Source organism: Mesorhizobium sp. M0715, from assembly GCF_040320355.1.
Lineage (GTDB): Bacteria > Pseudomonadota > Alphaproteobacteria > Rhizobiales > Rhizobiaceae > Mesorhizobium.
On record NZ_JAMYPL010000015.1, the window covers coordinates 56,896 to 112,965 of the forward strand.

At 61.9% G+C, this 56,070-nt stretch carries 56 protein-coding genes (2 of these 56 cut by a window edge); 30 read left to right on the plus strand and 26 right to left on the minus strand.

Going from position 1 to position 56,070, the window contains the following annotated elements; genetic code table 11:
- The 5 genes from NKI21_RS18595 to NKI21_RS18615 form a co-directional block, all read right to left on the minus strand.
- On the minus strand, positions 1 to 745 hold the 5' portion of the coding sequence (locus NKI21_RS18595) for a flavin-containing monooxygenase (RefSeq protein ID WP_352441986.1). Its footprint begins 530 nt before the window's first position; the window shows 745 of its 1,275 coding nt (coding positions 1-745); it begins with the start codon at positions 743 to 745; its stop codon lies beyond the left edge, outside the window.
- A 203-nt stretch (positions 746 to 948) separates the two neighbouring features.
- Positions 949 to 1,650, minus strand: a complete 702-nt coding sequence (locus NKI21_RS18600) for an ABC transporter ATP-binding protein (RefSeq protein WP_352866673.1) — start codon at positions 1,648 to 1,650, stop codon at positions 949 to 951.
- The gene (locus NKI21_RS18605; protein WP_236382713.1) at positions 1,643 to 2,428 is read right to left on the minus strand and encodes an ABC transporter ATP-binding protein; all 786 of its coding nucleotides are present in this window, start codon (positions 2,426 to 2,428) and stop codon (positions 1,643 to 1,645) included. Before NKI21_RS18605 ends, NKI21_RS18600 begins: the two co-directional genes overlap by 8 nt.
- Positions 2,425 to 3,600 (minus strand): branched-chain amino acid ABC transporter permease, encoded by a 1,176-nt coding sequence (locus NKI21_RS18610; protein WP_352441985.1) that lies wholly within the window; start codon positions 3,598 to 3,600, stop codon positions 2,425 to 2,427. The genes NKI21_RS18605 and NKI21_RS18610 overlap by 4 nt, the downstream gene beginning before the upstream one ends.
- A 1-nt stretch (position 3,601) precedes the next feature.
- Positions 3,602 to 4,519 carry a branched-chain amino acid ABC transporter permease gene (locus tag NKI21_RS18615; protein ID WP_352866678.1) on the minus strand — a complete coding sequence of 306 codons (918 nt, stop codon included), beginning with the start codon at positions 4,517 to 4,519 and terminating at the stop codon, positions 3,602 to 3,604.
- A gap of 193 nt (positions 4,520 to 4,712) precedes the next feature.
- Here NKI21_RS18615 and NKI21_RS18620 point away from each other — a divergent pair, with 193 nt between their 5' ends.
- The 6 genes from NKI21_RS18620 to NKI21_RS18645 all read left to right on the plus strand — a co-directional run bounded on the left by NKI21_RS18620 (position 4,713) and on the right by NKI21_RS18645 (position 11,581).
- Positions 4,713 to 5,843, plus strand: a complete 1,131-nt coding sequence (locus NKI21_RS18620; protein WP_127271535.1) for a branched-chain amino acid ABC transporter substrate-binding protein — start codon at positions 4,713 to 4,715, stop codon at positions 5,841 to 5,843.
- A gap of 93 nt (positions 5,844 to 5,936) precedes the next feature.
- Positions 5,937 to 7,031, plus strand: a complete 1,095-nt coding sequence (locus NKI21_RS18625) for an ABC transporter ATP-binding protein (RefSeq protein WP_352866681.1) — start codon at positions 5,937 to 5,939, stop codon at positions 7,029 to 7,031.
- Positions 7,028 to 7,927: an ABC transporter permease gene (locus NKI21_RS18630; protein WP_031212568.1), complete on the plus strand. Its 900-nt coding sequence runs from the start codon at positions 7,028 to 7,030 to the stop codon at positions 7,925 to 7,927. The genes NKI21_RS18625 and NKI21_RS18630 overlap by 4 nt, the downstream gene beginning before the upstream one ends.
- A complete protein-coding gene (locus tag NKI21_RS18635) occupies positions 7,924 to 8,712 on the plus strand; it encodes an ABC transporter permease (RefSeq protein WP_127292325.1) in 789 nt (262 codons plus the stop codon). Before NKI21_RS18630 ends, NKI21_RS18635 begins: the two co-directional genes overlap by 4 nt.
- A gap of 104 nt (positions 8,713 to 8,816) precedes the next feature.
- Positions 8,817 to 9,848 carry an extracellular solute-binding protein gene (locus NKI21_RS18640; RefSeq protein ID WP_023809436.1) on the plus strand — a complete coding sequence of 344 codons (1,032 nt, stop codon included), beginning with the start codon at positions 8,817 to 8,819 and terminating at the stop codon, positions 9,846 to 9,848.
- A gap of 56 nt (positions 9,849 to 9,904) precedes the next feature.
- Entirely contained in the window at positions 9,905 to 11,581 is a 1,677-nt protein-coding gene (locus NKI21_RS18645) for a GMC family oxidoreductase (RefSeq protein WP_352866686.1), read from the plus strand.
- Between the two features lie 79 nt (positions 11,582 to 11,660).
- Here the strand turns inward: NKI21_RS18645 and NKI21_RS18650 are convergent, their stop codons facing one another.
- Positions 11,661 to 12,020, minus strand: coding sequence for a hypothetical protein (locus NKI21_RS18650; RefSeq protein ID WP_352866689.1), 360 nt, complete (start codon positions 12,018 to 12,020; stop codon positions 11,661 to 11,663).
- A 142-nt stretch (positions 12,021 to 12,162) separates the two neighbouring features.
- Between NKI21_RS18650 and NKI21_RS18655 the strand changes: the two genes are divergently transcribed.
- On the plus strand, positions 12,163 to 13,290 hold the full coding sequence (locus NKI21_RS18655) for an NAD(P)/FAD-dependent oxidoreductase (protein WP_128303908.1): 1,128 nt from the start codon (positions 12,163 to 12,165) through the stop codon (positions 13,288 to 13,290).
- On the opposite strand, the gene NKI21_RS18660 is transcribed toward NKI21_RS18655, so the two are convergent.
- The 6 genes from NKI21_RS18660 to NKI21_RS18685 form a co-directional block, all read right to left on the minus strand.
- Positions 13,280 to 14,101: a carbohydrate ABC transporter permease gene (locus NKI21_RS18660; RefSeq protein WP_023809440.1), complete on the minus strand. Its 822-nt coding sequence runs from the start codon at positions 14,099 to 14,101 to the stop codon at positions 13,280 to 13,282. The two genes, NKI21_RS18655 and NKI21_RS18660, sit on opposite strands and share 11 nt — an antisense overlap.
- Before the next feature lie 2 nt (positions 14,102 to 14,103).
- Positions 14,104 to 14,970, minus strand: coding sequence for a carbohydrate ABC transporter permease (locus tag NKI21_RS18665; protein ID WP_127292307.1), 867 nt, complete (start codon positions 14,968 to 14,970; stop codon positions 14,104 to 14,106).
- A gap of 56 nt (positions 14,971 to 15,026) precedes the next feature.
- Entirely contained in the window at positions 15,027 to 16,322 is a 1,296-nt protein-coding gene (locus NKI21_RS18670; RefSeq protein ID WP_352866692.1) for an ABC transporter substrate-binding protein, read from the minus strand.
- A gap of 81 nt (positions 16,323 to 16,403) precedes the next feature.
- Positions 16,404 to 17,969: a putative N-acetylmannosamine-6-phosphate 2-epimerase gene (locus NKI21_RS18675; RefSeq protein WP_352866695.1), complete on the minus strand. Its 1,566-nt coding sequence runs from the start codon at positions 17,967 to 17,969 to the stop codon at positions 16,404 to 16,406.
- Positions 17,970 to 18,015: 46 nt separating this feature from the next.
- The gene (locus NKI21_RS18680) at positions 18,016 to 18,765 is read right to left on the minus strand and encodes a GntR family transcriptional regulator (protein ID WP_352866698.1); all 750 of its coding nucleotides are present in this window, start codon (positions 18,763 to 18,765) and stop codon (positions 18,016 to 18,018) included.
- A 129-nt stretch (positions 18,766 to 18,894) separates the two neighbouring features.
- Positions 18,895 to 19,680 carry an IclR family transcriptional regulator gene (locus tag NKI21_RS18685; protein ID WP_352441979.1) on the minus strand — a complete coding sequence of 262 codons (786 nt, stop codon included), beginning with the start codon at positions 19,678 to 19,680 and terminating at the stop codon, positions 18,895 to 18,897.
- A gap of 95 nt (positions 19,681 to 19,775) precedes the next feature.
- Here NKI21_RS18685 and NKI21_RS18690 point away from each other — a divergent pair, with 95 nt between their 5' ends.
- The 8 genes from NKI21_RS18690 to NKI21_RS18725 all read left to right on the plus strand — a co-directional run bounded on the left by NKI21_RS18690 (position 19,776) and on the right by NKI21_RS18725 (position 29,994).
- Positions 19,776 to 20,879: a succinylglutamate desuccinylase/aspartoacylase family protein gene (locus NKI21_RS18690; RefSeq protein WP_352866701.1), complete on the plus strand. Its 1,104-nt coding sequence runs from the start codon at positions 19,776 to 19,778 to the stop codon at positions 20,877 to 20,879.
- The gene (locus NKI21_RS18695) at positions 20,869 to 21,807 is read left to right on the plus strand and encodes a threonine ammonia-lyase (RefSeq protein WP_352866703.1); all 939 of its coding nucleotides are present in this window, start codon (positions 20,869 to 20,871) and stop codon (positions 21,805 to 21,807) included. The genes NKI21_RS18690 and NKI21_RS18695 overlap by 11 nt, the downstream gene beginning before the upstream one ends.
- A gap of 159 nt (positions 21,808 to 21,966) precedes the next feature.
- A complete protein-coding gene (locus NKI21_RS18700; RefSeq protein WP_023809448.1) occupies positions 21,967 to 22,986 on the plus strand; it encodes a sugar ABC transporter substrate-binding protein in 1,020 nt (339 codons plus the stop codon).
- A gap of 116 nt (positions 22,987 to 23,102) precedes the next feature.
- Positions 23,103 to 25,646, plus strand: a complete 2,544-nt coding sequence (locus NKI21_RS18705) for an ATP-binding cassette domain-containing protein (RefSeq protein WP_352866705.1) — start codon at positions 23,103 to 23,105, stop codon at positions 25,644 to 25,646.
- 11 nt (positions 25,647 to 25,657) lie between these two features.
- Positions 25,658 to 26,680: a Gfo/Idh/MocA family protein gene (locus tag NKI21_RS18710; RefSeq protein WP_352551558.1), complete on the plus strand. Its 1,023-nt coding sequence runs from the start codon at positions 25,658 to 25,660 to the stop codon at positions 26,678 to 26,680.
- 10 nt (positions 26,681 to 26,690) lie between these two features.
- Complete coding sequence (locus NKI21_RS18715; protein WP_352773656.1) at positions 26,691 to 27,665, plus strand: ABC transporter permease; 975 nt, start codon at positions 26,691 to 26,693, stop codon at positions 27,663 to 27,665.
- A complete protein-coding gene (locus tag NKI21_RS18720) occupies positions 27,662 to 28,468 on the plus strand; it encodes a creatininase family protein (protein ID WP_352441973.1) in 807 nt (268 codons plus the stop codon). Before NKI21_RS18715 ends, NKI21_RS18720 begins: the two co-directional genes overlap by 4 nt.
- The gene (locus NKI21_RS18725; protein WP_352866708.1) at positions 28,468 to 29,994 is read left to right on the plus strand and encodes an aldehyde dehydrogenase family protein; all 1,527 of its coding nucleotides are present in this window, start codon (positions 28,468 to 28,470) and stop codon (positions 29,992 to 29,994) included. Before NKI21_RS18720 ends, NKI21_RS18725 begins: the two co-directional genes overlap by 1 nt.
- Before the next feature lie 67 nt (positions 29,995 to 30,061).
- Here NKI21_RS18725 and NKI21_RS18730 read toward each other — a convergent pair whose 3' ends face one another.
- Positions 30,062 to 31,624, minus strand: a complete 1,563-nt coding sequence (locus NKI21_RS18730) for a GMC family oxidoreductase (protein WP_352866710.1) — start codon at positions 31,622 to 31,624, stop codon at positions 30,062 to 30,064.
- A gap of 435 nt (positions 31,625 to 32,059) precedes the next feature.
- On the opposite strand from NKI21_RS18730, the gene NKI21_RS18735 reads away from it, so the two are divergent.
- Positions 32,060 to 32,578, plus strand: coding sequence for a YciE/YciF ferroxidase family protein (locus NKI21_RS18735; RefSeq protein ID WP_013530428.1), 519 nt, complete (start codon positions 32,060 to 32,062; stop codon positions 32,576 to 32,578).
- 125 nt (positions 32,579 to 32,703) lie between these two features.
- Here NKI21_RS18735 and NKI21_RS18740 read toward each other — a convergent pair whose 3' ends face one another.
- Positions 32,704 to 32,901, minus strand: coding sequence for a hypothetical protein (locus NKI21_RS18740; protein ID WP_013530427.1), 198 nt, complete (start codon positions 32,899 to 32,901; stop codon positions 32,704 to 32,706).
- Positions 32,902 to 33,126: 225 nt separating this feature from the next.
- Here NKI21_RS18740 and NKI21_RS18745 point away from each other — a divergent pair, with 225 nt between their 5' ends.
- Entirely contained in the window at positions 33,127 to 33,558 is a 432-nt protein-coding gene (locus NKI21_RS18745) for a GNAT family N-acetyltransferase (protein ID WP_023809456.1), read from the plus strand.
- Between the two features lie 351 nt (positions 33,559 to 33,909).
- Positions 33,910 to 34,236, plus strand: a complete 327-nt coding sequence (locus NKI21_RS18750) for a hypothetical protein (protein WP_023809457.1) — start codon at positions 33,910 to 33,912, stop codon at positions 34,234 to 34,236.
- 31 nt (positions 34,237 to 34,267) lie between these two features.
- Here the strand turns inward: NKI21_RS18750 and NKI21_RS18755 are convergent, their stop codons facing one another.
- The 8 genes from NKI21_RS18755 to NKI21_RS18790 form a co-directional block, all read right to left on the minus strand.
- The gene (locus NKI21_RS18755) at positions 34,268 to 34,600 is read right to left on the minus strand and encodes a hypothetical protein (RefSeq protein WP_352551568.1); all 333 of its coding nucleotides are present in this window, start codon (positions 34,598 to 34,600) and stop codon (positions 34,268 to 34,270) included.
- Positions 34,601 to 34,602: 2 nt separating this feature from the next.
- Positions 34,603 to 34,962, minus strand: coding sequence for a hypothetical protein (locus NKI21_RS18760; RefSeq protein ID WP_352551665.1), 360 nt, complete (start codon positions 34,960 to 34,962; stop codon positions 34,603 to 34,605).
- Positions 34,962 to 36,182: an NRAMP family divalent metal transporter gene (locus NKI21_RS18765; RefSeq protein WP_023809459.1), complete on the minus strand. Its 1,221-nt coding sequence runs from the start codon at positions 36,180 to 36,182 to the stop codon at positions 34,962 to 34,964. The genes NKI21_RS18760 and NKI21_RS18765 overlap by 1 nt, the downstream gene beginning before the upstream one ends.
- Positions 36,179 to 36,634: a hypothetical protein gene (locus NKI21_RS18770; protein WP_352866715.1), complete on the minus strand. Its 456-nt coding sequence runs from the start codon at positions 36,632 to 36,634 to the stop codon at positions 36,179 to 36,181. The genes NKI21_RS18765 and NKI21_RS18770 overlap by 4 nt, the downstream gene beginning before the upstream one ends.
- 157 nt (positions 36,635 to 36,791) lie before the next feature.
- On the minus strand, positions 36,792 to 37,022 hold the full coding sequence (locus NKI21_RS18775) for a hypothetical protein (RefSeq protein WP_031212583.1): 231 nt from the start codon (positions 37,020 to 37,022) through the stop codon (positions 36,792 to 36,794).
- A gap of 84 nt (positions 37,023 to 37,106) precedes the next feature.
- Positions 37,107 to 37,325, minus strand: coding sequence for a hypothetical protein (locus tag NKI21_RS18780; RefSeq protein ID WP_352441966.1), 219 nt, complete (start codon positions 37,323 to 37,325; stop codon positions 37,107 to 37,109).
- Positions 37,326 to 37,329: 4 nt separating this feature from the next.
- Positions 37,330 to 37,548 carry a hypothetical protein gene (locus tag NKI21_RS18785; RefSeq protein ID WP_023809463.1) on the minus strand — a complete coding sequence of 73 codons (219 nt, stop codon included), beginning with the start codon at positions 37,546 to 37,548 and terminating at the stop codon, positions 37,330 to 37,332.
- Entirely contained in the window at positions 37,545 to 37,811 is a 267-nt protein-coding gene (locus NKI21_RS18790) for a hypothetical protein (protein WP_023809464.1), read from the minus strand. The genes NKI21_RS18785 and NKI21_RS18790 overlap by 4 nt, the downstream gene beginning before the upstream one ends.
- 330 nt (positions 37,812 to 38,141) lie before the next feature.
- Between NKI21_RS18790 and NKI21_RS18795 the strand changes: the two genes are divergently transcribed.
- Positions 38,142 to 38,927 carry an SDR family NAD(P)-dependent oxidoreductase gene (locus NKI21_RS18795; protein WP_127292248.1) on the plus strand — a complete coding sequence of 262 codons (786 nt, stop codon included), beginning with the start codon at positions 38,142 to 38,144 and terminating at the stop codon, positions 38,925 to 38,927.
- 76 nt (positions 38,928 to 39,003) lie between these two features.
- The gene (locus tag NKI21_RS18800) at positions 39,004 to 40,182 is read left to right on the plus strand and encodes a zinc-dependent alcohol dehydrogenase (RefSeq protein ID WP_352866721.1); all 1,179 of its coding nucleotides are present in this window, start codon (positions 39,004 to 39,006) and stop codon (positions 40,180 to 40,182) included.
- 420 nt (positions 40,183 to 40,602) lie between these two features.
- Here NKI21_RS18800 and NKI21_RS18805 read toward each other — a convergent pair whose 3' ends face one another.
- Together NKI21_RS18805 and NKI21_RS18810 are read right to left on the minus strand one after the other, a co-directional pair.
- Positions 40,603 to 40,983 (minus strand): response regulator, encoded by a 381-nt coding sequence (locus NKI21_RS18805; RefSeq protein WP_023809467.1) that lies wholly within the window; start codon positions 40,981 to 40,983, stop codon positions 40,603 to 40,605.
- On the minus strand, positions 40,980 to 44,090 hold the full coding sequence (locus tag NKI21_RS18810; RefSeq protein WP_352866725.1) for a CheR family methyltransferase: 3,111 nt from the start codon (positions 44,088 to 44,090) through the stop codon (positions 40,980 to 40,982). Before NKI21_RS18810 ends, NKI21_RS18805 begins: the two co-directional genes overlap by 4 nt.
- A 332-nt stretch (positions 44,091 to 44,422) precedes the next feature.
- Between NKI21_RS18810 and NKI21_RS18815 the strand changes: the two genes are divergently transcribed.
- A complete protein-coding gene (locus NKI21_RS18815; RefSeq protein ID WP_023809469.1) occupies positions 44,423 to 45,016 on the plus strand; it encodes a response regulator in 594 nt (197 codons plus the stop codon).
- 52 nt (positions 45,017 to 45,068) lie between these two features.
- Here NKI21_RS18815 and NKI21_RS18820 read toward each other — a convergent pair whose 3' ends face one another.
- Complete coding sequence (locus NKI21_RS18820) at positions 45,069 to 45,341, minus strand: hypothetical protein (RefSeq protein ID WP_127255003.1); 273 nt, start codon at positions 45,339 to 45,341, stop codon at positions 45,069 to 45,071.
- Positions 45,342 to 45,553: 212 nt separating this feature from the next.
- Here NKI21_RS18820 and NKI21_RS18825 point away from each other — a divergent pair, with 212 nt between their 5' ends.
- The 9 genes from NKI21_RS18825 (at position 45,554) to NKI21_RS18865 (ending at position 54,778) form a co-directional block, all read left to right on the plus strand.
- Positions 45,554 to 46,660: an NAD-dependent epimerase/dehydratase family protein gene (locus NKI21_RS18825; RefSeq protein WP_352866729.1), complete on the plus strand. Its 1,107-nt coding sequence runs from the start codon at positions 45,554 to 45,556 to the stop codon at positions 46,658 to 46,660.
- Positions 46,657 to 47,730 carry an NAD-dependent epimerase/dehydratase family protein gene (locus NKI21_RS18830; protein WP_352866731.1) on the plus strand — a complete coding sequence of 358 codons (1,074 nt, stop codon included), beginning with the start codon at positions 46,657 to 46,659 and terminating at the stop codon, positions 47,728 to 47,730. The genes NKI21_RS18825 and NKI21_RS18830 overlap by 4 nt, the downstream gene beginning before the upstream one ends.
- The gene (locus NKI21_RS18835; RefSeq protein ID WP_352866733.1) at positions 47,727 to 49,019 is read left to right on the plus strand and encodes a TIGR04295 family B12-binding domain-containing radical SAM protein; all 1,293 of its coding nucleotides are present in this window, start codon (positions 47,727 to 47,729) and stop codon (positions 49,017 to 49,019) included. The genes NKI21_RS18830 and NKI21_RS18835 overlap by 4 nt, the downstream gene beginning before the upstream one ends.
- The gene (locus tag NKI21_RS18840; RefSeq protein WP_352441958.1) at positions 49,004 to 50,104 is read left to right on the plus strand and encodes a glycosyltransferase family 4 protein; all 1,101 of its coding nucleotides are present in this window, start codon (positions 49,004 to 49,006) and stop codon (positions 50,102 to 50,104) included. Before NKI21_RS18835 ends, NKI21_RS18840 begins: the two co-directional genes overlap by 16 nt.
- 2 nt (positions 50,105 to 50,106) lie before the next feature.
- Positions 50,107 to 51,237 carry a CgeB family protein gene (locus NKI21_RS18845; RefSeq protein WP_128303888.1) on the plus strand — a complete coding sequence of 377 codons (1,131 nt, stop codon included), beginning with the start codon at positions 50,107 to 50,109 and terminating at the stop codon, positions 51,235 to 51,237.
- On the plus strand, positions 51,234 to 52,328 hold the full coding sequence (locus tag NKI21_RS18850) for a CgeB family protein (protein WP_023809476.1): 1,095 nt from the start codon (positions 51,234 to 51,236) through the stop codon (positions 52,326 to 52,328). Before NKI21_RS18845 ends, NKI21_RS18850 begins: the two co-directional genes overlap by 4 nt.
- A complete protein-coding gene (locus NKI21_RS18855; protein WP_352441957.1) occupies positions 52,325 to 53,428 on the plus strand; it encodes a CgeB family protein in 1,104 nt (367 codons plus the stop codon). Before NKI21_RS18850 ends, NKI21_RS18855 begins: the two co-directional genes overlap by 4 nt.
- A 23-nt stretch (positions 53,429 to 53,451) precedes the next feature.
- Entirely contained in the window at positions 53,452 to 54,498 is a 1,047-nt protein-coding gene (locus NKI21_RS18860; RefSeq protein ID WP_352866736.1) for a UDP-glucuronic acid decarboxylase family protein, read from the plus strand.
- Positions 54,499 to 54,592: 94 nt separating this feature from the next.
- Positions 54,593 to 54,778 (plus strand): hypothetical protein, encoded by a 186-nt coding sequence (locus NKI21_RS18865; RefSeq protein WP_352631300.1) that lies wholly within the window; start codon positions 54,593 to 54,595, stop codon positions 54,776 to 54,778.
- A gap of 9 nt (positions 54,779 to 54,787) precedes the next feature.
- Here the strand turns inward: NKI21_RS18865 and NKI21_RS18870 are convergent, their stop codons facing one another.
- Positions 54,788 to 56,070, minus strand: partial view of a hypothetical protein gene (locus tag NKI21_RS18870; RefSeq protein ID WP_352866739.1) — the 3' portion only. 460 nt of this gene lie beyond the right edge of the window; only the last 1,283 of its 1,743 coding nucleotides appear in the window; the start codon falls outside the window, past its right edge — the gene reads right to left on this strand; the stop codon is at positions 54,788 to 54,790.

Here is a 56,070-nt window from a genome sequence, read left to right on the forward strand (position 1 = left end):
GGAAGTCGATCGTCTGGCCGCCCCGCGCGCCGCTCACCGCGATGGTGACGTGTTCGGTGCCAGGCGCCGGCGCTTGGGCGTCCCATTTGCCCAAAACCCCCAGCCACCAGCAGAAGTCACGCTCGCGATAGGCCCGCGGCGGCCGATCATGCGGCCCGACCGAGAGGTAGACGCGCCGTCCCGCGCGCTGGAGTTCGTCTGCGATCTGCACCCCCGAGGACCCGGAGCCGACCACCAGCACCGCACCTTCGGGCAACTGGCCCGGATTGCGATAGGCGCTGGAATGGATCTGCATCGCTCCGGCATCCCCGGGGACAACCGCCGGAATGACCGGATGCTGGAAAGCCCCGGTAGCGGCAACCACGCTCCTGGCCTCGATCACGCCATCCGAGGTTTCGACCCGGAAGCCGGGACGGCCGACAAGCCTTTCCACGCTCCTGACCTCCACGCCGCAGCGGATGGGGGCAGCGATCATGCCGGCGTAAGCGACAAAATAGTCGGCGACCTTCTCCTTGCCGACAAAGGCGTCGGGACCGGCGTCCGGAAATTCCATGCCGGGAAAACGATCATGCCAGGCGGGACCATTGGCAACCAGCGAGTCCCATCTTTCGGTACGCCAGCGTTCGGCGATGCGGCTCCGCTCGAGCACGAGATGCGGCACCCCGCACTTGCTCAGATGCTCGCTCATGGCCAGCCCCGCCTGGCCGCCGCCAACAACAAGCGTGTCTACCGTTTCGACTGGCATTTCAGCGGCCCTTTCTGGCTCTCCCCGGGAGTGTCTGCGGATGCGGCGGAGATCTGATCGTTGGTTTACTGGAGGCACCGGGCAGCGAAAATTATGATTTCATGTGGCAGTGGTTAGCTTGTCCCTAAATGCCGGAAAGCATGGCCGAAGATGTGGAGCGCGGGGCGTGGATCATCACTGTCGAGACAGAAGAAACGGACGGCTCAGAGATAAAGGCTTCTGGCCGCCTTGGACGAGAGCAACTCCTTTGCCGGCCCCTCCTGGGCGATTTTACCCTTGACCAGCACATAGCCGCGATCGGCGATGCCCAGCCCCATTTCGGCATTCTGTTCGATCAACAGGATGGTCGTGCCTTGGCGATGGATCTCCCTTGTGATCTCGAAATACTCGCCGATGAGTTTTGGCGAGAGACCGAGCGACGGCTCGTCCATGATCACCAGTCTGGGTTCGCCGATCAGGGCGCGCGCCAGCGCCACCATCGCCTGTTCGCCGCCGGACAGCGTGCCGGCGACTTGGCGCAAACGCTCATGGATGCGCGGAAACAGCTTGCACATCTTGTCCAGTTGCACCGCGAAATTGGGTCCCCTGCCCGATACCGCGTCATAGCCCAGGCGCAAATTCTCCATCACGGTCAGGCCGGGGAACAGCCGGCGCCCTTCGGGAACGAGGCCGACGCCGAGCGACGCGAGGTTTTCCGTGCCGAGCGTCGCCATGTCCCTGCCCATCACCTCGACCTTGCCGCGCTGCGCCCGCACGACGCCGCAGACGGTCATGAAGGTTGTCGTCTTGCCGGCGCCGTTCGGCCCCAGCAGGCAGACCAGTTCGCCGGGACGCACGCTCATCGCCACGCCGCGCAGCATCGGCACCGCGCCATAGGAAGTATCGACATCCCTGAGCTCAAGCATGGGCGACCGCCTTCCCGAGATAGGCTTCCTGGACGCGCGGGTCGGCGCGCACCGCCGCGAAGTCGCCCTCGGCGATCTTGCTGCCATAGTCGATGCAGGTGACATGCTGCGGGAACGCTTCGACCACCCGCATGTCGTGCTCGATCAGGACCACCGACAGAGCAGGGTTTTGTACGCGCAGCCGCGTGATGTCGGCCACCAGTGCGTCGGTTTCCGTGTCGTCCATGCCGACCGAAGGTTCGTCGAGCAGCAAGAGCTTGGGCTGCGATGCGAGCGCGCGGGCAATTTCCAGCCGCCGCCTGTCGGCTTGGGCCAGCGTGCCCGCTGGCCGGTAGCGTTGTTCGAACAGGTCGCCGGAGCCGAGCTTGAGCAGGGTTTCGGCCTTTTCCACGCAGGCCGCCATCTCGCGGCGCGATGCGCCAGGCCTAAACAGCGCGGTCAGCACGCCGGTCCTGGTGCGGGTGTGCATGCCGATGATCACATTGTCGAGGACGCTGAGGTCGGAGAACAGTCGCGACGACTGGAATGTGCGGGCGATGCCGCGGTCGACAACTTCGTAGGACGGGCGGCCGGTGATCTCGGCGCCGTCGAAGGTCACGCGACCGGAGGTCGGCCGGTAGACGCCGGTCACGACATTGAACAGCGTCGACTTGCCGGCGCCATTCGGGCCAATGACGGCGAGCACCGCGCCCTTGTCGATCGACAGGCTGACATCGTTGAGCGCGACCAGGCCGCCGAAGCGCATCGTCAAATTCTCGACCTTGAGAAGCGCGCTCACAGCTCGCCTCCGTAGCGCCGCATGCGTTGCGGGAACAGACCCTGCGGCCGGATCATCAGGAAGCCGATGATGACGACGCCGAAGAACAGCAGGCGGTAGTCGGCGAACGCGCGCAATTTCTCCGGCAGGATGGTCAGCAGGAACGCACCGACGATGACACCGAAAATATTGTCCATGCCACCGACGATGACCATGGTCATGATGGTGACGGAGACCAGGAAGGTGAAATTGTCGGGAGAAATGTAGGACACGTAGAAGGCGTAGATCGTGCCGGCAAAAGCGGCGAGAAAGGCATCGACCGCGAAGGCCAGCACCTTGAACCACGCCACGTTGATGCCTTGCGCCTTGGCGGCGATCTCGTCGGCGCGCAGCGCGTTCCAGGCCAACCCGATGCGCGAGCCGTGCAGCCGGTGCGCGGTGACGATGGCGACGACGACCAATGCAGCCGACAGATAATAGAAGTTCGCCTGGCTCGGCAGCTTCCAGCCGAAGATCACCAGCGGATCGGCAAAGGAATGGCCGAACAGGCTGGGCGCTGGAATGCCCACCAGTCCGTTCGGGCCGCCGGTCCAACTGAAATTGTTCAGCAATTGCTGGACCACGACACCGAAGGCGATGGTGACAAGCGCCAGATAAGTGTCGCGCGTGCGCATCGACGGGATGCCGATGATGAAACCGAACAGGGTCGCGGCCAGTGCCGCGACCGGCAGCGTCAGCCAGAAGCTGACGCCGAAATTGATCGCCAGCAGCGCCGACACGTAGGCGCCGATGCCGTAGGAAGCGCCGGTGGCGAAGTTCGGGATGTTGGCGCTGCCGAGCTGGAAATTGAGTGCCAGCGCCAGCACTGCATAGAGCTCGGCGACGATCAGCAGATGAAGGATATAGGTGTTCGAACCGACGAAGAACGGAAAGGCCAGGACGATGACCGCCGCAGTGATCATCGCCACGAGCGGAACCCGGGCAAAGCTCGCCAACGCATAGTCGGCGATCCACGGCAGCCTCTCCAGCAGATAGAAACCGAGGCCGAGCAAGGCCAGCAGGCCGACTACCTGCCAGCCGCCGTCGACTCTGAGGATGAGGTACAGGAACGCTGCCCCGATGATTTGCGAGGCGATGGCGAAGACCGTGGCCGCGGCTATGCCCGGCACGTCGGGTGAAGCACGACCCTGCATGCTAGACTTTCTCCATGACGGTGCGCCCAAGCAGGCCGGCGGGGCGGAAGATGAGCACGGCGATGACCAGCAGGAAGACGAAGACCAGCCGGTAGGAAGCGCCGTCCGGCACGAATGTCTGCGCCAGCACTTCGATGCCGGCAATGATCAGTCCGCCCAATATGGCGCCCGGCATCGAGCCGAGGCCGCCGATCACCGCGGCTGAAAAGCCGAGCAGGCCGGCCATGACGCCGAAGTCGAACCGTGTCACGCCGGCATAGCTTGCGAACAGAAGTCCGGCGATGGCGCCGATAGCCGAGGCAATGAAGAATGTCGCACGGAAGACGCGTGCATCGCGGACGCCCATCATGCGCGCTACGACCCGGTCCTCCGAGGCCGCCCGGATGCGCAGTCCGAGCGGGGTCATGCGCAGGAAGACAAACAGCATGGCAACCAGCGCGACGGTCAGCACCACCACCAGCAGCGCGAACCAACTGATGGCAACGCCGGAGATTTCGAAAGCCATGCCCGACACCAGGCGCGGGAAGGCATGCGGGTTCGATCCCTGCGGATAGAGATGGCGGATCAGCTCGCGGATGACGATGCCGAGCGCCACCGTCGCCACCAGCGCCATCATGGCGGGCGCATCGCGGAAGCGCCTGATGACCACCTTGTCGAGCAGGACGCCGATCAAACCGACGGCGAGCACGGCGACCGGAACCGCAAGCACCAGCCAGGCGGGCCCCGAGGCGCCAAGAGCGGTCGCCAGCGCCTGGGCAAGCGCCAGCGTGATGAACGGCGCCGTCATCGCGACATCGCCATGCGAGAAATGAATGACGTTCAAGACACCGAAGATCAGGCTGAATCCGATCGCCAGCAAGGCATAGATGCAGCCAAGGGTTATCCAGTTCACCAGTTGCTGGACAAGCAGTTCCGCCATGCGGTCCGTCTCTCGATTGAAGCCGACAGGTATCAACCGCCATCCCGGGCGGACAGAACGAATCTCCGAACTCACGAGTCACAATTTCCGAATTTCGTCACTGAATACGCGCCCGTACACTGATGATCAGCCGACGATCACGATCGGCCGGGTCGCTACGACGGCGGCAGATAATTCTGTTTGAGGTGGAACCATGCAAAACAGGCGCAGTGCGCTTATCCGCGTATCGTCAATTCTGGCCGGCTCTCTGTTTGCCATCGCCCTGGGCGCCGCCCAGGCGCAGGCCGACCAGATCAAGCTCGGCTTCATCGGGCCGCTCTCCGGCGGCAACGCCCAGCAGGGCCTCGGCGCCCGCAACGGCTTCCTGCTCGCCATCGAGCAGGCCAATGCCAGCGGCTACCCGCACCAGGTGGAAGGCGTCGTGCTCGATGACGCCTCCGATCCGGCCGTCGGCGTTTCGGCGGCGCAGAAGCTGGTCAACGATCCCGCAGTGGTCGCGGCAACGGGGCATTGGAACAGCTCGGTCGCGCTGGCGACGATCCCGGTCTTCAACCGCTCGCAGATGCCGTTCATCGTCTGGGGCGCGGTCAGCCCGAAGATCACCGAACAGAACTTCCCGAACGTGACCCGCGTGACGCCGACGCTGGTCAACGAGAACAAGCCGCTGGCCGAAGCCATCGCCAAGCAAGGCAAGATCAAGAAGATCGCCATCATCTCCGACACCACCGACTACGGTGCGGCCAACACCAAATGGTTCGGCGATTTCTTCAAGGCGGCCGGCGGCGAGGTCGTTTCTTCGGATGCCGCGGCTGTCGGCACGACCGATTTCCGCGCCATGCTGACTACCGCGAAGGCAGCGTCGCCCGACGCGGTCTATTTCGGCGGCGTCGTCACCGAAGCAGCGCTGGTGCGCAGCCAGATGGCCGACCTCGGCATGGGCAATCTGCCGATGTACGGAATTTCAGGCATCTACGACCCGAAATTCATCGAGATCGCGGGAGCTGCAGCCGAGGGCACCATCGCCGGAACTCCGGCCGTCCAGTCGAACCCCAAGCTGGAGGAATTCAACAAGGCCTATGAAACCAAGGCTTATCCCGATCCTGCCGGCTCCTATGCGAAATATGCCTACGAGGCGACGCAGATCCTGCTTCAGGTCATCAAGGAAAAAGGCCTCGACGACAAGGAAGCGCTGAGCAAGGCCATTCGTGACATCCACCACGACGGCATTCTGGGAGACGTCTCGTTCGATGCCAACGGACAGACCAACATGGCCATCGACATCGACATGTTCGTCGTCCGCAGCGGCAAATGGGAGAAGATGTAACTACCTGATCGACGCCGCGCCCGTTCTCCGTGGCGCGGCGTCGATCACCTTCATCACCGAGCTCGCAAAAAGTCCTGACCGGAGCGCCTGACCATGAATGACGAGGCCGGTCACGGCGCACCTCGAAAGGCCGTCGAGATCAAGGGCGTCTCCAAGGTGTTCGGCACCTATCAGGCGCTGAAGCCTGTTTCCTTCGACATCTACGACAACGAGTTCTTCACGCTGCTCGGCCCGAGCGGCTGCGGCAAGACCACCCTGCTGCGCATGATCGCCGGTTTCGAGCAGCCGACGGCGGGGCAGATTTTCCTGCACGGCTCGGACATACAGGGACTCCCCCCTCATAGGCGGCGGGTCAACACCGTCTTCCAGAGCTACGCCCTGTTTCCGCATATGAGCGTCGAACAGAACATCGGCTTCGGGCTCGAAAACCTCGGCTGGTCAAAGGACCGCCGCGATACGCGCGTCGCCGATATGCTTCGTCTCGTCCATATGGAGGCCTTTGCCGGGCGCAAGCCGCAGCAATTGTCGGGCGGCCAGCGCCAGCGCGTCGCGCTCGCCCGCGCTCTGGCGCCGGAACCGGAAGTGCTGCTGCTCGACGAACCGCTCTCGGCACTCGACCTGAAGCTGCGCCAGGCCATGCGCGACGAACTGCGCATCCTGCAGCGCAAGACCGGCATCACCTTCGTCTTCGTCACCCACGACCAGGAAGAAGCGCTCGACATGTCGGATCGCATCTGCGTTCTCGGCGATGGCGAGATCCAGCAGCTTGGCACACCCGCGGCGATCTACGAGGAGCCGTCGAACCGCTTCGTCGCCGATTTCATCGGCGAGACCAACTTCCTCGATGCTGACGTGATTGCCGTGGACGGCGAGCAGGCAACCGTGAAAACGCAGCTCGGCATGACCTTGACGGCCTCTCACAAGAAAGCGGTCGCCGGGCAGAAGGCCTTCATCTCGATACGTCCGGAGAAAATCAGCCTGCCCGCCCAGGACAACCCGATCGCTATCGACGGCACGATCATGAGCACCAACTATCTCGGCGGCTACACATACTATCTGATTGAAGCGGGCGGCACCAAGCTGCGCATCTCCAAGCGCAACAGCGTCAGCCGCGGCCAGATGTTCGAAATCGGGCAATCGGTAAAAGTTGGCTTTGCCGCCGAATCCGTGCGGATCCTCGGCGCATGAAGGCACCCACAAAAACTCCTGACTGGAATGTCCTCGGCCTGCTGCCGGCCCATCTCATCATGCTGCTGACGCTGATCATCCCGATCGGTATCATCATCGTGGTGTCGTTCTCGACGCGCGGACCTTACGGCGGGTTCGAATATGTGTTCACCACCGCGCCCTACAAGCAGCTGCTGTTCAACGAAGGCTGGACCGGCGAGCTGGAGTTCAATCCGCAATATCTCATCGTCGTTGCCAGGACGCTGGTCCTGTCGGCCGTGACAACATCGATCTGCCTGCTTCTGAGCTTCCCGGTCGCCTATTTCATCGCGCTGCAGCGGCCGGCGATCAAAGTGCTGCTGATCTATCTCGTCACGCTGCCATTCTGGGTTTCAATGATCGTGCGCGTCTATTCCTGGATCATCATCCTTGGCAAGGATGGTGTCGTCGAAAAGACCCTTCGCGGTCTCGGCCTCGTCGACAACATGGACTCGCTGCTGTTCGGCAACACCGCCATGCTGCTCGGTCTCGTCTACAGCTACATTCCGCTGATGATCCTGCCGATCTTCGCCTCGATCGAAAAGCTCGATCCTGCGCTCATCGAGGCGTCGCATGATCTCTATGGCAACCGCCTCACCACATTGCGCCGCGTTATCCTACCCCTCACCCGGCCCGGCATGATCGCCGGCGCGATCCTGGTGTTCGTTCCAAGCCTCGGCGCGGTCCTGGAGCCGACCCTGCTCGGCGGCGGCAAGACCATGATGATGGGCAATCTCATCCAGCTGCAGTTCGGTGGCGCCCGCAACTGGCCGCTCGGCGCCGCCATCGCCATCGTGCTGATGGCCGCGGTCATGGTCTTCCTGATTTTCCAGGGTCTGCGCTCGATGCGCACCGAAGGCCTGGAGCGTGCGGCATGAACGCGGACGATGATGTCAGGCGCTATCCGGGCTTCGGTCTCTTCAGCGCGATCTTCTTCGCCTATCTCTATTTGCCCATCGCCGTCGTGGTGTTCTACTCTTTCAATGCGAACCGGATCGTCTCCAATTGGGGCGGCTTCTCATTGCACTGGTACGCCACCGCTTTGTCCAACGCGAACCTGATGACGGCGGTGAAGACCTCCCTGCTCGTTGCCGCGGTCGCCACAGTCGCCTCGACGCTTGTCGCGTTGATGGCGGCATTGGTGCTGGTGCGCGGCCGCGATGTCCGGTTCCGCCGGATTTCCGAAGCGGTGGTGAACCTGCCGCTGCTCCTGCCCGAAATCGTCGTTGCTGTCGCCGTCCTGATCCTCTTCTCCGAGATCGGGCTCGCCAACGGAATGGTGAAGCTGATGATCGCCCACACCACCTTCTGCATCCCGTTCGCCTTCCTGCCGATACGCGCCCGCCTGCAGGGAATGGACTTCGATCTGGAGGAAGCCGCCCGCGATCTCTATGCAACCGGTTGGGTCGCCTTTCGTCGCGTCACGCTGCCGCTCATCCTGCCGGGTGTGTTCGCCGGCGCCATGCTCGCCTTCGTCATCTCGATGGATGATTTCATCACCAGCAACCTGTTGAATTCCGGTGGCGCCACCACGCTGCCGGTCTACATTTTTTCCCTGATCAAGCAGGGCGTGTCGCCGCAGCTCAACGCAATCTCGACCTTGATCATGATTGTTTCGGTGGTGCTGGCGACCGTGGCCTTCCTGCTTCAGCGACGGCAGTAGCAGCGGCGTAGTTTTTCCTAATCAAGGCGTCGGGCAAATCGAATTTATCGAACCCGACGGTTTGTTATCGTCGCCCTTGGGAGAACAACAAACAGGGGAATGACATGACGACTAAAATTGCAGCGCTCGCCATGGCCGGTGCCATGAGCCTCGCCTTTAGCGTGCCCGCTCTCGCCGAGGGCAGCCTGGCCATCTACGCATGGGCGGATTCCATCTCGCCCGAGATGGTCACGAAATTCGAGAAGGAAACCGGCATAAAGGTCACGGTCGACGCCTTCTCATCCAACGAGGACCTGCTGACCAAGCTGCAGGCCGGCTCGTCGGGCTACGACATCGTCACGCCTTCGCAGCACTTCGTGAAGATCATGATCGATAGTGGGCTGCTCGAGGATTTCGGCGCCAGCTCGATGGCGGCCTACAGCCAAGTCCTGCCGGACTGGCAGAAACCGTGGTGGGATGCGACAGGCAATCATTCGATCCCGCTCGCCTTCGGCAATGCCGGCTACACCGTTAACCGCGACCTCTACAAAGGCCCGGTCGACAGCTGGAAGACCTATTTCGAGCCACCGGCGGAGCTGCGCGGCAAGATCGCCAGCCTGGCGCAGCCCGACGAAGTCATACCGGCAGCGGAAAACTATCTCGGCATCAAATATTGCAGCGAAGACCCGCAGGAGATGAAGCGCGTGCTCGACCTCTTGCTGGCGCAGAAGCCATTCGTGGCGGCCTATTCCAGCGACAACATCGAAAACCGCATCGGCAGCGGCGAGGTTGCCGCCCATTTCTGGTGGGACGGCAACACCATGAGGCTTCGCCGCAACGACAAGGCCAATGTCGAATACGCGATGCCGAAAGAAGGTCTGGTCGGCTGGCTGGATTCCTATGTCGTGCCGAAGGGCGCGGCCAATATCGAGAACGCCAAGAAGTTCATCGATTTCATGACCCAGATCGACAACGCGACGGCGCAGTACAATTATTACGGCCACTCTTCGCCGGTGAAGATCGACGAGAGCAAGGCGCTCTACAACAAGGAGAACGCTCCGGAGCTGTTCCCGACCGTTCCCGTCAAGATGGGCCAGGCCTGCTCGCCGGCGGCGCAGGAACTCGTCACCAAGGTCTGGACGCAGCTTCTGCAATGAGCCGCTCAGCCGGGGCGCGCGCCGCCCCGGCATCTCCATTCTCAAAGGGGCTGGCCATGCAGACCGAAAATCTTGACTACGACTACATCGTCATCGGCGCAGGCTCGGCCGGTTGCGTCCTTGCCAATCGCCTGAGCGCCAACCCGTCCCACAAAGTGTGCCTGATCGAAGCCGGCGGCAGCGACAGCGGCCTGCGGGTCAAGGTGCCTGCCGGCATCCTCTCGCTCTACGGCAATCCGAACTATGACTACTGCTATGTCGGCGTGCCTCAGCCCAACCTCAAGGGCCGCAGGATTCCGGTCAATCGCGGCAAGGCATTGGGCGGCTCCAGTTCGATCAACTCGATGGTCTACATCAGGGGCGCCGCGCAGGACTATGACGAGTGGTCGCGACTCGGCTGCGCAGGCTGGGCATTCAGCGACGTGCTTCCCGTCTTCAAGAAGCTCGAGCGCAACCTGCTTGGCCAAGACCCGCACTACCACGGTACAGGCGGGGAACTGCTGGTCGACAAGCCGCGCGATCCGAATGTGCTGTCGTCGATGTTCGTCAAGGCCGGCAACAATGCCGGTCTTCCGGCCAACAGCGACTTCAATGCCGAAAGCCAGTTCGGCCTCGGCATCTACAATGTCACCCAGGATCGCGGCCAGCGCTTCAGCAGTTTCACCGCCTTCATGCGCCCGGTGCTCGATCGCAAGAATCTCACAATCCTCAGCGAATGCGAAGTGATCGACCTCGATATAGCCCAGGGGCGCGCGACAGGGGTACGGGTGCGGCACAAGGGCGAGCAGAAGACGCTGTCGGCCCGCTGCGAAATCGTGCTTTCGGCCGGGGCCATCAATTCACCGAAGATCTTGCTGGCGTCCGGCATCGGCGCAGCCGCCGAGCTGCAGGCGATCGGCATAAAGCCGGTTGTCGATCTGCCGGGCGTGGGCAAGAACCTTCAGGACCATATCGACGGCATGATCACGGTCCGCTCCTCGAGCACGAAGACGCTCGGCCTGTCGCTGCCCAACTTGCCCCGCGTGCTGGCTGCGCCCTTCCGGTATTTTGCCGGTCGCAAGGGCATGCTCACCACCAACTATGTCGAAGCCGGCGGCTTTGCCCGGACGAAGTATGCGAACGGCATTCCCGACATCCAGTTCCACTTCGTGCCCGGCTATCGCAGCCATCGCGGCAGGCTGGTGGAGTACGGCCATGGCTACGCAATCCACACCTGCGTGCTCAGGCCCAAAAGCGTCGGCGAACTCAAACTGTCAGGCCAGGCATCGAACCGGGATGTGCTGATCGATCATCGCTTCTTCTCGAACGACGAGGACGCCAGGGTGTTGGTCGAAGGCATCAAGATCGCGCGTCAAATCTTTGCCGCATCCGAGTTCGACCCGATCAGGGGGACGGAGATGCTGCCGGGCAAGGATGTTCGCAGCGATGACGAGATCCTCGCCTATTTGCGTGCCGAAGCGCTCACCGTCTATCATCCGGTGGGGACGTGCAAGATGGGGACCGACGCGATGGCCGTCGTCGACCCGGCAACGCTCAAGGTGCGCGGCATCGGTGGCTTGCGGGTCGCGGATGCGTCCGTGATGCCGAAGCTGATCGGCGGCAACACCAATGCCCCCAGCATGATGATCGGGCAGCGGGCAGCGGAGATGATCCTGGGCCGGGATAATTTCTGTAGCGCAACTCCAGGTAAGGCATGCAGCGGCCTTCCGTCAGTAGCTGCGCCAAAACAATGAGTTGGAACGGTTCAGTGAATCAAACATTGAACCGCTACCTTTTGCAGCTGGGCTGCGATGGGCACGCGCGCCGTCGAACTCAAGCGGCTTGATCGTCCCGCTCATCCGCCTCGCCGTTGATCTCGCGCAGCAGCCTTTCGATGTCGGCCTTCGCGAACCGCTGGCGAAACCGACGGTCGAAGGTCGTGAAGATGCCGACGAAGGAGTTGGCGCAGTGCTCCAGCATCGTGTCCGCCTCCTGCGCGGAGATGCCGAGTTGCCCTTGCAGAAAGACGATGAACTTTCGCCGTGCGTCTGGATTTTGGAGCACGACCTTGGCAAGGCCGCCGAGATCGCGGTCGGCATCAATGCAACGGGACGCAAACAAATTGCGCTGCGTGCGCCACACAACGCAAGTTTGAACTGAACCCATCAGCCGATGAACGGCATCGGTCTGCACATCTCGTTCTATTTGCTCGGCGATGGAGTGACATGTCATGCTTGTGGTGACATCTCATGCTGGCGCTCCTTCGGTGGGGCCGCAATTCTGGTGAGGCCTGCTTGCACGTCCTGCATTGTTCCCTAGGGTCTGGCGACTGACGATGGAGGTCCCCGACGAGAAAGTCGATTGCATCGTCATCGGCGCCGGCGTCGTCGGCCTGGCGATTGCGCGGCAGCTGGCGCTCGATGGACGCGAAGTTCTTGTCGTGGAGGCCGAGGACAGCCCCGGGCTGGGCACGTCGAGCCGCAACAGCGAGGTCATCCATGCCGGCATCTACTATCCGAAGGGCAGTCTGAAAGCGCAGCTATGCGTCGAAGGAAAGAACGCGCTTTACCGCTATTGCGAAGCGCGCGGGATTCCGCACAAACGCATCGGCAAGCTGATCGTCGCCGCCAGCGACGCGGAATTGCCGATTTTGGAGGGGATCCGGACCAAGGCTGCGGACAATGGTGTTGCGGACCTGGAGATGCTCAGCCGCTCGGATGTGGAACGCCTTGAGCCTGAACTGGACGTTGCCGGCGCGCTTTTGTCCCCAAGCACGGGGATCGTCGACAGCCGCGCGCTGATGCTGGGGCTACAGGGCGATGCCGAGAATGCCGGTGCCACCTTTGCGTTTCGCGCGCCGGTTCTCGGCGGGAGCGTCGACGAAACGGGCTGCGAGCTCCAGTTTGGCGGCGATATGGAAGGCTATAGGATCGCCGCAAATCTGGTCATCAATGCGGCCGGATTGTCAGCCCATCTCGTTGCCCGAAGCCTCGCGGGCGGGCATGGCGGCAAAATCCCAGATGTCACCTACGTCAAAGGCAATTATTTTGCGCTTGGACGCCGCCCGTCCTTCAACCATCTTGTTTATCCGGTTCCGGAACCAGGCGGCCTCGGAGTTCACCTGACGCTGGATATGGGCGGATCGGTTCGTTTCGGGCCGGACGTCGAGCCCGTCGATGAGGTCGGCTACGCGGTCGACCCAACTCGGGCCACGCCATTTTACGCGGCCATCCGACGCTATTGGCCGGGGCTGAGGGACGGGGAACTGGAGCCGAGCTATTGCGGGCTGCGGCCTAAAACGAACGGGTTGCAGTTCGGCGATTTCGACATTCTGGCAGATTCGTCCGGACGGCTGATCAGTCTTTTCGGGATCGAGTCACCTGGCCTGACAAGTGCGCTCGCCCTGTCGGATAGGGTTGTCCAACTAGTCAGAACGACGAACTCGTCTTGCCTTAGCCTTTGACCGCTCCAGCGGTCATGGATCCTGATATCTGCCGATACATCACAAGACCCAGCAAGGCCGGCGGCAAGGCGCCCAGCATCATGACCGCGGAAGCGGTTCCCCATTTTACGCCGCCGCCGCTTGCGGCGAAAAAAAACGATGCGCCGACCGTCATCGGGACGGCACGGCTGGTTGTCAGCATGAGGCCGAAGAGGAACTCGTTCCAGGCAGTGATGAAGCCGAAAATGAAGGTTGTGACGAGCGCCGGTCGGATGACGGGCCGGACGATCATCATCATCACCTGCAAGGAACTTGCGCCATCGACTTTCGCCGCCTCGTCGAGTTCGACCGGTACATCTGAAATCGCGTTCACCAGGATGACGAGCGCAAGCGGCGCGTTGACGATGGTCAGGATGAGCCCGAGCCCGATCCGCGTATCGAGCAGGCCCAGCCACTGGTACATCATGTAAAGCGGGATCGCGAAGATGATCAGCGGCACGGCGCGAAGGTTGATGACGATCGGCAGGACCAAGCGCTTTCCCGCCTCGCTACGCGCGATCGCATAGGCAGCCGGGAACGCGAGCGCGATCGCAAGGCCGGTTCCAATCAGCGCCGCCACGGTGCTGTTCAGCAGATAGGCATAGATGTTGAAGCGGCTGGTCTGCGTCAGGACCTCCAGATAGTTGTCGAGCGTCGGCTGGCTGATCCACAAACCGGGGTTCGTCGAAAGCTCGCGCTGGCTTTTGAGCGATGTGATCAGCGTCACGATAATGGGGAAATTCATCGCCAGCACGGCGATGGCAAAAACGATCCAGCGCAGTGCCCTGACCATCGTCAAAGCTTCCTGCGGCCGGCAAGCCGGTTAAGGCCGTGGAGAACGATGAACGAAGCCAGGAACAGCACAACCGAGGCGGCGACCGCCTTGCCGATAGCCCCTTCCTTGAAGAAAGCCTGGTAGATGTAGATCGACAAGGACGTCGTTGAACCGCCAGCGCCACTGCCGGTCAGTGCGTAGACATTGTCGAACACCCTGAAACCGTCGATGAAACGGATGAAAAACGCGATGACGAGCGTCGGCTTCATCAACGGCAGGTCGATCCAGCGGACAATCTCAAACGGTGATGCGCCATCGAGCGAGGAGGCTTCGCGCACGTCGAGCGGTATGGCCGAATAGGCCATGTAGAAGAGCAGGAAGGCGAAAGGCGTCCATTGCAGCGTCTCCACGACGACAAGGGTGCGGAAGGCATTGTCGATGTCGAGGAAGGCCGGGCTGTCGCCGAACCATTCGAAGAGATAGTAGGGGACGGGGCCCGCGAATTCATGCAGCACCAGCCGGTACATGAGACCGACCATGGCCGGCGCGACCATCAGCGGCAGCATCAACGGCGCCATCAGGACTGGACGCTTGCTCAGAAGCGGCGCCAGGAAGATGGCAAGGAAAAGGCCGATCAGACATTCCGCCGATGCGGTAAGAATACCGAAGCGCAGAGAGAACCAGGCCGAGCTCCAGAATTCGCGGTCGTTCAACACCGCGACATAGTTACCGAAACCGCTCAACACCGGACTGCGCAACGTTTCGAATGTGACGGTCGAAACGGAATAGATCAGATTGACGATCGCCGGAAAGCCGAGAAACAGAAGCAGGAAGCCGACCAGCGGCGTCAGATACATCCTGCCTTCGGCACGTGTCACAAGGGCCATGTCGATCCGCCAAACGCGCCGGATACCGGGCCTCGGCCCGGCGTCCGGCCAATAATTTACTTCTTCAGAAGTTCCTGCATGCCCACCTTGGTGTGGGCGAGCGCATCCTCGAGGCTCTGCTGGCCGGACCAGTAGCCAGTGAACTCCTTTGCCTGCAGCTCATAGACCGGAAGCGCATTCGCGGACGTCGCTCCGGTCATGACATAGCCGTACTTGCTGGCGAATTCGCCGAGCTTGACGAGGTCGGGACGTTCCTTCGCAACCTTGCCGACGACATCGGGAGACAATGCCGGCGAACCGCCGCTGCGCGCATAGAGCAAGGCCGCATCCTCGGTGGCGAGCCACTTCAGGAACTTGACGGCGCCTTCCTTGTTCGTGGCGTTCTTGTTGAGGCCCAAACCAAGGCCGTGAATATGATCGGCGCGTCCGTCGGGACCTGTCGGCGGCGCGACGATCCCGGTCACCTCGGCGACGGCCGGGGATTTTTCGGTGCTGGTCAGATCCGCCGCCGCGGCATTCCACTGCAGCGCCGTTGCGGCCTGGCCGGATGCGAAGGCGGCGTTGGTTTCCGCATATTCGTAGCTCAGCGAATCCTTGGGCGAAGACCCGGCATCATAGAGTTTCTTGTAGAGTTCAAGGCCGGTCTTGTAGGCATCGGAATCCACCGTGACATTGCCGTCCTTGTCCATCCAGTCACCGCCGTAGGAGCGCGGCAGGGACTGGAAGACCATCATGTTGAACAGCAGGTTCTTCATCTGCAGGACCGTGCCATAACGCACCGGGCTGTCGGGGTTCACCTGCTTGGTGAAATAGAGGGCGGTGGCCGCCCAGTCGTCCCAGGTCCAGCTGTCCGGGTCTTTCGGCTGCAGCGGCTTGCCGAGATATTTCTGGGCGATTTCACCATAGGTCTTCCTGGCGGCGTCATCCCTGATCAAGGCGTCGATGAGATCCTTGCGGTAGTACATGAAGTGCAGCGAAAGGTCGGTCGGTACGCCGTATTGCTTGCCGTCGAACTGCATCGTCTTGAGAACGGATTCGCCGAAAACCTTGGCCGCGTCCGCGCCAAGATCGACTGGCTCCATATAAGGCGCGTAGCGACCGAGCGAGTAGGTGGCGACGAGGTTCACGTCGAAGGCACTGGATCCGGCCGCCATGTCGGCCTGCAGCTTGTCGTAAAAGCCTTCGCGGTTGAAGAACAGCAGCTCCACCTTGTCGGCATCACTGGCCTGCTTGTTGTAGGTTTCCACGGTTGCCCGCAGTGCGGTTTCCTCGGAGCCGCCAGGCCAGCCGAGCACGGTCACGGTTGCGTTGGCAGAGGTCGGCAAAGCCGTCCCCGCAAGGAGGGTGGCCATAAGCGCAAAAGACGTCCTGCTCAATTTCATGATCGTTCCCTTCTTTTTTGAAGATTTTGCATGACATGACTGGGCGCGCCGTTACCTTGCCCATTCGGCAAGATCGGCAACACCGATGACGCCGGCGTGGCCTCCGAGCTTCGCCGCTACGAGATCGGGGGAAAGGCGCGGCGGGACCTCGCTCAGATGTGCGCGCACCCGGTCGAGATAGCCTTCTGCAAGACCGATGCTGCCGCCGATGACGATCGATTTCGGATCGAACATCATCTGAATGTCCCGGCACAGCGTCGCGACCCGCGAGGCGCTCTGCGAGACGATGGCGCCGGCCCAGGCCTCGCCCTTCAGCGCACGCCTGAACACATCGACGGCATCGGCCTTGAAGCCGGCCTTGAGGGCTTGCGAAGCGATCCAGCGGCCGGAGGTGCCGTCCTCGAGCGGAGCCCGGTCTTCAGACAGACTACGGATCAGACCGAAGTGACCGGCAAGACCGGACAGCAATCGGCCGTTGCAAACGATGCCGCCGCCAATTCCGGTCGAGATGGTTAGAAAGACGATGTCGCGACCTTGCCCGGCGCCGAATTTGTATTCGCCCCAGGCAGCTGCCTGGGCATCGTTGACCGCACAGACCGGCTTGCCGAAAACAGAGGACGCCCTTTCGACCAGCGGGTAGCCGTCGGGAATGCCGAGGGTTGCCGGATTCAACGCCGACCAGCGTCCATCCTCTACCAATCCGGTCACCGCAATGCCGATACGACTGAAGCGGCTCGACCAGGCCGACGTGCTTTGCGCCAAGGATGCAAGCCAGGCGTCGGGTCCAGCCTCTCGCGCGGTCGGCACGATCATGTCCTCGATCACCTTGCCGCCGCTGACCAGCGCGGCCATGGTCTTGGTTCCCCCGATGTCGATGCCCAGAACGGGGCCCAGGACACTTGTGCCAAGGGCGGTTTGCGCGCCCCTCGCCACATAGGCGTCGGAAAGCGCCTGATGGAACCATGAGGTGACGTGCTCGGTACGGGTGATCGCCGAGCCGACAACCACGGCACAGGCGCCGGCGCGCGCGGCGGCAGCCGCCTGCTCAGGCGACCGGATACGCCCTTCAGCAATGACGTAGGGGGTCAGGGTTCGCATTTGAGCAATGAGGGCGATGTCCGGATCCTCCGGCTCCGGCCCACCGACATAGCCGGAAAGCGTCGTGCCGACGAAATCGACACCCGCGGCAAGGGCCCGGCGCGCATCGTCAAGGCAAGAGCAATCGGCCATGGTCAGCTTGTTCCTGGCCTTGACGGCTTTCACAAGCGCTTCGACAGGAACGGGACGGACACGGTCCGTCGCATCGAAAGCGATGATATCGGCGCCCGCCTCTGCCAAGGCCTCGATATCGGCCAGATAGGGTGTGATGCGCACCGGGCTGTCGGTGAGATCCCGCTTGACGATACCGATGATCGGCACGCGGACGGCCAGGCGTGCGGCCGCGACATAGAACACGGATTCGATGCGCAGGGCCTTGGCTCCGGCTTCAACAGCGGCCCTGGCAAAGCCTGTCACGAATTGCGCACTATCCATCGGGCCGCCGGGAACCGGCTGGCAGGACACGATGAGACTGTTGGTGATGTCTTCCCGCTGCACGTCGGCACTCCCTGTCGCCATCACGATAAATGGAAAATACCAGATTACAACCAGTTCATAACTGGTATTATCTTTGCAGCTCGAAGACGAAATCGTAGACGTCGCCCTTGTATCGTGTCTCGCAGTATTCGACGATTTGTCCGTCGGCGAGAAAGCAGCGGCGCTCGGTCATCAGCAGCGGTGCGCCCGGCTCGCAATGAAGATGTTTCGCATCCTCCAGCGACGCGCCGCGCGAGCGCATGCGCTGGACTGCCCTCTGAGGCAGGAAGCCGCGTGCATCAAGCGCTTCATAAAGGGAATCCTGAACCATCTCGGGCGAAGGAAGGAAGCGAACCGGCACGGCCGAGACCTCGACGGCGATCGGCGCGCCATCGGCCGTCCTCACACGACGCATGCGAACTACATTGGTATTGCCTGCAATACCCAAGGCCATCATTTCGGCTGGGGATGGGCGGCTTATCTGCTTGGAAAGCCATAGACATCCAGGCTTCAGGCCGCGCGCCAGAATGTCCTCCGAAAAGCTCGTCAGCGTCGAAAGCGATTTCTCGACCCGCGACCCGATCTCGGTTTTGGAACCGTGCCGGCGATTGAGCTGCCCTTCCTCTTCGAGCAGCGCCAGGGCCTTTCTCACAGTGACTCGCGAGATCGACATGGCTTCCGCCAGAACCCGCTCGCCTGGCAGAACCGCGCCGGCCTTCAATGCATTGGAGCGGATCGCTGCCTCGATCGCCGATTTCAACCGCCTGTAAAGCGGCACATCGGACGCTGTCGCTTCCATTTCCCGACTGACAAGCCCGATCAGGTTCACGGTTGTCATTGCCTTTCCTCCGCGCGAGAAGCACCCTGGATCGGAACATTCCTGACTGGACCTATACTGGTATTACCAATCCGGTGCAAACGGCCAGCGGACGGTGCTTCGTCCGCGCCCCCGGCCCACCACGATCCCTCAGCGAACCCGCGGTGACAACTTCATGGAGATGCGATCGCAGGCCGCGCGCAGGACCTCCAGAGTAAAGGCATGGCGGCTTTCACGCGTATGGCGATTGATATAGGCGACGATAATGGAGGCGACGGCGCTGCCGTCCGGTCCGATGACCGGACAGCAGATATCGGTGATGCCGACGAAGTCGCGGCTTTCGCGCATCCAGTAGCCGTCCGCGCGGATGATCCGAAGCTGCTTTTCCAGCGCGTCACGATCCAGCGGCGCCGGGGAGTGCGCCTCACTTTCATCGATCATCCGCGCCGCGACCTTTGGCGGCTGGAAGGCAAGTATCACATGGCCGGAGGTCGCGTCGGTGGCCAGACGACCGTATCCAAGGCGAAGCGTGAACGCCATGTCCTCGCCCCCGGGAACGGCCGCGGTTACGACGGTCAAGCCGTGATTGAAGACGACCAGGTGCGGCGACTGATTTGAGTTCCCCGCAATCCGCGTCAGTTCGGGCATGGCGGCGGACATGAGATCCTGAGCGCTCGGCGTGTGCAGCCCCAGCTTGAAAAGCTTGTCGGTCAACGAATAGGCGTCGGTCTCGGCGTTGCGCTCGATGTATTGACGTTCCTGCAGCGCGATCAGCATCCGGAATATCTCATTCTTCGAACGGCCGAGGCCTTCCGCGATCTCCTTCATCGTCAAGGGTGCCCGCGCTTCCGCCAGCAGTTCCAGAACATCCAGGCCCTTGCTCAGCGCCGGGGCCGAATAGGTCGGTTTGCCACTCTCTTTTGCGTCATCTGACATTCGAAGAATCCCCGGCGGTCCACGCACGATAGAGACAAGAAATCGGAATTGCCATTGGTTTTATATCCAAACTTGACACCATATATAAAACTGACATGATGACGGGGACAATGAATTTCGAGGCCGACCCGATGACCGTACAGAGACCTGCAAACACTGTCCGCGCGACCATCCCTCCCCGGAACAACAGTGTTTACACGTCGGTCGATTTCGATCGCGAGGGCAAGCAGATCGGCTTCTTCCATGTGCCCCAATCGCCGCACGACGATGCCTGGGGCACGGTCCGGGTTCCGCTCGCCGTCATCAAGAACGGAGACGGTCCGACGGTCCTGATCGAGGGCGGCAACCACGGCGATGAATATGAAGGGCCGATCGCGCTCGGCGAGCTTCTGCGCGAGATCGATCCACGGGATATTGCCGGTCGCATCATTGCGATTCCGGCCATCAACATTCGGGCTGTCGAGGCCGGCACCCGCACCTCCCCGGTCGACGGGTTGAATTTCAACCGCAGTTTTCCGGGCGATTTCAACGGCACGCTGACAAGCCAGATCGCGGCTTACGTGCATGACATCCTGTTTCCGATGGCCGACTACTTCCTGGATCTCCATTCCGGCGGTTCGTCCCTGATGATCCTGCCGAGCGCGATCATCGAGCCATCCCCGACCGCGCAAGGGCATCGCAAGAACATCAGGGCGACGCTCGCCTTCGGGGCGCCGACCGTTGTCATGGTCGACAATCTCGGTGAAACCCGGACCTCGACCGCGTCCGCCAACCACCAGGGGCTGATCGTCATCGGCAGTGAGATGGCCGGCGGCGGCCTTGTCAGTCCAGATGCGCTGGCCATCTGCCGCAGGGGCATCCGCAATGTGCTGAAACATGCAGGCGTCCTGAAGGGTGCGCCTGACATTGCCCCTGGCGCCAACGCACGCGTGCTCAAGGTGCCCGGAAGCGAAGGCTATCTGCTTTCCGAGGAGGACGGTGTCTTCGAGCCCTTGAGCCCGCTCGGCAGTGCCGTCAGCAAAGGCGACCTTGCCGGACGCATTCACTTCCTCCACACACCGTCCCGCGCGCCCATCGATCTCCTTCACCCCATCGACGGCATCGTTTTCGCCAAGCGTCAGCCCGGCCGCGTGCGTCCGGGGAATTGCTGCTTCGTGCTTGCCAACGAATATCCGGAGGCACTGACCGATGAGCCATGAGGACATCATTGCGGCTGCCCGGCGCATTGCCCCCTTCATACGGCGCACCCCGGTCGTCAAGCTCGACCATGCCGCGGGCGCAAACCTTCAAAATGATGTCTATCTGAAACTCGAGTGCCTCCAGGTGATCGGCTCCTTCAAGATCCGGGGCGCCACGAACCGGGTGAAGACGCTCGAGCCGAGCCGGATCGAAAACGGACTGGTCGCCGCATCCGGCGGCAATCATGGCCTGGCCACCGCCTGTGTGGCTGCCCGGGCCGGCGTTCCCGCCACCATTTACCTGCCGAACAATGCAAGCCCGCTGAAGGCGGAAAAGCTGCGCAAATGGGGCGCTGACGTTCGCTTCGCAGGCAATGTCTGGGATGAAGCGCATGAGGCGGCATCGGCCGAGGCAAAGGCGCGCGGCGCCTTCTACATGCATCCATTCGCCGATGCGCAGATCGTGTCCGGTCAGGGAACCGTGGCGCTGGAGATGGTCGAACAGATTCCCGATGCCGACATCTATATCGTCGCGATCGGCGGTGGCGGCCTTATCAGTGGCATGTCCGAAGTCCTGAAGCACGTCAAACCTGAAGCCAGGATCATCGGTGTCGAGCCGACCGGTTCACCGACCCTTCACGCCTCCCTGGCTGCCGGCCGTGTCGTTCGCTTGCCCGAGATAACGACGAAGGTGGCGACCATGGCCTGCGGCCGCACGGATGAAAGCATCTACGCGATCGTCGCCAAGCACGTCGACGACATCGTCCTTGTCGAGGATGCGGACATGCAGAAGGCCGCTGAATTGCTCTGGTTCGAATTCGGCATCGCCGCCGACCTCAGCGGCGCGGCATCGCTGGCCGCGTTGACGAGCGGAGCTTTCAAGCCACCGCGCGGCGCCCGCATCGCCGGACTTGTCTGCGGCGCCGGTGTCGAGGGCCTGAATGGCTGAGGTCGAGCAAGGCCGGTCCACGCAGGGCGCGGCCCTGACATGGATACGGCACGAGTGCCGCGGAATACCGCCGGAATGCCTGTCGCTGGGACGGTCGTCGTGCGGGACATGAAAAAGAGGCGAAGAATCGCCCTGTCGCAACAAGAGGAGAACTGAAACATGCGCCTTTCCTTAAAAGCATCCATTGCTCTGCTCGCACTCGCCACCGCGACGCCCTCGCTTGCCGCGGAAAAGGTTCTTGGGCTTGCGGCAATCGACCTGCAGAATTCCTTCTTTGTCCGCATGAAGGAAGCGGGCGACGTGGCTGCCGCCGACTATGGGGTGAAATCCACCTGGCAGAGCGCCGAGGGCAGTCTGGAAAAACAGGTCAGCATCATCGAGAATTTCATCAATCAGGGCGTCAGCGCGATCCTGATCGATCCGATCGACAAGAACGCGGTCATTCCGGTCATCCAGAAAGCCACCGCCGCCGGTATTCCGGTGATCACCATGGGCAACAAGGTCGAGGCCGGCTCGAACTACTCGACGCTCTATCCGGACTACGACAACATGTCGATGGTTGCCCGCGCGCTCGGCAAGTCGCTTGGCGGCAAGGGCGAAGTCGCCCTGCTCGTCGGTTCGCGTGGCAACTTCGTGTCCGACACGCGCGAAAAAGGCTTTGTCGAAACCCTGAAAAAGGAGTTTCCGGACATCAAGGTAGTCGGCATCGAGCCGACAGGCTGGGACGCAGCCAAGGCAACCAATGCCGCCCAGACCTGGCTCACCACCTATCCGGATCTGAAGGCCATCGGCTGCATCTCCGACAGCCTTTGCCTGGCCGCCGATTCCGTTGCCAGCTCGATGGGAACCCAGCTGCTCTACGGCGGCTATGACGGCGACGCCGAGATGAAGCCGCTGATCGACGACGGCAAGATGGTGATGGACGTGCTGACCGGCGCCTACCGTGTCGGCTACTGGAACATCGCCGTTGCCGCTCGCCTGGCCAACGGCGAAAAGCTGCCGCAGGATCTCTACATGCCGACCTATTTCGTGACCTCGGATGCGACGGCGGCGAAGCTCAAGGCGGATGGCCTCACCTTCGAATACATCAATACCGACAAGGAGGCGGTGGAAGCCAAGAACTATACCGAGCAACTCGGTCCCAAGGTTCCGGCGACCGCCATGACCCTGGCAAAGTAACAGCCTAAAGCGGCTCAAGCGCCGGATGACATATCATCCGGCGTCCCCTTTTCCTGACGATCGCCATCGCCGCTTCCGTGGTGACCGCGCATGATGCTCGATAAGAGGACCAACCCATGTTCCAGTCCTGGACCTCTCCGTTACTGCGGCGCAACGAACCGGTCCTCATCGCGGTGCTGCTGGTCGCCATCGCCGTCTTCGGCTGGATCGATCCGCGTTTTCTGTCGACCGGCAATCTTGTCAGCATCGCGCAGCAGAGTGCGGTCATCGCCCTCATCTCTTTTGCCATGACGGCCGTGATCATCGCGCGCGGCATTGATATTTCCGTCGGCAGCAATCTTGCCTGTTCCGGCATCGCGGCGGGCCTTGCCTACACGGCAACCGGCTCGGCGAGCTTGAGCCTTCTCGCCGCGATCGGTGGCGGTGCCGCAATCGGTCTGCTCAATGGAGCGCTGATCGGCTTTGCCGGCATCTCCCCATTCATCGCAACGCTCGCCACCATGGCGTTTGCGCGCGGCCTGGCGCTCAGTCTCTCCGGCGCATCCAGCATCGCGGTCGCCGATCCGATCCTGCTTTTCGCGGGACGCGAGACGATCGGCCTCCTACCGGTCTCCGTCATCATCGCCGCCATCTGCCTGGGCCTCTGGTGGTTCGTGCTCAATCGCACGGTGTACGGGCGCTGGATCTATGCGGTCGGCGGCAATGCGGGAGCAGCGCGGGCCTCACTGGTTCCCGTCGACATCGTGCGCATCTCCGTCTACCTGATTGCCGGCGCAACGGCCGGGCTCGGCGCGATCCTCACCATCGGCCGCCTTGGTTCGGCACAGCCGCTTGCCGGCACCGGGCTTGAATTTACAGCCATCACAGCCGCCATCATCGGCGGCACGAAACTGTCCGGCGGCCAGGGCTCCATCTGGGGAACGGCGATCGGGGCGCTGCTGCTGGGCGTCATCAACACCGGCCTGTCCTTCCTGCAGGTACCGCAGATCCTGATCTACTTCGTGACCGCGAGCCTCATTCTGGTGGCCGTTCTCACTAGCCAGCCGGAGAGTGTCGCCGCCCTGTTCAAAACCAGTGGCCGCAAGTCCACCCCGTCGCCCCGCAACACCGCCGCAACACCGGTCGGCAAACACAGCATCGCCTTGCGCGGGCTTGGCAAGTCTTTTCCGGGCGTCAAGGCACTCGACGGTGTCAGCTTTGCCGTCTCGGCCGGCGAGGTGGTAGGACTTGCCGGCGAGAACGGGGCCGGAAAATCGACGCTGGTGAAGTGCATTTCCGGCCTGCATCGCCCGGACGAGGGTGAGATCGTCATCGACGGCAACGCCGTCCAGTTCCACTCCCCCAGCGACGCCAAGGGCATCAGCGTCATCCATCAGCATTTCAGCCTTTCGCCGGACCTGACGGTGGCGGAGAATCTCTTCATCGGCCGCGAACCGCATACCCGCCTGGGATTTCTCGACCGGGCCCGGATGCGGCGCGATGCGAAATCCATCATGGACGAGCTGTCGCTCGATATCGACATTGGCGCGGAGCTGCGAACGCTTTCCGTCGGGCACCGGCAGATGGTGGAAATTGCCCGTGCCGTTCTGTCCGATGCCTGGTTCTTCATCATGGACGAGCCGACCAGCGCGCTCTCCAACCGCGAGCGCGACCAACTCTACGACCTGATCGACAGGCTGAGAGCTCGCGGCGCCGGCATCCTCTACATCTCGCACAAGATGGAAGAGATCTTCAGCCAGTGCGACCGCGTCGTCGTTCTGCGTGACGGACGCTTCATCGGCGAGCGCCAGACCCGCCAGACCAACGAGGCCGAGATCGTCTCCATGATGGTCGGGCGCGATGTCGGCGACATCTTCCCCTATCTCGAAGCGCAAGTCGGCGAAACCGCGATCGAGATCAGCAACATCTCCGATGGCAAGCTCTTGAAGTCGGCCACGCTCAGCGTGTGCAGGGGCGAAATCGTCGCGCTCGCCGGCCTGATGGGAAGCGGCCGCTCCGAGGTGCTCAGGCTGATTGCCGGCCTCGAGACCATGCATGGCGGCACGCTCAGAATTTTCGGCGGGCAGCAGACCGGCGGCGACACCAAGGCCGCCAATCGCGCCGGCATCGTCTACATACCCGAAGACCGGCATCTGGAAGGCTTCGTCGGCACGATGTCGATCAGGGACAATCTGTCCCTCGCCTGGATTCGCGATAACAGTCACTTCGGCCTGCTGAGACCTCGCCGCATCCTGGCTCTCGCGCGCGATCTCATCGGCTCACTCGGCGTGCGGCCGGCCCAGCCCGACAAGATGACCATCGAGCTTTCGGGCGGCAATCAGCAGAAGGTCGTCATCGGCAAGTGGCTTGCCACCAAGCCGAAGATCATCCTGCTCGACGAGCCGACACGCGGCGTCGACGTCGGCGCAAAATCCGAACTCCATCACCTGATCGCAAGATTGAAGGCCGAGGGCGCGGCGATCCTCATGGTGTCGAGCGAGTTGCCCGAGGTTCTCGGCGTTGCCGACCGCATCGTCGTCATGCGCGAAGGCCACTCTGTCGGCACGCTGGCTCGTGGGGCGACGGAAGAAGACGTGATGACGCTGGCCTTCGGTGATCGCACGATCACATCACCAGCCTGCGCACCCCGGCCAGCATCCAACCTTGCAACATGCCTGTAAGGAGAAACCCTTTGAGCAAGTTAAAGATTGCCATCGTCGGTGCCGGCTACATGGGTCTCCTGCATGCGCAGGTGGTTGCCGCGAGTCCTGTCGCCGAACTGTCGGCATTCGTTGATCCGAATGCTGCCACGGGGAGCAAGGCCGCGTCGGATTTCGGTGCCCGGTATTTCCGCGATGCCACCACCGCGCTGACCGCCAATGCCGCCGACGCCTATATCGTGGCGGCACCCGACACGCTGCATGAAGACGTCTGCCGCATTCTGCTCGATGCCGGCAAGCCGGTGCTGCTCGAAAAGCCGATGGCTCATGATCTGTCCCCTGCCAAGGCGATCGCGAAAGCAGCGGAGAGAAGCGGCGCACGCCTGTTGGTCGGCCACATCCTGCGGTTCGACCCTCGCTATTGCGAGGCCGCGGCAGCGGTAAGATCCGGGCGGATCGGCGAGCCGATCCACGGCAGCAGCGGCCGTTTCACCAGTCGCGAAGTCGGTCTTCGCATGAACGGAAATTCGAGCGTCTGCTTCTACCTCGGCGTGCATGACGTGGATGCGCTGCAATGGATCTCGGGTTCGGACATCATCGCCGTCTACTCCCGGCCCGTCGCCAAGCTCATGCCTTCGCTCGGAGTTAGATCCGAAGATGCGATCTTCTCCACCGTCGAGTTGTCGAACGGAATGAGCGGACAGCTCTATTTCGGCTGGACGCTGCCACCGACCGTTCCGACCGGCATCTGGGCACGCACGGAAATCATCGGCACCGAAGGCATGATCGACCTCGACGTGCGCGACCACGGTCTACGCATCCTGTCGCATGGACAGTGGTCGCAACCCGACGCCCTGCACTGGCCGACCGTCAATGGCCGTATCACCGGGGATCTCTTCGAGGAGGTCCACCATTTCATTTCGGCGGTTCGCGACGACACCCCTTTCGTGATGCCGGTCGGCGACGCCCTGCGCGCCGTCGCCGTCAATGATGCCATCCTGCGCAGCGTCAAATCAGGCCTGCGCGAACCGGTCGAAGATTGGCACATTCGATGAGAGGATCCTCATGAACCGCCAACAGAACATCTGGTGCAGGCGCTTTCTCGACCTCTCGCCGTTGATCCTGCTGGTCATCCTGCTGGCGATCTTCGCGCTCATCGACGCCCGCATCGTTTCAACCGCCAGCCTGATCAACATCGTCGCCCAGGCGACCCCGATCGCCATCCTGGCGCTTGGGGCTCTGATCGTTCTGCTGACGGCGGGCATCGACCTGTCCGCCGGCGTCGGCGTCGCCTTCTGCGCCGTCTTCATCGCCAGCCTGATCGACGGCGGCGCCGGCCTGCCGCTTGCCCTGCTTGTCGGCTTTGCCGTGATGGTGGTGATCGGCCTCGCGAACGGCGCCGTTATCGCACTGTTGAAAATACCGCCCTTCGTGACGACACTGGCCACAATGGTCGCGCTGCAGGGCGCAACGCTTGCCGTTGCCTCCAAAGGCGTCCTGATGCTGAAGGATCCGACGCTTCGCGCGGTCGGCATTGAGCGCAGCTTTGGCATTCCCAATGTCATCTTCGCAACGCTCCTGATCGTTGCCGTAGCAGCAATCCTGATGCGGCACAGCCGTTTCGGGCTGCGTACCTATGCGCTCGGGTCGGATGCCGGAGCCGCGGAACTTGCCGGCATCCCGGTGACGAAACACACGATCCTCGTCTATTGCGCCTCCAGCATCTTCGTCTTCCTGACGGCCGTGATCATGATCAGCCGGGTGCCTGTCGTGACGCCCAATATCGGCGGTACCTCGCTGCTTCTGGACGCGATCGCCGCTGCCGTGCTTGGAGGCACCAGTATCTTCGGCGGACGGGGAACGGTGTGGGGGGCGGTCGTCGGCGCCCTGATCGTCAGTCTGCTGACAACTGCGCTTCGGGTATTCGGCACGGATCCTTCCAGCCTCGAACTCTACAAGGGTGCAATCATCATGGTCGCTCTCCTGGCCGATTCCGGCATGACTTACGCCAAGGCGCGGCTCGTCGAGGCAGCACGATGAGCGAGCCAGTTCCGGCCTTGCCGATCCCGCTCAGGTCCAGCTTTGCGCTGATGACCTCGCCGGATACGGAAAGACACGCGACAGCCGGCGTGCATAAACCCGTCGTCATTCTGCCGCTCGGCGCTGTCGAGCAACATGGCCCGCATCTGCCTCTCGGCGTCGATTGCTGGCTTGCGGAAGCAGTCGCTCTCGCCGCGGCGGAAGGACAGGCTTCCATGCGGGTCGCCGAACCTTTCGCCTATGGCTCGTCCGAGCATCATCGCTCCTTCTCCGGCACGATGAGCCTCAGTCCGCGGACCTTCATCGCCGTGCTCGTCGATCTCTGCACCTGCCTTGCCGAAGACGGCTTCCTGCCGGTCATGCTGAACGGCCATGGCGGAAACCGCGCCGCGATCCAGGTGGCGATCACCACCCTTGGCCAGCGTGGCATCGTCACCGCGGGTTTCTCGTATTTCGATCTCATCGCCGACGTGGCGGCGGAGGCCCTGCCCGATGCCGCCACGGGCACCGGTCACGCTTGCGCGCTTGAAACCTCGTTGATGATGCATGTGCTTGGCGACAGCGTTCGCCGCGATCTCATCCCGCCAGGCGGCACTTCGCCATCCTGGCCGGATCCTCACCTTTACGCCGCGCCGGCCGTCACCGTCTGGCGCCGTTTCGAAGCCATCCGCGACAACGGCGTCATCGGCACGCCATCGGAGGCGAGCGCAGAGGCCGGCAGCAGACTTTTCATCGCAGCCGTGGAGCGCAGCCGTGCCGCCATTTTGAACATCCAATCCGAATTCGGCCAAAGGAACGCATGATGACAGTCCATTTCAAATCTTCTCTCGAAGGCCCCAACCTGCGCGGCATGGCGATCGTCTCGGAGCCGGAAGCAGCCGCCCGCATCGGCATCAACCGCATCGGCGGCGAGTGGATTGCCGGCAGCTCGGGCAAATTCCTGAAAATCGACAGTCCTTCGACGGGCGAGCATCTCGGCTATCTCTCCCTTTCCACCCGCGCCGATGTCGGTCGCGCGGTGAAAGCCGCCGAAGGCGCACGCGAGACCATGCGCAAGATGGGAACCTTCGCGCGCGCTCAACTATGCATGCGCATTGCCGACGCGATCGACAGGCGCGCCGAGGAGCTTGCGCGCCTGCTCTGCCTGGAACAGGGTAAGCCGTTCCACAGCGAAGCAAAGGCCGAAGCGTCGGCGGCGGCTCTCGGCTTCCGCAATGCGGCAGAACAGATGAAGTGGCTGGAGACGGCGGCGTTTCCGCTTGCCGATGCCAACAAGCGCGCCTTCAGCTTCCTGCAGCCGAAGGGCGTCTTTGCCATCATCACACCCTGGAATTTCCCGCTCGCCCTGCCCTGCCTCTACTATCTCGGACCGGCCGTCGCAACGGGCAACACCGTCGTCTGGGTGCCCGCGCCGACGACGTCGCTGATTGCCACTGCACTTGTCGAATGCTTCATCGAGGCGGGCCTGCCGGACGGCGCCATCAATCTCGTTCTGGGTGACGGTGCGGAGGTGGGCGACGAGGCGGTCGTTCATCCGGGCACCCATGCCATCGGCTTCACCGGCAGTTCCGCCACCGGCGCGACGATCGCCCGGCGTGGCGCGGGCAAGCCGCTTCTGCTCGAAATGGGCGGCAACGGTCCGACCATCGTGCTGGCCGATGCCGATATCGACATGGCTGCCGCCCAGGTCGGGGCCGGCTGCTTTGCCAATGCCGGGCAGATCTGCACGGCCACCGAACGCGTGCTGGTGCATAAATCCGTCCATGACCGTTTCATCGAAGGTCTCGTGAAAGCGGCCGCGAAGGTGAAAATGGGCGACCCTTTCGATCCCGCGACGACGATGGGTCCGATCAACAATGCGGTGGCCGTCGACAAGGTGCTCAGGCACATCGCGGACGCCCGCGCGCGCGGCGCCGAGATCGTCACCGGCGGCAATGTGGCAGCGGGCTTTGCCACCAATCTCTATTTCGAGCCATCGATCGTCACAGGACTGACCCGGGAAAGCCTGCTCAATGTCGAGGAATCCTTCGGGCCGATTGCACCGGTGCTGAGCTTCGAGACCGACGAAGAGGCGATGGAACTTGCGGCGTCCAGCCCCTACGGCCTGTCGGCCGCGGTCTTCACCAGCACCATCAAGAACGCCTTTGCCTTTGCTGAAAGCCTGAGGGTCGGCATCGTCAACATCAACGAGATGAGTTGCTATTGGGAGCCGCATATTCCTGCCGGCGGCGCCGCCGGGACGCAGAGCGGCCTCGGTCGCACCGGGGGTCGGCACACGCTGATGGAAATGTGCGACTTGAAGACGATTACCATGGATGTCACTCGCTGACATTCAAGGCCCGCGCCTTTTTGCGCGGGCCTGCCCTCGCGACCATATGCAGTTCGGCAGAGAGCTGTCAGGTGGACCGGCGCAGGCTGTCGGCCATTTTCTCGCCAATCATGATCGAGGTGAGATTGGTGTTTGCCTGGCAATCGAGCGGCATGATCGACGCATCGATAACCCGCAGTCCTTCCAAACCGTAGACCCGGCATTCCGGATCGACCACGGCCTCGCCGGGCCTTCCCATGCAACAGCCTCCGATCCCATGCTGCGCATCGGAAGACTGCGCCAGCAGGAAATTGTCGACCTCCTCGTCGCTTGCCGTTTCGAGCCATGACAAAGGCAGATCGGAATCCCCCAGCAGGACGCGCTCGGCGATCGCCTGGATCGGCGCCTGCCGGGCAATCTCGCCAAGGTGGCGATAGGCGATACGCATGCGCTGGAGATCCATTGGATCGTCCAGCATGTTCTCTTCCACGATCGGCTGGTCGAAAGGGTTGGCGGAACGCAGTTGCACGGTGCCGCGGCTCTTGGCCTCCATCAGGATCAGATTGACCATGGCCTCGCCGAACTGGGCGCTGTCGGACTCCACGCCGATACCGCCATGGTTCATGGCGACGTAGAGAATGTCGTCGCGCTCAGCGCCCGGCACGCCCGAACTCATCCGCACACAGCAGTTGGTATGCCGCGCGTCGACATCGGTCGCCTTGAATTCCGGCTTCAGCTTCAGTTCGATGCGGCAATAAGGATGGTCGAAAAAACCTTCGCCGACCGGCAGGTCGGCAAGCACCTCGATGTCCTTTCGATTCAAGAGAGCCGCCGGACCGATGCCCGAGCGCTGCAGGATGACCGGAGAGTGGATGGCGCCGGCCGAGAGGACGATCAGCGGCGCCTCGAATTTGCGAACCTGACCGGCCACGATGGCCAAAACGCCGATCGCTTTCCTGCCATCGAAAAGCACCTTGTCCACTGTCGCCTGCCCGATGATGGTGAGGTTCGGCCGGTCGCGGGCCGCTTCCAGATAGCCGTCATTGACCGACACGCGCTTGCCGGCTCGACTGTTGATGGGATAGGTGCAAGCCCCTTCGGCATCCGGAGCATTGAGATCGTCATGCCAAGGATGGCCGAGAGCCATCGCGCTTTGGCGCATGGCCTTGTCGACGCTTCCCCAGCTTTCGACAGGCGCGCGGTAGATCGGAATCGGGCCGCCGCTGCCGTGAAAATTGGCCGCGATCGGGTCGTCCTCCAGGCGGCAGAAGAAGGGCAGCACATCCGCTCCCGACCAGCCCTTGCATCCGATTTGCTCCCAGCGGTCGAATGCATGGAGCACGCCGCGAATGGCAATCTGCCCATTGACGGCCGTCGAACCGCCAAGCCCCTTGCCGCGCCAGTAGACCCGATGCTCCTGCCGCTTGGTGCGGCGAGCCATCAGGTCGGGATACATGTATTGTTGCTGAAAATGATCGGGAAGCAGCAGGTTGAAGGGATTTGGGCTCGCCATCTCGGCAGGTTGCTCGCCGCTCCGGAAGTCCGGCCCCGCTTCCAGCAAAAGCACGGTCGTGGCCGCATCTTCGGTGAGCCGGGCGGCAAGAACAGCCCCGGCTGCGCCGGCTCCGACAACGATGACATCAAACGGCATGCCGTACTCCCCGGATCCGACCAATGCACGGCTGGCTCGACCGCGACATCATGTTGATTTCATTTGTGCACGATCATCTGCTGGCATTCAGGCTCAGCGATATACGCCGGAACCAACCACCTTAGCGTTGCACGACTGCAAGATCATCATGATTTGTTTTATATGTAAATATGATTTCGTATATGAACCCATCGGAAGGGTTTCTTTTCACCATCTGCTCCATATCGCGCGAAGAACCCCGGTGCTCTCCGTCCCCTGCCGGCGGTTCTCACACCGTCATCATCCATCGCCTTTTGACAGCGATCGGTTTTCGACAAAAGCGGTGTTTGGCGTGCTGCCCTTCCGAGTCGCGCCCAGGGAACAACTGCTTCCATGGAAAGTTAGTCCATGGCTACACCGCCGGTGAGCTTTCACGACAATCCAGGGAGACAAATCATGGCGACTGCAAAAAGAGCGACGACAAAGGGACTGGAGGCTTTGTTCCTCGATGGGCTGAAGGACATTTACTACGCTGAAAAGAAGATACTCAAAGCCTTGCCGAAGATGGCAAAGGGCGCCGAATCCGAGGAGGTGGCCGCGGCCTTTGAGAAACATCGCATGGAAACCGAAGGCCAGGTCGATCGGCTCGAGCAAGTGTTCGAACTTATGGACAAACCGGCCCGCGGCAAGACCTGTCCGGCGATCGACGGCATTCTTGAGGAAGGGTCGGAAATTCTCGACGAATACAAGGGTGACCCGGCGCTGGATGCAGGGCTGGTCGGCGCGGCACAGGCCGTCGAGCATTATGAAATCGCGCGCTATGGCACGTTGGTCGCGTGGGCTGAACAGCTTGGCAAGAGCGACGTGGTCAAGCTCCTCAACGAGACATTGAAAGAGGAGGTCGCGACGGACGAAGCGCTTTCCGGGCTGGGCGAAGGCGGTGTCAATGAGCGCGCCCTGGAGCAAGCTGCCTGACTGGTTGTGCCCGGCGCCAAAGCCGCCGGGGCGACTTCGCGACCCGGCCTCTTCGTCGGTACCCCTTCAGATGCAATCAGACCCACCCCGATACTTCGGGGTGGGTCTGCTGAAATCAACCGCGATCAGCGGTTCTTGTGGCTTTGTTCGCCAGCTTTCACGTGCTGTTCGTGGGTTCCACCACGCATGCCGGATCCATCGCCCTGCTGCCGTTGACCACCACCAGCGGCCTGCTGTTGCTGACGGTTTTTATTGTCGGCGTTCTTGTGGCTCTGCTGGCCTGCCTTCACATGCTGTTCGTGACTACCACCTTGATTGGGCATTCTTCTTCTCCTTCAAAATCCACGAGGCGACAACCGCCTCGATTGCCTAAGAAGAGTCAGGCGCGAACGTTCCCTCACGTAACATTTTGTGAAGACCACAAAGCCCGCGGCGTTCGAAGGCGCCTGAGATGGCTGTCGGATTTATGCGTTGGCAACGAGTTCATCTTGGCCGTGACCGACGTTGCCGGCGGGTCTCATGCCTGTGCCCGCCCAGGAGGAAAATGCATGTCATTCCGATCCGAGAGATTTACAACCGCTTTGACGTATAGCGAGGATGATAGAGCGCGGGCCGCCGCAGCGCTCTATCAATACAACATCGCACAGACCGGGATCGACGACCGAGCTGTCATCGGAGCGGAGCTTTGCGACCACTCAGGAAGAGTCTGGGGCGGGCTTTGGGGCAGAACGGAGCTCGGGCTCCTGTTTCTCGACATGTTCTTCCTGCCTGAGCAGTTGCGTGGCCAATCCTTTGGCTCACAACTTCTCAGGACTGTCGAGGAAGAAGCCATCCGGCGTGGCTGTAAGAAGGCCGTCGTGGAGACGAGCAGTTTCCAGGCACCGGTATTCTACATGCGCCATGGTTTCGAGGAATTTGGCAAAGTCGAATTCGGGATCCCTGGACATGCCCGCATCTTCCTTCGGAAAGATCTGCTGTGAAATTGATCGCGAACCTGCCGTCATGGCCTCAATCGCGAGGCAGCGACGGGTCGGTTCATTTTCCCGCAGCGAGCAGTGACTGTTCATATGATCTGCCAAGGCTGATCCAACGCCAATTTGCGACGCCATGCTCCACAGCCAAATTCTTGAGCGCCACAGCCTCGTGTGAACCGACTCAGCCGTGGGTGTTGCTGCTTGGAACAAATCGGCGGCGGCAGAAGTTTGGCGTGCGCTACGAGGACCGCATGGCGAGCAAATCGACCGTGGTAGGCCGCTCCGGCGCACGCAAGCTTTGCTCTCGCCGCGCTCACAAGTGCAAGTCTGCCAGGGCGTGGTTGAAAGGGAGAAATCATGGCCAAGGTTTCAAGTCCGACCCCTGCCGCGGCCAGAGGCGAAGTTCAGGCAGGAGCGACGCAGGACAAGACGCCGGGGTTCGATCCCGCCATTGCCCCGCTTGAGACAGACGCAGAGGCCGCGGACACACAAAATCCGGTCGCTGGGACAAGTCCGCCGCGCAATCGTCCAGAATTCGAAAACGATGCCAGCTTTGCCAACGCCATGCGCCCGGTCGAAGGCGAGCCGGAACTGCGGCCTGGCGCCAACTGGCCGGTTTTGGTGATTGCAGCTGTCGTTTTGATAGCAGCCGTGGTTTTCCTGGCGGCAAGCATGCTGCGCTGAGAACGATCCCGACGATGCAGCACCCCACGGCCTATTCATGGAGGTCTGGTGCGCCCTTCATGCCTGAGAGTTCGGTCATTGGGCACAGCAGCCGCGGTCGCGCGGGATCGGAGATGTCGAGCTTGTCCCAAGGGATGCGGTATAGACCGTCGCGGCGGCGCAATCGGAAAAGATCCAGCACCGCCACGCCTATGGCCGAGGCCGAAAGACGCTCGAAAGCAGCGTAGACCCCGACATGGAATTCGGTGACGAGGAAATCGTCACCGTCCCGTTCGGCGTGGATCTCCTCGATATAACCGACATTCTTGCCGCGCTGCGAGAGTACTCGTCGCCCTGCCAGATGCTCGAGATTGACCGTGGTCATTATCAAGCTCCCGGAATGCGCCCGATGACATGGTCGCGCAACCAGTCCTGCCAGGCGAAGATCGACGTTTCTCGCACATCGATGTCGAACTCGACATCGATGCCGATATCTTTCACCTTGTGCCAGGCGATCCGATGGGGTTCGCCATGCTGCTTGCCACCCAGCTTGACCGCGAGCCGCGCCATCCAGCGCCCAGGCCCTGCGCCGAGGCGACGTGCCAGGGTGATGGAGCCGAGCTCGATGGCAATGATCCGAGGCGGCTTGCCAGGCCGCAACTCCGCCACCAGCCCGTCGACCTTGCCGATCTTGATCTGCTCGCGGTCGACCACCTGCTTGTCGAGGAGATCACGCAGCAACTTCATCATGTGCCCCCGAATATCTGCAGCGGGATGGTCACCACCGCCAGTACGAAGCCAAGCGCGATGATGAAGATGACGGCGGCATTCGACAAAAAGCCATTGCGATGCTCGCCGACATAACGTTTGTCGTTCAGCAGAAACAGGAAAGGAACGACCGTCAGCGGCAGGCTGGCTGCCGTCAGCGCCATGGAGAAGATGGTGAGCCTCAGCGGATCGAGACCAAGCGCGATGGGAATAGCCGCCAAAAGCAATGATATCGTGTAGGTGGCGCTGAAACCCGGATCGTCGCGCGGCTTGCGATCCTCGCCCCAATTCCAGCCGAAACCCTGGGCCACAAGATAGGCCTGTTGCAACCCGACCTCTAGTGCGGCGCCGAAGCAGGCAATGGCGAGGGAGGCAACAAACAGCACGAAGCCCCAGAAGCCGAATATGGATATCAGCATCAACGGCAATTGGTGATAGTCGTCCACCTGGGTGACGCCATGCGTGGCGAGCACGAGAGCGGCCACGATCAACACGCCGATCGAGATGGTCCCCCCGAAAGTCATGCCCAACCCCGCTATGGCCCGATTGGCTCCGAGATAGCTTTTGTCCCACCGGTCCTCGATGGCCCCCGAGGAATAGAACATGAAGAGGTAGGGCGATATCGAGGCGCCGAGAATGCTCACCGCCATGAACCAGTAATTGGCGGCATCGTGGACCGGCAGCGAAGGCACGGCGCCCCTTGCGACTGCCGTCCAATCGGGTCTCAGCATCACCGCTCCGACGACGAAACACAGCGTCACCAGACCGAGAATAGATACGCCCTTCTCGATGAAGCCGAAGGTGCCTTTCCAAAGCAGCAGCCACGCCAGCAAAGCCACCGGCAGTGCCCACCACTGGAAGCCTATGCCGGTGGCAAATTCGAGCGCAATGGCGACGCCGCCGATCTCGGCGGACAGCACCAGGAAATTGACCAGCAGGGCGGCCAGCAACGGCCATAGAAAGACGTTGAAGCCGAATCTCTCGCGGATGCCGTCGGAGATCGTGTGATGGCTCACGGCCGCGAACCGGCCGGACATTTCGACAAGGAAGATGATGCAGATGGTGCCTAGCACCACCGCCCAGATCAACTGGAAGCCAAACATCGCGCCTGCCTGCGCCGCCGTCGCCATGGACCCAACTTCGAGGAAGCCGCCGACGCTGGTGACGACGCCGAGGGATATTTCCATGAGCTTCTTCATGGCTTCGGCGCGAAATACTTGGCGTAGGCGGTAGCGAGCGAACGCGACGCCAGCCGTAGATCCTGTTGCGCGTCTTGGACTTCCGGCCGGTCGCCCGCCTGCAATCCGGCCTCTGCACGCGCCACCGCGACCGACAAATCGTAGACTGCCTTTGTCAGTGAAGCTTGCTCGGCGGGTTCACTGGTTTGCGCGGACCGGATTTGCGCCCCGGCGTCGGTAAGCGTCTCGCCGATCGATTGCAGCGTACCCACCGTGTATGCGGTCGGCGCCGCCCCTGCCGCCCAGGCGTCCAGCGCCATCACCACGGTCTGCGATGCGGAGGCCGCTGTTCGTGATTGCTGCTCGATCTGATCGGAAGATGAGCATGCCGACAACATCAGCAACAGCAAGCACAAGCAGTCGTGCCTGAGATAGCGGCGTCTAACGATCAAATCAGGCGTTTGGTGCGCCACCGAATAGTCTCCCCCGACCCAACAAAACCGTGGCCGGCGTAAATCTGATCTAGAGCACTCGTCGGGTCCGTCAACGACCGCGTCCGCCGATCCGGAGCACGAGGCGGCGAGCCAGGTCCCGATCGGTTTCAATTGCCGCACCAGCGTAAGCTGAAGGTCAGGCGGGGCGATCCCCGTTCGGCGCGTCTTGGATTCTGTATTCGTGAATGAGGCCGAGAACCTGAGTTCTGACTGTATCGCGCGCGTCGGGCTGGATGAAAAACATCAGCCGTTCGACCGCTTCCACGACTGCTTCCGGCAGATCCGAAACCGCATCGGTGAATTCGCTGCCATGCTCGTACATATTGTCCGTCAGCTTCTTGTCGAGGTCGGAAAGGATGCCCATCATCCACACTCCAGATCGGTGCTGTATTGAACTCAGTTCGGCAGGGTCACCGCGAGGTCGCCCTCTCCTGTTGCTGCCGGCCGTCGATCACTGTTGCCCCGGCATTTCCGTGTTTTCCCTGGGATTTTTCTGGACGCCCGCAGCCGGGGCGGTGTCCGCCGGGGCATTGCCGCCCTGGTTCTGCTCCGGCGCACGTTTCAGCGGGGAGGTCTGCCAGCCCATGTCAACGTAGAAAAAGCCGACGATGAAACCGACAATGATGACCGCCGCTATCACCAGCGAGATTATTGCGTTGCGTCGCTCCATAGGCCTAGTCGCCACTTGGCTTTGGAGATGCGGGCTGCGTTGGCTGCGTACCTTGCTGGTCGCCGCCGGTGCTGGTCTGCGGCGTCGGGTTGGTGTCCGTCGTGGGATTCTTGTCCACCGGCTGGCTGTTCGTAGTGTCCGTCTTGGACTTGGCCGGATCGGCATTGTCGTTGCACCCCGCCAAGGCGAGTAATGCCGCTGACATCAATAGCACTGCTCTCATGCCGATTTCTCCTGGCTGAGTTCGGGCGAAGCCGCCTGCCAATGACCTATTCGGTCGAACCGCACCGAAAGCCCCTGTTTGACCGCGCTTCTAGCCAGCAAATGGTCCAGTTCGGCGTCTTCGATCGGACTTCGTACGACTTGGCGAATGGCCTTGCAGGCAAGTTCCGTCGAGACGAAATCATATCTCCTGCTCCTGGCGACAACATATTGTTCGACCAGCATTTTCACGCGCCTGAGCGCGATTTCTTCGGCGTATTGCATTTTATTCCTCCTGCGCCCCGAACTGCCGAACGGGTTTGTTGTTCCAAAACATGATTGTCGAGGTGATTAGATGCTCGCGCTTTCCGATAGAAAGCGCGAGCGGATCAGGCTGAGGGGACCCGATCGTGCAGCATCAAACAAGGGGAGCAACGATGCTGCATGATATCGAACTCGCCCGGACCTGAGTTGTTCCACCTCTCCACGCCGCGTGTTCATTGAACTCAAGAACAAATCCTTGTCACGGCCTGCATACGGCCACGCATTCAACCTCTCCGTACGGAACAATCCGTCCCGACAGTGGTTCGGCCGAAGCGAAGCTCGGAGGACGAGATGACGAATGAAAAATTGGCCGTGGTGACGGGCGCCTCGAGCGGCATTGGGAAGGAACTCGCCAAACTGTGCGCCAAGGACGGCTACCACCTGATCCTAGCCGCCGACGAGCCCGCGATCCAGCAGGCAGCTGAGGCGCTCGGTTCGCATGGTGTGACTGTCGAAGCCATCGAGGCCGATCTGGCGACCGAGGAGGGTGTCGATCGTTTGATCGCCGGGATCGGCGATCGCGATGTCGACCTGTTGTTCCTGAATGCCGGACGTGGGCTCGGCCGTGGTTTCGTCGATCAGGATTGGAAAAAAGTACGCCGCATCATCGACACCAACATCACCGGGACAGTCTATCTCGCGCATCAACTCGGAGCCAGGATGGCACGCCGCGGCCGAGGCCGCATTCTCTTCACAGGATCGATCGCTGGTTTCATGCCGGGCACTTTCCAGGCGGTCTACAACGGCACCAAGGCTTTCATCGATTCCTTCTCGATCGCACTGCGTCATGAGTTGCAGGCCACAGGAGTCACAGTCACCGTGCTGATGCCCGGGGCAACGCAGACGCGGTTCTTCGAACGCGCCGAAATGATGGATACCAAGGTCGGCACCGATGAGAAGGACAATCCCGCCGATGTGGCCGAGGCCGGCTACGAGGCGATGATGGACGGTGAGGAACAAGTCATCAGCGGCTGGAAGAACAAGCTGCAGGTCGCCGCGGCACATGTGACGCCGGCAGGCACGCTGGCCGAACAGCACCGCAAGATGGCCGAGCCGGGTTCTGCCTCCAAAGGCTGACCTTCAGCCTTCACGCCAGAACCAAAATGTCGGGCAGACTCTTCTGCCGACCTTCTTCCAAGGCAGGAGCACCATCATGAAAGCGCTCACGTGGCACGGCAAAGGCGACATTCGATGCGACCAGGTGGCTGATCCCGCCATCGAGGATGATCGTGACGTCATCATCAAAGTCACCTGTTGCGCCATATGCGGCTCGGACCTGCATCTGATGAACGGATATATGCCGACGATGGAGTCGGGCGATGTGCTCGGACACGAGACGATGGGCGAGGTCGTGGAAGTCGGCAGCGGCCATTCGAAATTCAGAAAGGGCGACCGCATCGTGGTGCCTTTCAACATCTCATGCGGCGAATGCTGGTTTTGCCAGAAGGGGCTGTTCTCGCTTTGCGACAGGTCCAATCCTAATGCCAAACAGGCTGCCGAAGTGATGGGACAATCCCCGGCTGGCCTGTTCGGCTATTCGCATCTGGTCGGCGGCTATTGGGGAGGGCAAGCCGAATATCTGCGCGTTCCTTTCGCTGATGTCGGTCCGATAAAGGTGCCCGAGGGAATGGACGACGAACAGGTGCTGTTCCTCTCCGACATCTTTCCAACCGGCTATATGGCGGCTGAAAACGCCGGCATCGAGCCAGGCGAAACCGTCGCTATCTGGGGCTGCGGTCCGGTTGGTCAGTTCGCCATCCAGAGCGCATGGATGCTCGGCGCCGGCCGCGTCATTGCCATAGACAAGGTGCCGGAGCGGCTGGCGATGGCTCGCGAGCACGGCAAGGCCGAGACGCTCGACTTCAGCAACTCCGATATCTACGACGCCTTGATGGCGATGACCGATGGCCGCGGTCCGGATCGCTGCATCGACTGTGTCGGTACGGAATCGGATCCCGGCGCCAGTGCCGACTCCATGCTCGACAAGGTCAAGGCTGCCGTCTATCTCGGCACCGACAGGCCGCATGTATTGCGCGAAGCAATCTACTCATGCCGCAAAGGCGGCACCATCTCGATACCCGGCGTCTATATCGGCCTCGTCGACCATATCCCGTTCGGCGCCGCCATGAACAAGGGCCTGACCTTCCGAATGGGTCAGACGCACACTCAACGCTATCTCGAACCGCTCCTGGCCATGGTGCAAAAGGGCGACATCGATCCCTCCTTCGTGATCACGCACAAGGCAGACCTCGAAGCGGGACCGGATCTCTACAAAAAGTTCCGCGACAAGCAGGATGGCTGCATCAAGGTGGTGATGCGACCGCATGGCTGAGACGTCGGCATCTTGCGCGGGGTCCACCTTGCGCGAATTTTCCGCCAGGGATGGCTCCGACACTACTGAGGTACCCGGAACTTTCGACCGTGGCGACGGTTGACCCGCAGAAAAAACTCAGGGCGGCGAGACTGTCGCCCGCTGCGAAGGAGTTATCGCCATGAGCAATGAGAATCCCACATCGAAACCCAGCGTCCGGTCGCCAAACGCCGATGCTCTCCCGCACCCGAAACGGGACGCCAGTGATACGGATGCCGGTGCCAAGCCGCTGACGCCGAAAACCGCCGGCACATCCCGGCCATCGGCCCCGCCGCTGGACAATCCGGTTGCCAATCGAAACGCCGGCCGGCCGCGTCAGGCGAGCACCACGCCTAGGCCGACCGACAAGCCCCTGGACTAATCGAAACCGGCCTCTTGAAATCACAGCGAGTGTTTGTCGGGCCGAAGCGATGCCAGGTCGGCCAAGGTGTTGAGAAGTGCAGCGTCGCCTGCCGGTTTCGGCACGAATTTGCAGTTTCGGAAGGGTGTGGGAACGTCGCGCGGCCCAAATCCGGTCATGAAGGCGAAGGGGATGCCGCGAGCCAGCAATGTTTCGGCCACGGGCAGACTTGTTTCACCGTTCAATTGAATGTCCAGCAGCGCCACGTCGGCTTTGCCTGCATCGATAAGCTGACGAGCCGCTGCGACCGACGAGACCGGGCCGATCACCGGATAACCCGCAGCACGCAGGCGAGACGCGACGTCTTCGGCGATCAGCCATTCGTCCTCGACCACCAGAACGCGCGGCCTGTCGTCGCTCACGGTGCCTCCTTGTGATTTGCCGGAAACGCGATCTGGACGCTGAGGCCGTCCTTGTGGAACGCGGTCTCGACATGGCCGCCGAGCCTGTAACCGATTTCTCCCTGCAACAGGGTCAGGCCAAAGCCGTTGTCCAACGGCGCCTCGACAGGAGGGCCGTTCTTTTCGCGCCAGCCAAATGTGAAACTGTCATGGTCGATCGACCATTGCACACTGACCTTGCCGTCGGTTTTTGACAAAGCGCCATACTTGGCCGCGTTGGTGGCCAGTTCATGAATGGCCATGCTGAGGGAAAGCCCCTGTTGCGGGCCTAATTTCACGTCTGCGCCATCGAGTTCAACCCGCTCGATGCCGAAGGGTTCGAGCTCCTGCTGGAGCAATTCCCTGACCGAGGCTTCCTTCCATCTCTCCCGGGTCAGCAGGCCGTAGGCCCGCGACATGGCATGCAGACGGCCGATCAGCGCATCCGCGAACTCCTCCTTCGTATCAGAACTTTCCCGCGTGCGGCTTGCAATGCTGGCGATCACCGCAAGCATGTTCTTGACCCGGTGGTTGAGTTCCGAGATGAGCACCTGCTGGTGCTCTTCTGCCTGTGCCAGCGTGGTGACGTCGACAAGTGTCACCACCACGCCCTGGATCCTGTTGCCCTTGTCCCGATAGGGATTGATGCGGACCATGTGGAACAAGCCCCTAGCATCGCGCGGCAGATGGTGATTCAGGATCTCGCCTGTCTCGAACACCTTGTCGATGTGCTGCTTCAACTCTGGGTAGTCGAGTTGGCTCGACAAATCCGTCAGCGGCCGGCCAACATCGGAGGGGCGCAGGCTGAAGAAGGATGACGCCGCCGGCGTGAAGGTGCGGACCACAAGGCTACGGTCGAGGAAAATGGTCGCTATGTCGGTGCTTTCGAACAGGTTGCGCAGATCGCCGTTAGCGTGGTTGAGCTCTTCTATCTTGGCCGTCAACTCGGCGTTGATCGTGTTAAGTTCCTCGTTGAGCGACTGCATCTCCTCCTTCGAGGCTTCGAGTTCCTCGTTGGTGGATTGCGCCTCCTCATTGACGGAGACGAGTTCCTCGTTGGACGATTTCACCTCCTCCAGCGCGGTCTCGTATTCCTCGATCATCGATTGCAGGCGCTCTCTGGTATCGCGCAGTTCCCGCTCGAGATCGGCGGTGCTGTCACTGTCACGGCTGCCGCCGTCTTCCTCTGAGCGGGCCTGGGTCGGCCCCGACGGTTCGAACAGGACGAGATAAAGCGGCTCGCCATTGCCGCGTTCGGCGAGCGGCTCGATCGTCAGCCTGATCGGCTGCACCCGTTCGTCATCTTCCTCCACGGTCAGGTTTTCCCGCACCACTGTGCGGCGTGTGGTCGTCGCTTCGCGCAGTGCGGCGCGGAGGTCCAGCCGCAGCCCACGCCTTGCCATCGTCAGCAACTGCCGGCTGGGAATGCCTTGTGGCGCTTCGAGATATCTGCCGGTCCTGGCCGAATAATAGACGACATCGCCCTCGGCGTTGACCAGGACATGCGGCGGCGCGAACCGTTCCAGCACCTGCGCCTCCACTGCCTGCCGCAGGGGATAGCCGACAAGTCCCTTCTTCGAGCCGGCGCTTTCGGGCGGGAAGACGCTGGAATGACTTTCCCCGATCAGGGCCGGCAGTCTGATGTGCGGTGAGGCATGCTCCCGCGCATGAAAGATGCGATGTTTCTTGTCGACGGTGGCGAACAGATCGTCGTGCTGCCCGACGCTTTCGGAGGTGCCAAGGAAAAGGTAACCGCCGGGCTTCAGCGCATAATGGAAGACAGGGATGACGCGGTTTTGGATGATCGGGCCGAAATAGATCAGCAGATTGCGGCAGGAGACCAAGTCCATGCGCGAGAAGGGTGGATCGCGAATGACGCTGTGCGGCGAGAAGATGCACAGTTCGCGTATCGCATTGCTGATGACATAGCTTTCGCCATCGCCGTTGAAAAACCGCTGTTTGCGTTCGGGAGAAAGACCTTGCAGCAAGGCTTCCGGATAGCGTGCCGCCCGCGCCACCGCCAGCGCCGGCTCGTCGATGTCGGTCGCGAATATCTGGACGCGCGGAACGACCGTAAGCTTCTCCATGTGTTCGCGCAGCAGGATGCCGATGGAGAACACCTCCTCGCCCGTGGCGCATCCGGGAACCCAGACCCTGACGGTGTCGCTGGCGGTCTTGCCTTCGAACAGCTGCGGTATGATCTTTCGCTCGAGCAACTCGAAGGCATCGGGGTCGCGAAAGAAGTTGGTGACATTGATCAGCAGATCGCGAAAAAGGTTCATCACCTCGCGAGCATCCTTCTTCAGCCAGTCTATATAAGCGCTGATGGAATGGACCTGGGCGATCTGCATGCGCCGCTTCACGCGGCGCAGGAATGTCTTGGTCTTGTAGCCCGAGAAGTCGTGGCCGGAGTGGCTGCGCAGAATGGCGTATATCTGTTCTCGCACCTTATCGATGTCGGCCGTGTGGTCGCCATCTTCTTCCGCCAGCCCTTCCAGCGGGTCGAAGCCGCGGGCGAAAGCCTCCAGCTTCGCCCCGATCTCCTCGGCGGGCACAGCGACATCGACGAGTCCGCTGGCAATAGCGCTCTGCGGCATGTCGGGATTGCGCGGCCCGTAGCCGTCCGGCGCTTGCGCGACGGTAAACCCGCCCCGCTCCTTGATGGCCTTGGCGCCCAGGGTTCCATCGGAGTCGCCGCCCGACAGGATGACGCCAACGGCATATTCGCCCTGGTCTTCACCCAATGCGGCGAAGAAGATATCGATGGGCTTGCGCTCCTGGGTAAGCCCATTGGGCCGGCGGAGGTGCAGCACCCCCGATTCAATGGCCAATGTCACGTTTTGCGGCATCACATAGACGTGGTCAGGTTTAACCACCATGCCGTCCTCGATCACAATGACAGGCATGTCGGTGTAGCGGCTGATGACCTCGTGCAACAGGCTTTCGCGCTTGGGGCTGAGATGCGTGATGATGACGAAAGCCATACCAGGCTGACCGGCCACGCCTTTGAACAGACCTTCCATCGCGGGAATGCCGCCCGCGGACGCGCCTATGCCCACGATGGGAAACCTTTTCGGTTGGGCTGTCACGTCATGTCCCCCTTTCGCCGACCCGACCTGAAATCCCCTCAAGGCCGGCGGACAGGACACAACCATATAGCGCGCAAGACGGATGGAACAAGACGTCAGGGATGACGTTGAACCCGATATCAATGGTGGTTCAATGACAAAACGATCTGCTGACATAAAACTCCCGACGCCGGTGGTATCAGGGGAGCCTGGATCGCTTGGAAGTTCCCATGCTGGGGCCGTCCCTGATCGCATGCTGGCGCTTACGAGACGGTTGCAGGCGGCCTTGGACGATAGAATTCGGAAGGCAAATCCGCTGCATTCTAACCTCCGTTCCAAGAAAGGATGACGACGTGCGCGACCTGCGGGGGCTGCATATTCTGATAGTCGAAGACGAATGGGCGATGGCGGGAGATCTTGCGCGGTTTTTCAGCAATATGGGTGCCATCATCCTCGGTCCCGCTGCAACCGTCGAACAGGCATCCAAACACACCGGGACGGCTGAAGCTGCAATCCTCGACGTCAATCTCAATGGCCGACGCGTGTTTCCAATCGCCGATGAGTTGATGCGCCGGGGTGTCCCCTTCGTGTTCTTCAGTGGCGATGACGACATCGCCATTCCCGATCATCTCCGCTACGCCAGCAATTTGCGGAAATCCTCGGGCAGCCAGGCGGTGTTCAACGCGCTCTTTCCCCCGCAGGCATCTGGGCGAGCGGCCCCCGTGCCGGACCCCTCCGACGACGTCTTCGCGCTTTTGCCCAAACTGCGACTTGCGGCGCGCCTTTTGCTGGCAGACGTCGAGGCATCGGATCGGCTCGTCGAGAGGACGCTCGAGCAAGCGATCCGGGATGTCGACCGCAGACAGCTTGGTCAATCCACTGAAAACTGGCTCAACGACATCATGCAAGAGATGGCGAAAACCCGCGGCGCAAAACTGATGCATTAGTTTGCCTTCCAAGAAAACTTGGCCGTACAGATAGGCCACTTGACCGGCGTCATCAGCCCTTCTGATTGCGCTCGACGAACTTGTTGAAACGGCTGGCTTTCCCCTCACCGGTCTTGGCCTGATACAGAAAGGCCAGATCATTCTCGTCGAATATCCGGAAGAACTCGTCCCATTCGACGGGCTCGAATGCTTCCTCGGGCTCGCCGAAGTCGATCCGCAGGATGCCGCCCTCGCCTTTGGTGCGCACCACTGCCGGCCGGCCGTCCCGCTCCTCGGCCCATTTGCGAATTTCGTCGTGGTTGGTGGTCGTTTGCGACTGAGACATTGAAATCTCCTTTGATCATCGGCGTTGCCACATAGGACACGCGGGCTGTCGGGCGTCCTAACAGCACAAGCACGTCAATGTTCCAGAACCGCGCGGTGATCGCGATGCGCCGGCTCCCAATGGGACCGACCAAAGGAACTTTGTTGAAGCAAGGGAACAAACCTTTTGCCGAAAAGTTCGGGGCGCCGAGGTTACTGGTCTGAGGAGTCGTCGTGAAACGCATATTGGTTACAGGAGGCTGCGGCTTCATCGGCCGGCATGTCGCACAGGAACTCGTCGAGCAGGATTATTCGGTTCGCATCCTCGATGCGCTGCTGGAGCAGGTGCATGCGGGCGAAGCCGTCGCGCTTCCCGCTGGAACCGAGCTGATCAAGGGCGATGTCCGAGACCGAGAGGCGGTCGCCAGTGCGCTGGAAGGTGTCGACGCGGTCATTCATCTGGCGGCGGAAGTCGGCGTCGGACAATCGATGTACGAGATCGCGCGCTATGTCGGCGCCAATGATCTCGGCACCGCAACGCTACTTGAAGCATTGATCAAGCACCCGGTCGAACGGATCGTCGTCGCCTCGTCGATGAGCGTCTATGGCGAAGGGCTCTATGCAACGTCCGACGGCCGGCGTGTCGACAATGCTCGGCGCAAGGCGAGCGACATCAGGAGCGGGCAATGGAACCCGCTGTCGCCAGATGGAGACGCCCTCTCGCCGCTGCCGACGGACGAAGAAAAGCCGGTCGATCTCGCCTCCATCTATGCGCTGACAAAATACGCACAGGAACGCGCCGTGCTGATCTTCGGCGAAGCCTATGGCGTCGATGCGGTCGCGCTGCGCCTGTTCAATGTCTTCGGCGCCGGCCAGGCGTTATCCAATCCCTATACCGGCGTGCTTGCCAACTTCGCTTCGCGTCTCGCCAACGGCCAACGGCCAATGATCTTCGAGGATGGAGAACAGAAGCGCGATTTCGTCCATGTGCATGACGTCGCCCGCGCCTTTCGCCTTGCGCTGCAGCAACGCCAGGCAAGGGGTCATGTCATCAACATCGGCAGCGGCCGCGCCTATGCGATCAGCGAAGTCGCGCGATTGCTGGCCGAGGCCATGGGGACACCGAACCGCTCGCCGGAACTGCTCGGCAAAGCCCGCTCCGGCGATATCCGGAACTGCTTCGCCGATATCTCCAAGGCCCGTGAGCTGCTCGGTTTCGAGCCGGTGCGGCAACTGGAGAATTCGCTCGGCGAGTTCGTTTCCTGGGTGCGTAACACGTCCGCCGTCGACCGCGGCGCCGACATGAAGCGCGAGCTAGAAGAACGTGGGTTGGTCTCATGAACACACGCAATCGACGCGACGCGCCGATCGCCATCATCGGCGGCAGCGGCTTCATAGGATCGAACCTCGCCGACAGCCTGTTGTCGGATGGCGAGCCGGTACTGGTGATCGACAATCTCAGCCGTCCGGGCGTCCAGCAGAACCTTGAATGGCTGGCGCAAAAACACGGTGGTCGCCTCACGGTGGAGACGATCGACGTGCGAGACGCCAACGCACTGGCGCCTGTCTTGATGGTTTCCAGGGCAATTTTCCATCTGGCCGCGCAAACCGCCGTCACCACAAGCTTGGTCGAGCCGGGCGAGGATTTCGACATCAACCTTCGCGGAACGTTCAACGTTCTGGAGGCGGCGCGACTGAGCGGTGAGCGCATCCCTGTGATCTTCGCCAGCACCAACAAGGTCTATGGCAGCCTGCCCGACGTCGCGGTCCGCGAGGACGACGATTGCTATGTGCCTTGCGACAGCGTCATCCAGGCGAACGGCATCGATGAGGCTCGGGGCCTGGACTTCTGCACGCCCTACGGTTGCTCCAAAGGCGCGGCGGATCAGTATGTGCTCGACTATGCCAAATCTTACGGCATGCCGACGGCGGTTCTGCGGATGAGCTGCATCTATGGACCGCGACAGTTCGGAACCGAGGACCAGGGCTGGGTCGCACACTTCCTGCTCAGCGCGCTGACGGGACGCCCAATCACCATTTACGGCGACGGCAGGCAAGTGCGCGATATCCTGCATGTCTCCGATGCCGTCGCCGCCTACAGGGCCGTGCTCGATCGCATCGAGACCACCAAAGGCCAGGCATTCAATCTTGGCGGCGGCCCGGAAAATGCGGTCAGCCTGCGCAGGCTGTTGAGCGAGATCCGTAGCCTGACCGGCCATGAGCTCTCGATTCGCCATGATGGGGAACGCACCGGCGACCAGCCCTTCTTCGTCGCCGACACCCGCAAGATCAAAACCGCGCTTGGCTGGATGGCCCATGTTTCATGGCGCGAAGGCATCCGCGACCTCGCCGACTGGCTGCGCCGCCATCGGCTCGAGCCTCGCCCTGAAGCCGTGAGGTACGTTGCATGAAAATCGCCCTGGTAAACCCGTCCTGGACGTATGACGACAGCATTTATTTCGGCTGCCGCCAACCGCATCTGCCGCTGGAACTCGGTTATTCGAAGGCCCTGCTCGAAGCCGCCGGACATGAGGTGCTGATGCTGGATGGGCAGCTGCAGAAGCTCGACAATTCCGGTCTCTGCGAGCAGGTGGCTGATTTCGCCCCGGCTATGACCATCGTCAGTACCGCCCCGACCTATCTGTTCTGGCGCTGCGCACCGCCGGAATTGCGTGTGCCGGCCGATTTCCTCAACCGTCTCGCCGGGCGCGGTGGACGCACGGTCGCGGTCGGGCCGCACGGCTCGGCGACGCCGGCGCCAACCTTGCGCAAGCTTGGTGTCGACATCGTCGTGCGCGGCGAATGCGAAGAAATCGTCGAGCAACTTGCCCAGCGCGACGATTGGAGCGCGGTGCCCTCAACCGCTTATCTACGGGACGCCAAGGTGGTTTCGAACGGCGGCGTCCACGCCAGCTCGTTTGTCGATCATCCGCCACTCGAATGGCCAGCGGACTGGATCGCAGCCCATGCGCATCACCATCACAGGTTTGACGACAGTCAGGTCGGGTTCGGCGCGGAAGTCGAGGCATCGCGCGGCTGTCCCTACAATTGTAGCTTCTGCGCCAAGATCGATTTCCGTGATGCCTATCGCCGTCGAAACCACGAAGCGGTGGTAGCGGAGATCGATCGGCTGATTGCCCAGGGTGTCGGCTACGTCTACTTCATCGACGAGATCTTCCTGCCGCAAAAAGCGTTGCTGGAAGCCTTGGTCGATCGCGACGTGAAATTCGGCGTACAGACCCGCATCGATCTGTGGAAGCCCGAGCTGCTGGAATTGCTGGGCGCCGCGGGCTGCGTCTCCATCGAGGCCGGTCTCGAAAGCCTGACCGTCGAAGGCCGGGCGATGCTGGCCAAGCGCTGCCGGCTGGGGACCGAGGAACTCGCCGCGCTGCTCGTCGATGCCAGACGTCACGTTCCATTCGTCCAGGCCAATCTGATCGGCGTGGTCGAGGATGATCCCGCCCTGGTCGAGCACTGGCGAACCCACCTGATCGACCACGGCGTATGGGCCAACGAACCTGTGCCGCTTTACCCGTATCCAAGTTCGCCCAGCTACCGCGAGCTTTGGGGCGAACCCGACGACCTTGCCTGGGAACGCGCCCATGACCACTACCTCGCATCTTTCCAGAAATTCAGTGACATCCAGGAGAGGCGGCCGCGGCCGCTGGCGGAACTGGAGGCGACATGTTGCGGACACTGACGCCGCGCTCGCGGCGCATCCTGATGACCGTCGATGCCGTGGGCGGCGTATGGCGCTATGCCCTCGATCTGGCACGGGAACTTGTGAACGGCGGCGACAGCGTGGTGCTTGCCGGCCTCGGTCCACAACCGTCGAGGCAGCAAGCCGAGGAGGCGGAGGCTTTCACGACGCTGATCTGGTTGAGTACGCCGCCGGATTGGATGACCCGCGACGGCGGCGACCTCGACGCGCTGCCGCGGGAATTGCTTGCGCCCATGCGCGACCACGCCATCGACCTTGTCCATTTCAACGCGCCGACGCAGGCATCGGGATTCGATGCGCCATGCCCAGCCGTGGTGGTCTCCCATTCCTGCGTGACGACATGGTTCCACGCCGTCAGGAAACAGGCAGTGGATGGCGCATGGGCCTGGCAGAAGGAGCGCAACAGGCGCGGCTTGGATCGAGCCGACGCAGTCATTGCGCCGAGCCGCAGCCACGCCGACATGCTTGAGACCTGCTACGGCCCGATCGCGCGCCTGCACGTCGTGGCGAATAGCGCCCGCCCCGTCCCGAGAGCCGAAAAGCGTCAACCGCTCGTCTTCGCCGCCGCCCGTTGGTGGGACGAGGGCAAAAATGCGGCGGTGATCGACCAGGCCGCGTCACTGACGCAATGGCCCATCTTTGCCGCCGGTTCGATGCACGGTCCCAACGGCGGGCGTGCCGGCTTCAGCTATGCCGTTCCTCTGGGAGCACTGCCGTCTCACGAGGTGCGCTCCTTGATGGCGCGCGCCGGTATTTTCGTGTCGCCATCGATCTATGAGCCATTCGGTCTGGCCGCGCTGGAAGCTGCCATGTCGGCAACGCCACTGGTGCTTTCCGACATCGCAACCTATCGCGAACTATGGGACGGGGCCGCGATGTTCTTTGATGCGCGCAATCCGCACGACCTCACTGCCTGCCTCAATCGTCTCTCCAGCGACGCCGAATTCAGGCGGGAGCTCGGCCAGGCAGCCATGCGACGGAGCCGCCGGTTTACACTGGTCAGGCAAGCGGCTGCCATGCGAGGCGTCTACGACAAGGCGGCCCTGGCCATGGCGGGGCGCTGACCATGCGCTTTCTGTTCTACACCCACTCGGTCGTTTCCGACTGGAACCACGGCAATGCCCATTTCCTGCGCGGTATCATGCGGGAACTGATCGCGCGCCGGCACCAGGCGGTGGCGCTGGAGCCGGCGGACGGTTGGAGCCGTTCGAACCTGCTGGCCGAGAAGGGACCCTTCGCCATCGAACGCTTCCGCAAGGATTTCCCAGAACTGATGCCGGTGACCTATGATGCCGGGTTCGACCACGAAGCCTGGATCGCTGAGGCCGACGTCGTGATCGTTCATGAGTGGACGGATCCGGAGCTTGTCGCACGCATCGGCCGTGCCCGGGCCGCTGGCGGCAACTTCATCCTTCTGTTTCATGACACCCACCACCGGGCCGTATCGGCGACCGAGGCAATCTCGGCGCTGCGGTTGGAGCACTATGACGGCGTTCTCGCCTTTGGCGAGGCCTTGCGCGAGAGCTATCTGCGCGCCGGCTGGGGCAAGCGCGTCTTCACCTGGCATGAAGCCGCGGACGATCGCCTGTTCAAGCCGCACCCGGAGATCCACGTCACGTCCGATCTGGTCTGGATTGGAAACTGGGGCGACGATGAACGAACCGTCGAACTCAGGGAGTTTCTGATCAAGCCGGTCCGCGATCTCGGCCTCGAGGCCACGGTGCACGGCGTCCGCTATCCCAAGCCGGCGCTCACGGACCTAGCCGCCGCCGGACTGCGCTATGACGGATGGATCGCCAATGCCGACGTGCCGAAGGCGTTCGCCGCGCATCGTGTCACCGTCCACATCCCACGGCGCCCCTATCGTGAGGGTTTGCCCGGAATTCCGACGATCCGCATGTTCGAGGCGCTCGCCTGCGGCATTCCGCTGATTTCAGCACCATGGTCCGATGTCGAGCAGCTGTTCAGGCCCGGCGTCGACTTTCTGTTTGCCCACAATGGCTCGCAAATGCGGCAACACCTGCGGGCGGTATTGGCCGATGCGGATTTCGCGGCTTCCCTGGTGACTTCGGGTCTCGAGACCATCCGCTCGCGGCACACCTGCTCGCACCGCGTCGACGAGTTGTTCGGCGTGCTCACGGAATGCACAGCCGAACACACCATCAACAAGACCACCGCAAAGGAAGCCGCCGCATGAAGATGGCATTCTACGGATCGAGCCTCTTGTCGTCCTACTGGAACGGTGCCGCGACTTACTATCGCGGGTTGCTGAAGGCGCTTTCCCAATTGGGCTACGAAATCACCTTCTATGAGCCCGACGTCTACGACCGGCAGAAGAACCGCGACATCGAGGCGCCTGACTGGTGCACCGTGGTCGTATATGAAGCGACCCAGCACGCACTGATGCAGGTCGCGGCACGCGCCGCCAGCGCCGACATCGTCGTCAAGGCGAGTGGCGTCGGTTTCGAGGACGAGGCGCTGCTGCGCGCCGTCCTCGACCACGCCCGCAGCGACGCGCTGGTGGTATTCTGGGACGTGGACGCTCCAGCAACCCTTGCCCAGCTGCGCGACGAACCGGACCATCCGCTCCATGGCGCCCTGCAAGAAATCGACCTTGTGCTGACCTATGGCGGCGGCGACCCCGTCGTCTGGGCCTACCGTGCCATGGGGGCGAACGAATGCGTGCCGATCTACAATGCGCTCGATCCCCAAACGCATCACCCGGTCGCCAGCAATGCGCGTTTCGCTTGCGATCTGGCGTTCCTGGGCAACCGGCTGCCGGATCGTGAGGCACGCGTCGAAGCGTTCTTCCTCGATCCCGCAAGCCAGCTTCCGAAACAGCGTTTTCTGCTCGGCGGATCTGGCTGGGGGGACAAGCCGCTTCCCGCCAACGTCGGCTGGCTTGGTCACGTTGGCACCCGCGATCATAATGCCTTCAACGTCACACCCAAGGCAGTGCTGAACATCAGCCGCGACAGCATGGCCGTAAACGGTTTTTCACCGGCCACGCGTGTATTCGAGGCGGCTGGCGCCGGTGCCTGCCTCATCACCGACGCATGGCTGGGCGTGGAACTGTTCCTGAAACCAGGCGAGGAGATCCTGGTGGCACGCGACGGCGGCGATGTCGCCGAGATCATGCGCTCGCTGACCTCCAGTCGTGCAAAAGCAATCGGCCAGGCCGCACTTTGCCGCGTGCTGGCCGACCATACCTACGCGCTGCGGGCGGACGTGGCCGATGCCGTCTTCAAACGTCATTTCGAGCAGGGGACCGTGGAGGCAGCGGAATGACCAAGCAATTGAACATCGTCTTTCTCGGCCTGTCGCTGTCCTCGTCCTGGGGAAACGGCCACGCCACGACGTTTCGAGGCCTGCTGAAAGGTCTGCACGAACTCGGCCACCGCGTGACCTTTCTGGAGCGCGACGTGCCGTGGTACGCCAACCACCGCGATCTGCGAGATCCGGATTTCTGCGCCTTGCGCTACTACGAAACCACTGCGGAGTTGCAACGCGACTACGCCCGGTGCCTGGAGCAGGCCGACATCGTCGTCATCGGCTCCTTCGTGCCGGAAGGGCGCGTGGTCATCGACATCGTCGCTTCATTTTGCAAGGGGCGCTTCTGCTTCTACGACATCGACACACCGGTGACCGTGGCGCAGCTTTCGGCCGATGATTGCGATTATCTGAGCTGGCGGCAGATTCCGTATTTCGATGTCTACTTCTCTTTCACCGGCGGGCCGATGCTTGGCCATCTGGTGGAGGAGTTCGGCGCGCGCCGAGCCGAACCGCTCTACTGCTCGGCCGACCCGGAACGGCATCACCGGACCGGCGATCCGATCCGCTGGGATCTCGGCTATCTCGGCACCTACAGCGCGGATCGGCAGGCAACGCTGAACGCGCTGCTGCTCGAACCCGCACGGCATATGCCGGACCGCCGTTTCGTCGTAGCGGGCTCGCAATACCCATCCGACATCACCTGGCCGGACAATGTCGAACGCATCGAACATTTGCCGCCCGCCGATCATGCCGCGTTCTACAGCCGTCAGCGCTACACGCTGAACGTCACACGCAGTTCCATGATCGCTGCCGGGTGGTCGCCCAGTGTGCGCCTGTTCGAAGCGGCTGCTTGCGGCACGCCCATCATCAGCGATCGCTGGCCAGGGCTCGACAGCTTCTTTCCCGCATCGGCGATCCACACCGCCGGAGAAACGGACGCTGTCGTCGAGATCCTCTTCGGCGAGTCCGAGCGCACACGCCGGGCCATGGCCCGCCGGGCCCGCGAACGCGTCCTCGCATTCCACACCGGTGCGGCCAGGGCCCGCGAATTCGTGGCAGCGTTGACACAGCCAAGGGCGGCGGCCCTCGATTTCGACATCGGAAGCGCAGCATGACCGGCATACAGGAGAAAACGACGATGCGACAAAAAAGAAACGCGCAAAGGGCAAAGGCAGTGCTTGTTGCCGGCGGTGCGGGATTCCTCGGTTCGCATCTTTGCGAAGCATTGCTCCGCGACGGCTGGCGCGTGATCTGCGCCGACAATTTCCTGACTGGGCGCATGGAGAACATCATCTCGATCATGGACCAGCCGGGTTTCCGATTGATCGAGCAGGACATCTGCCGGCCATTGGATCTCGGCGAGCCCGTGGAGCATATCTTCAATCTGGCATGCGCTGCCTCGCCGCCGCGTTACCAGGCCGACCCGATCCACACCACGCGAACCTGTGTGATCGGCACGCTCAACCTGCTTGAACTCGCTGCCCACAATAACGCGCGGCTGCTACAGGCCTCGACGAGCGAAGTGTATGGCGATCCGGAGCAACATCCTCAGAAGGAGGACTATGTTGGCCATGTGAACTGCACCGGCCCACGCGCCTGCTACGACGAGGGCAAGCGCACCGCCGAAACGCTTTGCTTCGACTATCTTAGAGCCGGCAAAGCCGACGTGCGCGTCGCGCGCATCTTCAACACCTACGGTCCGAGAATGGATCCGGCGGACGGCCGCATCGTCTCGAACCTGATCATGCAGGCGCTCGAGAAACGTCCTCTGACGATCTTCGGCGACGGCTTGCAGACGCGATCCTTCTGCTACGTCTCCGATCAGATTGATGGATTGAGGCGACTGATGGATATCGATCCCAATCCGGGCAAGCCGGTCAACCTGGGCAATCCCGGAGAATTCAGCATCGTGCGACTGGCGGCGTTGGTAAAGGCGATGACCGGCACCAAATCGGATCTGAGATTTCTGCCGCTGCCGCAAGACGATCCTCGGCGCAGGCAGCCCGATATTTCGCGTGCAAAAGCGCTGCTCGGCTGGACACCGAAGGTGCCCCTCAACGAAGGGCTCAAGCTGACGATCGATTATTTCGCGGCGCTCGAAGGCAGTCGCATCGGCGATCAGATGACAGGCTTTGCCAAAAGGGCGAGACCCGCATCCGGCGGGCTGCAGAACCTTCCGGCATGATGCGAGCCGGCGGTCGAATCTTTCCCGAGATCGTGCGGAACATCCGCCCAAGCTTGTGGTTTGGCGGGAGGACCCGATACGGAGGATCATCCTCATGCGACCCAAGCGACCCGCGAGAGAGATCGACCAGATGGCCGAACGTGAGACGGCTGCCTATCTGCGGCGCGCCTCGATCACCTATCTCGAGTGCTGCGTCAGCCTGATGATGACGCATCTCCAGCGGGAGGAAGTGGCCACTATTCTCGAGCAGGAAGCAGACATGTTGCGAAGGCTGGACTGATCGGAACGATCATGCCCGGCATTCGTCCAGGAACCGTATCAGTCGCATCCTATATCGGTCTGCCGTCGCGGCCAGCCTTGCTTTTTCCCGGCCACTTTCGGATTGCGCAGCCGTGCTCCAGAGCCCGAGCTGGAATGCCAAATAGCACGGTTCGAAAAAGCCGATGTGGCCGTTGTCGATGGCAAGCTTCATTCCTTGGACCAGGGTCCTCACATCGCTGTCGGATAGCCCGTACTCGACACGGGCGCCGGCAATGTCCCACTCAATTGGCTGGCAGCCGATCAAATCGTGTGCCCGGCAATGGTCGACAGCATCTGTCTTGAGCGCCGTGCCGTCGGCACGAACGAGAAACTCCCACGGTTGGAGCTTTCCGTCGATTTCAACCCGCTGAAGCACATGCGCGGGAGTTTTTTTCGCGAGCCAACCGCGCAACGTCGCCGCGCGTTTTTCGCCCACGGCTTCCGACGCATTGGAAACAGCCATCTCCGCGAGTGCAAGCAATGATGCACCCGGTTCGCAAGTTCGAAGATTGAGCGCACGCCAGGCCAGGTAATTTGTGAACTCCGCGATCAGTCTTTCCCTGGGCAGCGGCGCCTGATCCATCGTGGTGCCGTCAATCCACCGTTCAACCAGAAAGCCATGGCAAAACGCGACAACTTGCGACCCGAACCCGGCTTCATGCAACATCGCCGCGGCTCGTTTCTTGCGCAGTCCGGTTTCGCCGAGGCCGGCAAATTTGACGAGCCAGCGGTCACGCCCGGCGGACGCCAGGAATTTGCGCCGCTCGTTACCGCGTGGGCTCGGCGGCCAGCGCCCTTCATCGGCGTAGTGGGCGGCCCGCCACTCGCCGCCAGATAGCTCGGTCAGGCTTAATTCCGGCCTGCCGACCGCCTCGGCCACCCAGTCGCGCAACGTGGGAATTTTCGAGCTTTCGGAGAAGGTGCATTCAAACGCCGTCGCCACATGCTTCGGACAGCGCGACCATGTCTCCCGAGCCTCCCGCGACGCTTCGATGCCCGGGCCGCCTGAATGGCTGGGAAACAGGTGAATGCGGTCCGTATCGATACCCAGTTCACGCAGCCACACGATAACGGCATGCATCGAACTGCCGGACAGGCCAGGACCCTCGTCGACAACGGCGAAACGCGCCGATGGATTGTTCATCCAAGTGGCGATCGACCGCGGATCGGCGTTGATATGCCTGCGGAAGGGATGGCCGATCGGGCGAACGCTGAATGGTGCCGGCGCACCAATCGAGGCCGCCACCATAGCTGCCAGCCCGAGGCCAATGC

Excerpts from the sequence above, each read along its gene's own strand:
- NKI21_RS18765 (WP_023809459.1), bottom strand. The coding sequence starts at position 36,182 with ATGAAGAAGCTCATGGAAATATCCCTCGGCGTCGTCACCAGCGTCGGC.
- NKI21_RS18645 (WP_352866686.1), top strand. The coding sequence starts at position 9,905 with ATGCAGACCGAAAATCTTGACTACGACTACATCGTCATCGGCGCAGGC.
- NKI21_RS18720 (WP_352441973.1), top strand. The coding sequence starts at position 27,662 with ATGAGCGAGCCAGTTCCGGCCTTGCCGATCCCGCTCAGGTCCAGCTTT.
- NKI21_RS18740 (WP_013530427.1), bottom strand. The coding sequence starts at position 32,901 with ATGCCCAATCAAGGTGGTAGTCACGAACAGCATGTGAAGGCAGGCCAG.
- NKI21_RS18775 (WP_031212583.1), bottom strand. The coding sequence starts at position 37,022 with ATGATGGGCATCCTTTCCGACCTCGACAAGAAGCTGACGGACAATATG.
- NKI21_RS18755 (WP_352551568.1), bottom strand. The coding sequence starts at position 34,600 with ATGACCACGGTCAATCTCGAGCATCTGGCAGGGCGACGAGTACTCTCG.
- NKI21_RS18685 (WP_352441979.1), bottom strand. The coding sequence starts at position 19,680 with ATGTCAGATGACGCAAAAGAGAGTGGCAAACCGACCTATTCGGCCCCG.
- NKI21_RS18735 (WP_013530428.1), top strand. The coding sequence starts at position 32,060 with ATGGCGACTGCAAAAAGAGCGACGACAAAGGGACTGGAGGCTTTGTTC.
- NKI21_RS18700 (WP_023809448.1), top strand. The coding sequence starts at position 21,967 with ATGCGCCTTTCCTTAAAAGCATCCATTGCTCTGCTCGCACTCGCCACC.
- NKI21_RS18675 (WP_352866695.1), bottom strand. The coding sequence starts at position 17,969 with ATGGCGACAGGGAGTGCCGACGTGCAGCGGGAAGACATCACCAACAGT.
- NKI21_RS18795 (WP_127292248.1), top strand. The coding sequence starts at position 38,142 with ATGACGAATGAAAAATTGGCCGTGGTGACGGGCGCCTCGAGCGGCATT.
- NKI21_RS18780 (WP_352441966.1), bottom strand. The coding sequence starts at position 37,325 with ATGGAGCGACGCAACGCAATAATCTCGCTGGTGATAGCGGCGGTCATC.
- NKI21_RS18830 (WP_352866731.1), top strand. The coding sequence starts at position 46,657 with ATGAACACACGCAATCGACGCGACGCGCCGATCGCCATCATCGGCGGC.
- NKI21_RS18715 (WP_352773656.1), top strand. The coding sequence starts at position 26,691 with ATGAACCGCCAACAGAACATCTGGTGCAGGCGCTTTCTCGACCTCTCG.
- NKI21_RS18615 (WP_352866678.1), bottom strand. The coding sequence starts at position 4,519 with ATGGCGGAACTGCTTGTCCAGCAACTGGTGAACTGGATAACCCTTGGC.
- NKI21_RS18800 (WP_352866721.1), top strand. The coding sequence starts at position 39,004 with ATGAAAGCGCTCACGTGGCACGGCAAAGGCGACATTCGATGCGACCAG.
- NKI21_RS18745 (WP_023809456.1), top strand. The coding sequence starts at position 33,127 with ATGTCATTCCGATCCGAGAGATTTACAACCGCTTTGACGTATAGCGAG.
- NKI21_RS18820 (WP_127255003.1), bottom strand. The coding sequence starts at position 45,341 with ATGTCTCAGTCGCAAACGACCACCAACCACGACGAAATTCGCAAATGG.
- NKI21_RS18860 (WP_352866736.1), top strand. The coding sequence starts at position 53,452 with ATGCGACAAAAAAGAAACGCGCAAAGGGCAAAGGCAGTGCTTGTTGCC.
- NKI21_RS18695 (WP_352866703.1), top strand. The coding sequence starts at position 20,869 with ATGAGCCATGAGGACATCATTGCGGCTGCCCGGCGCATTGCCCCCTTC.
- NKI21_RS18725 (WP_352866708.1), top strand. The coding sequence starts at position 28,468 with ATGACAGTCCATTTCAAATCTTCTCTCGAAGGCCCCAACCTGCGCGGC.
- NKI21_RS18610 (WP_352441985.1), bottom strand. The coding sequence starts at position 3,600 with ATGCAGGGTCGTGCTTCACCCGACGTGCCGGGCATAGCCGCGGCCACG.
- NKI21_RS18665 (WP_127292307.1), bottom strand. The coding sequence starts at position 14,970 with ATGGCCCTTGTGACACGTGCCGAAGGCAGGATGTATCTGACGCCGCTG.
- NKI21_RS18760 (WP_352551665.1), bottom strand. The coding sequence starts at position 34,962 with ATGAAGTTGCTGCGTGATCTCCTCGACAAGCAGGTGGTCGACCGCGAG.
- NKI21_RS18625 (WP_352866681.1), top strand. The coding sequence starts at position 5,937 with ATGAATGACGAGGCCGGTCACGGCGCACCTCGAAAGGCCGTCGAGATC.
- NKI21_RS18705 (WP_352866705.1), top strand. The coding sequence starts at position 23,103 with ATGTTCCAGTCCTGGACCTCTCCGTTACTGCGGCGCAACGAACCGGTC.
- NKI21_RS18655 (WP_128303908.1), top strand. The coding sequence starts at position 12,163 with ATGGAGGTCCCCGACGAGAAAGTCGATTGCATCGTCATCGGCGCCGGC.
- NKI21_RS18730 (WP_352866710.1), bottom strand. The coding sequence starts at position 31,624 with ATGCCGTTTGATGTCATCGTTGTCGGAGCCGGCGCAGCCGGGGCTGTT.
- NKI21_RS18600 (WP_352866673.1), bottom strand. The coding sequence starts at position 1,650 with ATGCTTGAGCTCAGGGATGTCGATACTTCCTATGGCGCGGTGCCGATG.
- NKI21_RS18620 (WP_127271535.1), top strand. The coding sequence starts at position 4,713 with ATGCAAAACAGGCGCAGTGCGCTTATCCGCGTATCGTCAATTCTGGCC.
- NKI21_RS18835 (WP_352866733.1), top strand. The coding sequence starts at position 47,727 with ATGAAAATCGCCCTGGTAAACCCGTCCTGGACGTATGACGACAGCATT.
- NKI21_RS18790 (WP_023809464.1), bottom strand. The coding sequence starts at position 37,811 with ATGCAATACGCCGAAGAAATCGCGCTCAGGCGCGTGAAAATGCTGGTC.
- NKI21_RS18750 (WP_023809457.1), top strand. The coding sequence starts at position 33,910 with ATGGCCAAGGTTTCAAGTCCGACCCCTGCCGCGGCCAGAGGCGAAGTT.
- NKI21_RS18630 (WP_031212568.1), top strand. The coding sequence starts at position 7,028 with ATGAAGGCACCCACAAAAACTCCTGACTGGAATGTCCTCGGCCTGCTG.
- NKI21_RS18855 (WP_352441957.1), top strand. The coding sequence starts at position 52,325 with ATGACCAAGCAATTGAACATCGTCTTTCTCGGCCTGTCGCTGTCCTCG.
- NKI21_RS18660 (WP_023809440.1), bottom strand. The coding sequence starts at position 14,101 with ATGGTCAGGGCACTGCGCTGGATCGTTTTTGCCATCGCCGTGCTGGCG.
- NKI21_RS18845 (WP_128303888.1), top strand. The coding sequence starts at position 50,107 with ATGCGCTTTCTGTTCTACACCCACTCGGTCGTTTCCGACTGGAACCAC.
- NKI21_RS18680 (WP_352866698.1), bottom strand. The coding sequence starts at position 18,765 with ATGACAACCGTGAACCTGATCGGGCTTGTCAGTCGGGAAATGGAAGCG.
- NKI21_RS18850 (WP_023809476.1), top strand. The coding sequence starts at position 51,234 with ATGAAGATGGCATTCTACGGATCGAGCCTCTTGTCGTCCTACTGGAAC.
- NKI21_RS18840 (WP_352441958.1), top strand. The coding sequence starts at position 49,004 with ATGTTGCGGACACTGACGCCGCGCTCGCGGCGCATCCTGATGACCGTC.
- NKI21_RS18865 (WP_352631300.1), top strand. The coding sequence starts at position 54,593 with ATGCGACCCAAGCGACCCGCGAGAGAGATCGACCAGATGGCCGAACGT.
- NKI21_RS18635 (WP_127292325.1), top strand. The coding sequence starts at position 7,924 with ATGAACGCGGACGATGATGTCAGGCGCTATCCGGGCTTCGGTCTCTTC.
- NKI21_RS18690 (WP_352866701.1), top strand. The coding sequence starts at position 19,776 with ATGATGACGGGGACAATGAATTTCGAGGCCGACCCGATGACCGTACAG.
- NKI21_RS18785 (WP_023809463.1), bottom strand. The coding sequence starts at position 37,548 with ATGAGAGCAGTGCTATTGATGTCAGCGGCATTACTCGCCTTGGCGGGG.
- NKI21_RS18670 (WP_352866692.1), bottom strand. The coding sequence starts at position 16,322 with ATGGCCACCCTCCTTGCGGGGACGGCTTTGCCGACCTCTGCCAACGCA.
- NKI21_RS18640 (WP_023809436.1), top strand. The coding sequence starts at position 8,817 with ATGACGACTAAAATTGCAGCGCTCGCCATGGCCGGTGCCATGAGCCTC.